Origin of the sequence: Gracilibacillus ureilyticus (genome assembly GCF_900111195.1) — a bacterium.
Taxonomy (GTDB): Bacteria; Bacillota; Bacilli; order Bacillales; family Amphibacillaceae; genus Gracilibacillus; species Gracilibacillus ureilyticus.
The window spans coordinates 57,672-115,342 of the sequence record NZ_FOGL01000001.1 but is presented as its reverse complement, the minus strand read 5'-3'; the positions used below and the strand labels follow the sequence as shown (position 1 = coordinate 115,342).

62 protein-coding genes (1 of these 62 only partly in view) are annotated in these 57,671 nt (G+C 37.4%); 2 read left to right on the top strand and 60 right to left on the bottom strand.

What is annotated here, in order from left to right; translation table 11 throughout:
• From BMW36_RS00595 to smc, 51 genes are all read right to left on the bottom strand, one after another.
• Window positions 1–1,718 carry the 5' portion of a chemotaxis protein CheA gene (locus tag BMW36_RS00595; RefSeq protein ID WP_089737932.1) on the bottom strand. It extends 331 nt beyond the left edge of the window, so only the first 1,718 of its 2,049 coding nucleotides appear in the window; it begins with the start codon at window positions 1,716–1,718; the stop codon falls past the left edge of the window.
• Between the two features lie 5 nt (window positions 1,719–1,723).
• A complete protein-coding gene (locus BMW36_RS00590) occupies window positions 1,724–2,818 on the bottom strand; it encodes a protein-glutamate methylesterase/protein-glutamine glutaminase (RefSeq protein ID WP_089737930.1) in 1,095 nt (364 codons plus the stop codon).
• Between the two features lie 5 nt (window positions 2,819–2,823).
• On the bottom strand, window positions 2,824–3,681 hold the full coding sequence (locus tag BMW36_RS00585) for a MinD/ParA family protein (protein ID WP_089737929.1): 858 nt from the start codon (window positions 3,679–3,681) through the stop codon (window positions 2,824–2,826).
• Window positions 3,682–4,776, bottom strand: coding sequence for a flagellar biosynthesis GTPase FlhF (flhF, locus tag BMW36_RS00580; RefSeq protein ID WP_089737927.1), 1,095 nt, complete (start codon window positions 4,774–4,776; stop codon window positions 3,682–3,684). It abuts the gene before it with no gap.
• Complete coding sequence (gene flhA / locus BMW36_RS00575; RefSeq protein WP_089737924.1) at window positions 4,773–6,806, bottom strand: flagellar biosynthesis protein FlhA; 2,034 nt, start codon at window positions 6,804–6,806, stop codon at window positions 4,773–4,775. The genes flhF and flhA overlap by 4 nt, the downstream gene beginning before the upstream one ends.
• 33 nt (window positions 6,807–6,839) lie before the next feature.
• Window positions 6,840–7,922: a flagellar biosynthesis protein FlhB gene (flhB, locus tag BMW36_RS00570; RefSeq protein WP_089737922.1), complete on the bottom strand. Its 1,083-nt coding sequence runs from the start codon at window positions 7,920–7,922 to the stop codon at window positions 6,840–6,842.
• A gap of 2 nt (window positions 7,923–7,924) precedes the next feature.
• Window positions 7,925–8,695: a flagellar biosynthetic protein FliR gene (gene fliR, locus BMW36_RS00565; RefSeq protein ID WP_089737920.1), complete on the bottom strand. Its 771-nt coding sequence runs from the start codon at window positions 8,693–8,695 to the stop codon at window positions 7,925–7,927.
• A 3-nt stretch (window positions 8,696–8,698) separates the two neighbouring features.
• Window positions 8,699–8,968, bottom strand: a complete 270-nt coding sequence (fliQ, locus tag BMW36_RS00560) for a flagellar biosynthesis protein FliQ (RefSeq protein ID WP_089737918.1) — start codon at window positions 8,966–8,968, stop codon at window positions 8,699–8,701.
• Between the two features lie 25 nt (window positions 8,969–8,993).
• Complete coding sequence (gene fliP, locus BMW36_RS00555) at window positions 8,994–9,671, bottom strand: flagellar type III secretion system pore protein FliP (protein ID WP_089737916.1); 678 nt, start codon at window positions 9,669–9,671, stop codon at window positions 8,994–8,996.
• Entirely contained in the window at window positions 9,661–10,320 is a 660-nt protein-coding gene (locus BMW36_RS00550; protein WP_089737914.1) for a flagellar biosynthetic protein FliO, read from the bottom strand. Before BMW36_RS00550 ends, fliP begins: the two co-directional genes overlap by 11 nt.
• A gap of 5 nt (window positions 10,321–10,325) precedes the next feature.
• Window positions 10,326–10,688, bottom strand: coding sequence for a response regulator (locus BMW36_RS00545; RefSeq protein ID WP_089737911.1), 363 nt, complete (start codon window positions 10,686–10,688; stop codon window positions 10,326–10,328).
• A gap of 20 nt (window positions 10,689–10,708) precedes the next feature.
• Entirely contained in the window at window positions 10,709–11,890 is a 1,182-nt protein-coding gene (fliY, locus tag BMW36_RS00540) for a flagellar motor switch phosphatase FliY (protein WP_089737910.1), read from the bottom strand.
• On the bottom strand, window positions 11,880–12,881 hold the full coding sequence (fliM, locus tag BMW36_RS00535; protein WP_089737906.1) for a flagellar motor switch protein FliM: 1,002 nt from the start codon (window positions 12,879–12,881) through the stop codon (window positions 11,880–11,882). Before fliM ends, fliY begins: the two co-directional genes overlap by 11 nt.
• A gap of 27 nt (window positions 12,882–12,908) precedes the next feature.
• The gene (locus BMW36_RS00530) at window positions 12,909–13,325 is read right to left on the bottom strand and encodes a flagellar basal body-associated FliL family protein (RefSeq protein ID WP_089737904.1); all 417 of its coding nucleotides are present in this window, start codon (window positions 13,323–13,325) and stop codon (window positions 12,909–12,911) included.
• A complete protein-coding gene (locus tag BMW36_RS00525) occupies window positions 13,315–13,536 on the bottom strand; it encodes a flagellar FlbD family protein (protein WP_089737901.1) in 222 nt (73 codons plus the stop codon). The genes BMW36_RS00530 and BMW36_RS00525 overlap by 11 nt, the downstream gene beginning before the upstream one ends.
• Before the next feature lie 156 nt (window positions 13,537–13,692).
• Window positions 13,693–14,730 carry a flagellar hook-basal body complex protein gene (locus tag BMW36_RS00520; RefSeq protein ID WP_089737899.1) on the bottom strand — a complete coding sequence of 346 codons (1,038 nt, stop codon included), beginning with the start codon at window positions 14,728–14,730 and terminating at the stop codon, window positions 13,693–13,695.
• An 85-nt stretch (window positions 14,731–14,815) separates the two neighbouring features.
• Complete coding sequence (locus BMW36_RS00515) at window positions 14,816–15,178, bottom strand: TIGR02530 family flagellar biosynthesis protein (protein WP_089737898.1); 363 nt, start codon at window positions 15,176–15,178, stop codon at window positions 14,816–14,818.
• 12 nt (window positions 15,179–15,190) lie between these two features.
• Window positions 15,191–15,754, bottom strand: coding sequence for a flagellar hook assembly protein FlgD (flgD, locus tag BMW36_RS00510; RefSeq protein ID WP_089737896.1), 564 nt, complete (start codon window positions 15,752–15,754; stop codon window positions 15,191–15,193).
• 10 nt (window positions 15,755–15,764) lie between these two features.
• A complete protein-coding gene (locus BMW36_RS00505) occupies window positions 15,765–17,345 on the bottom strand; it encodes a flagellar hook-length control protein FliK (RefSeq protein ID WP_089737893.1) in 1,581 nt (526 codons plus the stop codon).
• Between the two features lie 37 nt (window positions 17,346–17,382).
• The gene (locus BMW36_RS00500; protein ID WP_089737891.1) at window positions 17,383–17,964 is read right to left on the bottom strand and encodes a MotE family protein; all 582 of its coding nucleotides are present in this window, start codon (window positions 17,962–17,964) and stop codon (window positions 17,383–17,385) included.
• A gap of 8 nt (window positions 17,965–17,972) precedes the next feature.
• Window positions 17,973–18,413, bottom strand: coding sequence for a flagellar export protein FliJ (gene fliJ, locus BMW36_RS00495; RefSeq protein ID WP_089737889.1), 441 nt, complete (start codon window positions 18,411–18,413; stop codon window positions 17,973–17,975).
• Complete coding sequence (fliI, locus tag BMW36_RS00490; protein ID WP_089737887.1) at window positions 18,413–19,729, bottom strand: flagellar protein export ATPase FliI; 1,317 nt, start codon at window positions 19,727–19,729, stop codon at window positions 18,413–18,415. The genes fliJ and fliI overlap by 1 nt, the downstream gene beginning before the upstream one ends.
• Complete coding sequence (gene fliH, locus BMW36_RS00485; RefSeq protein ID WP_175480311.1) at window positions 19,707–20,465, bottom strand: flagellar assembly protein FliH; 759 nt, start codon at window positions 20,463–20,465, stop codon at window positions 19,707–19,709. The genes fliI and fliH overlap by 23 nt, the downstream gene beginning before the upstream one ends.
• A complete protein-coding gene (fliG, locus tag BMW36_RS00480) occupies window positions 20,458–21,471 on the bottom strand; it encodes a flagellar motor switch protein FliG (RefSeq protein WP_089737883.1) in 1,014 nt (337 codons plus the stop codon). Before fliG ends, fliH begins: the two co-directional genes overlap by 8 nt.
• Window positions 21,472–21,486: 15 nt before the next feature.
• Window positions 21,487–23,085, bottom strand: coding sequence for a flagellar basal-body MS-ring/collar protein FliF (gene fliF / locus BMW36_RS00475; RefSeq protein ID WP_089737881.1), 1,599 nt, complete (start codon window positions 23,083–23,085; stop codon window positions 21,487–21,489).
• A 29-nt stretch (window positions 23,086–23,114) separates the two neighbouring features.
• Window positions 23,115–23,387: a flagellar hook-basal body complex protein FliE gene (fliE, locus tag BMW36_RS00470; protein ID WP_483866640.1), complete on the bottom strand. Its 273-nt coding sequence runs from the start codon at window positions 23,385–23,387 to the stop codon at window positions 23,115–23,117.
• A gap of 56 nt (window positions 23,388–23,443) precedes the next feature.
• A complete protein-coding gene (gene flgC / locus BMW36_RS00465; RefSeq protein WP_089737877.1) occupies window positions 23,444–23,902 on the bottom strand; it encodes a flagellar basal body rod protein FlgC in 459 nt (152 codons plus the stop codon).
• 2 nt (window positions 23,903–23,904) lie between these two features.
• Window positions 23,905–24,297, bottom strand: coding sequence for a flagellar basal body rod protein FlgB (gene flgB / locus BMW36_RS00460; protein WP_089737876.1), 393 nt, complete (start codon window positions 24,295–24,297; stop codon window positions 23,905–23,907).
• A 233-nt stretch (window positions 24,298–24,530) separates the two neighbouring features.
• Entirely contained in the window at window positions 24,531–25,307 is a 777-nt protein-coding gene (codY, locus tag BMW36_RS00455; RefSeq protein WP_089737874.1) for a GTP-sensing pleiotropic transcriptional regulator CodY, read from the bottom strand.
• A 16-nt stretch (window positions 25,308–25,323) separates the two neighbouring features.
• Entirely contained in the window at window positions 25,324–26,721 is a 1,398-nt protein-coding gene (gene hslU / locus BMW36_RS00450; RefSeq protein WP_089737872.1) for an ATP-dependent protease ATPase subunit HslU, read from the bottom strand.
• An 18-nt stretch (window positions 26,722–26,739) separates the two neighbouring features.
• A complete protein-coding gene (gene hslV / locus BMW36_RS00445) occupies window positions 26,740–27,279 on the bottom strand; it encodes an ATP-dependent protease subunit HslV (protein ID WP_089737871.1) in 540 nt (179 codons plus the stop codon).
• 3 nt (window positions 27,280–27,282) lie between these two features.
• The gene (gene xerC, locus BMW36_RS00440; RefSeq protein WP_089737869.1) at window positions 27,283–28,197 is read right to left on the bottom strand and encodes a tyrosine recombinase XerC; all 915 of its coding nucleotides are present in this window, start codon (window positions 28,195–28,197) and stop codon (window positions 27,283–27,285) included.
• Between the two features lie 205 nt (window positions 28,198–28,402).
• Window positions 28,403–30,481, bottom strand: a complete 2,079-nt coding sequence (gene topA, locus BMW36_RS00435; RefSeq protein ID WP_089737868.1) for a type I DNA topoisomerase — start codon at window positions 30,479–30,481, stop codon at window positions 28,403–28,405.
• A gap of 175 nt (window positions 30,482–30,656) precedes the next feature.
• Entirely contained in the window at window positions 30,657–31,553 is an 897-nt protein-coding gene (gene dprA / locus BMW36_RS00430; RefSeq protein WP_089737864.1) for a DNA-processing protein DprA, read from the bottom strand.
• 59 nt (window positions 31,554–31,612) lie between these two features.
• Window positions 31,613–32,515: a succinate--CoA ligase subunit alpha gene (sucD, locus tag BMW36_RS00425; RefSeq protein ID WP_089737863.1), complete on the bottom strand. Its 903-nt coding sequence runs from the start codon at window positions 32,513–32,515 to the stop codon at window positions 31,613–31,615.
• 45 nt (window positions 32,516–32,560) lie between these two features.
• On the bottom strand, window positions 32,561–33,727 hold the full coding sequence (sucC, locus tag BMW36_RS00420) for an ADP-forming succinate--CoA ligase subunit beta (RefSeq protein WP_089737861.1): 1,167 nt from the start codon (window positions 33,725–33,727) through the stop codon (window positions 32,561–32,563).
• A 190-nt stretch (window positions 33,728–33,917) separates the two neighbouring features.
• The gene (locus BMW36_RS00415) at window positions 33,918–34,193 is read right to left on the bottom strand and encodes an EscU/YscU/HrcU family type III secretion system export apparatus switch protein (RefSeq protein WP_089737860.1); all 276 of its coding nucleotides are present in this window, start codon (window positions 34,191–34,193) and stop codon (window positions 33,918–33,920) included.
• Complete coding sequence (locus BMW36_RS00410; protein ID WP_089737857.1) at window positions 34,190–36,253, bottom strand: hypothetical protein; 2,064 nt, start codon at window positions 36,251–36,253, stop codon at window positions 34,190–34,192. The genes BMW36_RS00415 and BMW36_RS00410 overlap by 4 nt, the downstream gene beginning before the upstream one ends.
• 14 nt (window positions 36,254–36,267) lie before the next feature.
• Complete coding sequence (locus BMW36_RS00405; protein ID WP_342707235.1) at window positions 36,268–37,035, bottom strand: ribonuclease HII; 768 nt, start codon at window positions 37,033–37,035, stop codon at window positions 36,268–36,270.
• A 72-nt stretch (window positions 37,036–37,107) separates the two neighbouring features.
• Window positions 37,108–37,962, bottom strand: a complete 855-nt coding sequence (gene ylqF / locus BMW36_RS00400; protein WP_089737854.1) for a ribosome biogenesis GTPase YlqF — start codon at window positions 37,960–37,962, stop codon at window positions 37,108–37,110.
• 16 nt (window positions 37,963–37,978) lie between these two features.
• Window positions 37,979–38,536, bottom strand: a complete 558-nt coding sequence (gene lepB, locus BMW36_RS00395; protein WP_089737852.1) for a signal peptidase I — start codon at window positions 38,534–38,536, stop codon at window positions 37,979–37,981.
• 111 nt (window positions 38,537–38,647) lie between these two features.
• The gene (gene rplS / locus BMW36_RS00390; protein WP_089737851.1) at window positions 38,648–38,992 is read right to left on the bottom strand and encodes a 50S ribosomal protein L19; all 345 of its coding nucleotides are present in this window, start codon (window positions 38,990–38,992) and stop codon (window positions 38,648–38,650) included.
• Window positions 38,993–39,111: 119 nt separating this feature from the next.
• On the bottom strand, window positions 39,112–39,855 hold the full coding sequence (gene trmD, locus BMW36_RS00385; RefSeq protein WP_089738815.1) for a tRNA (guanosine(37)-N1)-methyltransferase TrmD: 744 nt from the start codon (window positions 39,853–39,855) through the stop codon (window positions 39,112–39,114).
• Window positions 39,855–40,376 (bottom strand): ribosome maturation factor RimM, encoded by a 522-nt coding sequence (rimM, locus tag BMW36_RS00380; protein WP_089737849.1) that lies wholly within the window; start codon window positions 40,374–40,376, stop codon window positions 39,855–39,857. Before rimM ends, trmD begins: the two co-directional genes overlap by 1 nt.
• Before the next feature lie 14 nt (window positions 40,377–40,390).
• The gene (locus tag BMW36_RS00375; protein WP_089737847.1) at window positions 40,391–40,777 is read right to left on the bottom strand and encodes a YlqD family protein; all 387 of its coding nucleotides are present in this window, start codon (window positions 40,775–40,777) and stop codon (window positions 40,391–40,393) included.
• Window positions 40,778–40,902: 125 nt separating this feature from the next.
• Complete coding sequence (locus tag BMW36_RS00370) at window positions 40,903–41,130, bottom strand: KH domain-containing protein (protein ID WP_089737845.1); 228 nt, start codon at window positions 41,128–41,130, stop codon at window positions 40,903–40,905.
• A gap of 17 nt (window positions 41,131–41,147) precedes the next feature.
• Entirely contained in the window at window positions 41,148–41,417 is a 270-nt protein-coding gene (gene rpsP / locus BMW36_RS00365; RefSeq protein WP_089737844.1) for a 30S ribosomal protein S16, read from the bottom strand.
• A 166-nt stretch (window positions 41,418–41,583) separates the two neighbouring features.
• Complete coding sequence (gene ffh, locus BMW36_RS00360) at window positions 41,584–42,948, bottom strand: signal recognition particle protein (RefSeq protein ID WP_089737842.1); 1,365 nt, start codon at window positions 42,946–42,948, stop codon at window positions 41,584–41,586.
• Between the two features lie 12 nt (window positions 42,949–42,960).
• A complete protein-coding gene (locus BMW36_RS00355) occupies window positions 42,961–43,287 on the bottom strand; it encodes a putative DNA-binding protein (protein WP_089737840.1) in 327 nt (108 codons plus the stop codon).
• A gap of 100 nt (window positions 43,288–43,387) precedes the next feature.
• Entirely contained in the window at window positions 43,388–44,383 is a 996-nt protein-coding gene (gene ftsY / locus BMW36_RS00350) for a signal recognition particle-docking protein FtsY (protein WP_089737838.1), read from the bottom strand.
• Window positions 44,384–44,400: 17 nt separating this feature from the next.
• Window positions 44,401–47,967, bottom strand: coding sequence for a chromosome segregation protein SMC (gene smc, locus BMW36_RS00345; protein WP_089737836.1), 3,567 nt, complete (start codon window positions 47,965–47,967; stop codon window positions 44,401–44,403).
• Between the two features lie 189 nt (window positions 47,968–48,156).
• Here smc and BMW36_RS00340 point away from each other — a divergent pair, with 189 nt between their 5' ends.
• Window positions 48,157–48,378: a DUF1128 family protein gene (locus BMW36_RS00340; protein ID WP_089737834.1), complete on the top strand. Its 222-nt coding sequence runs from the start codon at window positions 48,157–48,159 to the stop codon at window positions 48,376–48,378.
• A 66-nt stretch (window positions 48,379–48,444) separates the two neighbouring features.
• Here BMW36_RS00340 and rnc read toward each other — a convergent pair whose 3' ends face one another.
• From rnc to BMW36_RS00295, 9 genes are all read right to left on the bottom strand, one after another.
• Complete coding sequence (gene rnc / locus BMW36_RS00335) at window positions 48,445–49,134, bottom strand: ribonuclease III (protein ID WP_089737832.1); 690 nt, start codon at window positions 49,132–49,134, stop codon at window positions 48,445–48,447.
• A 91-nt stretch (window positions 49,135–49,225) separates the two neighbouring features.
• Window positions 49,226–49,459: an acyl carrier protein gene (locus tag BMW36_RS00330; RefSeq protein ID WP_089737829.1), complete on the bottom strand. Its 234-nt coding sequence runs from the start codon at window positions 49,457–49,459 to the stop codon at window positions 49,226–49,228.
• Window positions 49,460–49,503: 44 nt separating this feature from the next.
• Window positions 49,504–50,244: a 3-oxoacyl-[acyl-carrier-protein] reductase gene (gene fabG / locus BMW36_RS00325; protein ID WP_089737826.1), complete on the bottom strand. Its 741-nt coding sequence runs from the start codon at window positions 50,242–50,244 to the stop codon at window positions 49,504–49,506.
• Entirely contained in the window at window positions 50,238–51,191 is a 954-nt protein-coding gene (fabD, locus tag BMW36_RS00320) for an ACP S-malonyltransferase (protein WP_089737824.1), read from the bottom strand. The genes fabG and fabD overlap by 7 nt, the downstream gene beginning before the upstream one ends.
• A gap of 1 nt (window position 51,192) precedes the next feature.
• Complete coding sequence (gene plsX, locus BMW36_RS00315; RefSeq protein ID WP_089737822.1) at window positions 51,193–52,200, bottom strand: phosphate acyltransferase PlsX; 1,008 nt, start codon at window positions 52,198–52,200, stop codon at window positions 51,193–51,195.
• Window positions 52,184–52,774, bottom strand: coding sequence for a transcription factor FapR (gene fapR / locus BMW36_RS00310; RefSeq protein WP_089737820.1), 591 nt, complete (start codon window positions 52,772–52,774; stop codon window positions 52,184–52,186). Before fapR ends, plsX begins: the two co-directional genes overlap by 17 nt.
• A 139-nt stretch (window positions 52,775–52,913) precedes the next feature.
• Entirely contained in the window at window positions 52,914–54,947 is a 2,034-nt protein-coding gene (gene recG / locus BMW36_RS00305) for an ATP-dependent DNA helicase RecG (protein WP_089737818.1), read from the bottom strand.
• A 127-nt stretch (window positions 54,948–55,074) separates the two neighbouring features.
• On the bottom strand, window positions 55,075–56,730 hold the full coding sequence (locus tag BMW36_RS00300) for a DAK2 domain-containing protein (protein WP_089737816.1): 1,656 nt from the start codon (window positions 56,728–56,730) through the stop codon (window positions 55,075–55,077).
• A 16-nt stretch (window positions 56,731–56,746) separates the two neighbouring features.
• Window positions 56,747–57,109: an Asp23/Gls24 family envelope stress response protein gene (locus BMW36_RS00295; RefSeq protein WP_089737814.1), complete on the bottom strand. Its 363-nt coding sequence runs from the start codon at window positions 57,107–57,109 to the stop codon at window positions 56,747–56,749.
• A 313-nt stretch (window positions 57,110–57,422) separates the two neighbouring features.
• On the opposite strand from BMW36_RS00295, the gene rpmB reads away from it, so the two are divergent.
• Window positions 57,423–57,611, top strand: a complete 189-nt coding sequence (gene rpmB, locus BMW36_RS00290) for a 50S ribosomal protein L28 (RefSeq protein ID WP_089737811.1) — start codon at window positions 57,423–57,425, stop codon at window positions 57,609–57,611.
• The last annotated feature ends 60 nt before the right edge of the window (window positions 57,612–57,671 follow it).

Genomic DNA, 57,671 nt, shown 5'->3' with positions numbered 1-57,671 from the left:
ATAATCGAGGATAGTGGAACTGCATATTTCTCTTTTTCCACCTCGACTAAAAGCACAGAAATAATTGATAATGTCAAAGGTAGCTGGATAGAGAATAAGGAACCTTCCCCCTCTTTTGATTCAATCGTAATCGATCCACCAAGCGATTCAATCGTATTCTTTACAACATCCAAGCCTACACCGCGCCCAGAGACGTCAGATATTTTATCTGCTGTTGAAAAACCACTTGACATGATTAATTGAAATACTTGTTCATCAGATAACGTATTTGCTTCTTCCGCTGTGATTACCTGATTTGAAATAGCCTTGTTTACTACTTTCTGCCGGTTAATCCCAGCACCGTCATCTGCTATTTCAATAAATACGTGATTTCCACTGTGATAAGCTTTTAATAATAAACTTCCTTCTTCATCTTTTCCTCGTTCACGGCGAACATCAGGTGTTTCAATCCCATGGTCTAAGGAATTACGGATCAAATGGACAAGCGGGTCTCCAATTTCATCAATTACTGTTCTGTCCAGTTCAGTCTCTGCACCTATAATTTCAAGGTTGACTTTTTTGCCTAAATCTTTAGATAATTGACGAACCATTCTTGGGAACCGGTTAAACACTTGCTCTACAGGAACCATCCGCATATTTAAAATAATGTTCTGCAAATCTCCGGAAATCCTTGTCATTCTTTCAACTGTTTCCTGCAGCTCTGCATGTTTCAAATTTGCTGAAATTTGTTCAAGACGCCCACGATCAATGACTAATTCTTCAAACAGATTCATTAACCCATCAAGTCGATCGATGTTCACCCTAATAGTTTTACTTGCAACACTTTTCCCGTTGTTTGAATTAGTGGCTGCTTTTTTATTTTCTCCCTGAGTTTCATTTGATTCAGAAACTTCAGAAGCTTTCGTATCCTGCTGTTCGCTACTGCTGCCTTCATCCCATTTTCTTAGTTGGAATGGTGAAATGATTGCTTCCTCAATTTCAGAAATCTTCATAATTCTTTGTTTAATTTCTTCAGCATCAAGCTTTGTAACTAATAACACATGAAAAGCTAAGTCGAAGTTCTCTTCTTCCAACTCCTGAACCGTCGGGTCTGATTTAATAACCTCGCCTACTTGTTCTAATACTTCAAACACCATATAAACTCTTGCAGCTTTTAATAAGCAATTTTCATTTAAACGAATATTCAATTCATAATTCGTGAATCCTTTTTCATTTGATTGATTCAATATTGTTAACTCGAATTCATCTAACTTAGCAAAATGATTAGCGCCAGCCTTCTCTGTTGCCTGTACAGAATTCACTTCAGCTGAAGGAGTGGCAGTTACAGTACTTAAATCTTCATTGTTTTCGATTGCCTGCAGTTTATGTACAAGTTCCTGTACATCCGAGGAACCATCCCCACCACTGGCAATATCTACTACCATTCCTTCCAATTGATCAACTGCCTGAAATATCACATCGATAATATCAGAATTGATAGATAGTTTATTATTTCTTACAGCATCCAGAACGTTTTCCATTTTATGTGTAAGATCTGCTAAATCCTGATAACCCATCGTAGCTGCCATTCCTTTTAATGTGTGGGCAGACCTGAATATTTCACCAACCGTATCCATATTACCTGGTTCATTCTCAAGGATTAAAATCTGATCATTTAATGATTGAATATGTTCCTTGCTCTCTTCAATAAAGACTTCCAAATATTCATTATTCTCCATTACATTCACCCCTGTTGTTTAGATTTTTTTTGGAGCATTTCACTTATATATTGAATATCTAATACATAATCTACTAAACTTGTTTTAACTGCAGCTTGCGGCATTCCGTAAACAACACATGTTTCCTCCGATTGTGAGATCGTTACTGTTCGCGGGTGGCTCCGTTTGAGTGTTTCTATCCCTTTGGATCCATCACTGCCCATCCCTGTTAAAATTACAGCAACAGGCTGACACTCGCGCAGTTTAGCTATTGATGTAAACAGGACATCTACTGATGGCTGATGACCATTGACAGGAACATCTGTCCTCACCTTTGCCAAAAACTTATTTCCGGTTTCCTCCACCTCAAACTGTTTCCCGCCCTGTGCTATGTATACCTTGCCGGGCTCAATTACATCACCATCTTCTACTTCTTTCACATCTATTTCTGATAGTTTATTCAATCTGTCCGCTAAAGATTTGGTGAATCCCTTTGGCATATGCTGAACAATAACAACAGGTGCCTGGAAGTCCCCTGGTAGACTGGTGATCACTTCCTGCAATGCTCTCGGTCCACCAGTGGAAGAACCAATTGCTACAATCGGTTTCAAAGCACGGTTCGTTTTTATAAATGTAGAATTCACTATCCTTGAAGAAACCTGTCGTTCTTCTTTAGAAATTTGGACCTTTGCAGCTTTTTTGGCCGAATGTACGGTAATATTTGATTGAACAGCCTGCTCCACCTTACTAATAATTTCATTTTCAATTTCTTTGATATTCAGTGAGATTGATCCAGACGGCTTTGCGATAAAATCTACTGCACCAAGCGTTATCGCCTCAATGGTTTTGTCTGCACCAGTTTTGGTTAAACTTGACAACATTACGACAGGAGTAGGATGTCGATCCATTATTATTTTTAATGTTTCTATGCCGTCCATTACGGGCATTTCTACATCAAGTGTAATGACAGCAGGTTTAATTAGTTCGATTTTTTTAATAGCATCTTCGCCATTTCTGGCTGTACCGACAACTTCCAGACGCTCTGACTGGTTAAGAATATCTGAAACCATTTTTCGCATAAATGCTGAATCATCGACTACTAAGACGGAATATTTTCTCATGTTAGTTACCCCTCTGCGAAAAAATTCATTAACTTATTTAAAAAGCGAGAACCAATCTGTTTCTGTGGCATTTCCCCCAGAAATTGATTTGTAATCTTTATAATAGCTTCCGATGCTTTTGATTTTGGATTATCAAGAACAAAAGGATTCTGGTTTAATACTGCTTTTGTTACTGCCTGATCATCTGGCACCACACCTAATGGATGAATATCGTATTGCAAAAAGCGTTTGACAACTTCAGTAAATCGAAAAATAGTCTCATCACCTTGCTTTTGTTTCAGTGCGCGATTCAGAATAAGATAGATCGATGTTTCCTGATTACTCAAAATATGTTTCACCATAGAATAAGCGTCAGTTAATGATGTAGGTTCAGGAGTTGTGACAACAATGCACTCATCTGCTGCCAAGATGAAGTGAATTGATTCTTTTGTCACTCCTGCTCCCATGTCAAAAATAATATAATCATACTCCCTTAATAATAGTTCTAATTGCTCAATGAAATAATCCAATTTCCCTTTATCCAATGAAAATATTTCATGGTTCGCAGTACCTCCGGCAATATAAGATAAGTCTTTTGGTCCTGATTCTATAATATCATAAATTGATAAATTTCTCTCGAACATTTGAATAATAGTACTATTTGATGATTTACCAAGTAGAATATCGATGTTTCCCATACCGACATCAAGGTCAAAAAGTAAAACTTTTTTCCCTCTATCTGCCAGACTCAACCCAAAATTTAAAGCAATATTAGACTTACCTACTCCGCCTTTACCACTTACAATCGCCACAGTTTTTGCATGATATTTTCCATGAACTCCTTTAATTCTTGAACGTAATTTTGCTGCCTGATCTTGTTTCATTTAATCACCAACTATTATTTTTGCAATGTTGTCAATAGATGCTTCTTCGATGTCATCCGGAACATCCTGGCCATTTGTAATAAACGCTATACCGGTATTTTGTTCCAGGCACATGTTTAGGATCGATCCATAAATCGATGTTTCGTCTCTCTTTGTAAAAATAACCTGCTTTAAAGGAACAGTCTGGAATTGTTTATAAATTTCTTCCATATCTTTCGTTCGGGATGTTAACGATAAAACTAAATAAGTTTCTGCTTCTTCATATAAATCAATAGTATTCCCTAACTCTTTCACGTATTTTTCATCTCTGAAGTTTCGTCCTGCTGTATCGACTAATATAATATCGTAGTCACTGAATTTCTCCCTGGCCTTTTTATAGTCATCAAAGCTGTAAGCTATTTCAATAGGAATATCCAGAATTTTTGAGTATGTCTTTAATTGTTCAATCGCTGCAATCCGGTAAGTATCTGTTGTAATTAGTGCGACCTTTTTCTGTTCGTTTAAAACACAATGGGCAGCTAGTTTAGCGATTGTTGTCGTTTTTCCTACCCCAGTAGGACCAACAAGCTGGACAATTTGTTTTTCAAACAGTTTATTACCAAATTGACCTTTATTTGCAAGCCGATGCTTCATTTCAAATGCCAGTTCAATCTTTATTTTATCTATGTTTTGTTCCTTATCACTTTTGTTACGCTTTAATATCGTATCTAATAACTCATTTGCAATATGCGGTTTTACCTCCTGATCAAGCATATGGTCATACATTTGCTGATAGGGATATGGAAATTCGGTCTCTTTGTCACTATTATTTTGTATCCAACGCTTCATCTCTCTTAATTCATTCAAAATTGTATTTTCAGTTTTTTTCTCACTATGGTCCTGTTCCCTTACAGCACTGTTTTGCTTCTGAACAGTACTAGTTTGCTGCTGATCCATTGCTGCAAGGACTTCGATTTTCTTTTTTTTGAAAAGACCCAGAAAACCGCCTTCATAGATTTCTTTAGAATTTAAAATCACTGCATCTTGTCCTAATTCCCGCCTTACTATCTGCATTACCTCCGGCATTGTTGCACCTTTAAACTTTTTTACTTTCATGCTACTTTTACCACTCCAATGCTCTGAATTTCTACAGTTGGCTCAATCTCATTATAGGAAAGTACCACAACATGCGGAAAGAACCTATCCAGCAGTTGCTTTAGATACATTCTAATTGTAGGTGAGCATAACAGGATTGGCGTTTCTTCTTGCAACGACATATTTTCAACATTTTCAGCAACAGACTGGATCACGCGCTGTTGTGAATCAGGATCCATCGCCAAATAACTGCCATGTTCGGTTTGTTGAATATGTTCGGCAATTAATTTCTCTACTTCTCCGGAAATAGTAATTACCTTGAGCTGCTCACGACCCTGAATGATGTCTGTCGTTATTTGCGCTGATAAGGATTGTCTCACATATTCAGTCAGTAAATCCGTATCTGTCGTCATTTTTCCGAAATCAGCTAACGTCTCAAAAATGACAGGCAAATTCTTGATAGAGACATTTTCCCGCAATAACTTGGCAAGTACTTTCTGAACATCTCCAATTGAAAGCGGCTCTGGTGTTACTTCTTCGACCAAAATAGGATAACTTTCTTTTAAATGGTCGATGAGTTGCTGTGTTTCCTGTCGACCTAATAATTGATGTGAATGTCGTTTAATCACTTCTGTTACATGTGTCGAAACCACTGAAGGCGGATCAACAACAGTATAACCGGATAATTCTGCATCATCTTTCGTTTCATCTGTAATCCACTTCGCCGGCAAGCCGAATGCTGGTTCTGTTGTATCAATTCCATCAAGCTCATCATCTTCTATGCCTGGACTCATTGCGAGAAAATGATCTAACAGCAATTCACCCCTGGCCACTTCGTTTCCTTTTATCTTTAATCTGTATTCATTCGGGTTTAATTGAATATTGTCTCTTATCCGGACTACAGGGATGACTAAACCTAACTCAATAGCAAGCTGCCTTCTGATCATTACAATTCTGTCTAACAAGTCCCCTCCCTGATTAGAATCTGCTAAAGGAATTAATCCATATCCGAATTCAAATTCAATAGGATCCATATTGATAAGTCCGACAACATTTTCTGGTGCTTTCATTTCTTCTGATTCTGATTCATCCACTTCAGACTCGGTTGGTACCGTATCTGCTTTTGCCTGGCGTGATAGTAAAAACGCTCCTCCTGCTAGAACAATGGCAATAGATGTTGTAAGCAGGAAATTGATTGGCGTTAAACCTAATAAGAAAATGGTACCCGCAGCTACATAAAGTAGTGGGGGGAAACGGAAAAGCTGACTCGTTATATCAGAGCTTAAATTTCCTTCTGACGCCACTCGTGTAACAACGATACCTGTCGCCGTCGAAATAAGTAATGCCGGAATCTGACTGACTAAACCATCACCAACCGTTAATCGCATATAAGTGTCAATCGCCTCATTAAATGGTAAGCCGAGTTGAGCCATCCCAATAATTAAACCGAAGATAATATTTATAAGGACAATGATAATACCGGCAATCGCATCCCCTTTTACGAATTTACTCGCACCATCCATTGCCCCGTAAAAATCTGCTTCATTTTCAATTTTTCTCCGGCGATCCTTAGCCTGCTGCTCATTAATCATTCCTGCATTCAAATCCGCATCAATGCTCATTTGCTTACCTGGCATTGCATCCAATGTAAAACGTGCTGCAACTTCTGATACACGTTCACTACCTTTTGTAATAACTAAAAACTGAATAATTACCAAGATAACAAATACAACAAAACCAACTAACGGGTTGTTGCCAATAACAAACGTACCAAATGTCTCAACTACTCCACCTGCATCTGCTTCAGATAAAATGGACCTTGTTGTAGAAACATTTAATCCTAAACGAAATAAAGTAAGTATTAATAACAAGGAAGGAAAGACAGAGAATTGCAAAGCATCTGTCGTATTCATTGATACAAGGATAACAATTAATGCTAGAGATATGTTTACAAGAATAAATATACTAAGCAGCCATCCTGGTAATGGGACAACTAACATAACTATGATTAAAATAACACCAATTAATACGGAAAAATCTCTAGCTTTCATTCACTTACAACTCCTTTAACTTGCTTCCAAACCCTATTTAATCTTTTTCTTAACACGATACACATATGCTAAAATTTCAGCAACAGCCTGGAAGTATTCTTCCCCGATAACTTGACCAATCTCTGTCTGTGCATACAATGCTCTTGCTAAAGGTCGATTCTCAACCATCATAATATCATGGTGTTTTGCAATATCCTTTATTTTGACTGCAACAAAATCTACACCTTTCGCAACAACATAAGGGGCATCTGCCTTACTTTCTTCATATTTTAATGCGATCGCGTAATGAGTAGGGTTTGTAATAATTACATCTGCTTCAGGTACCTGGCTCATCATCCGCTGCATCGCCATCTGCCGCTGTCTTTCTTTTATTTTTGATTTAATAAGTGGATCCCCTTCGATATTTTTATGTTCATCTTTAATATCATTTTTTGACATCCGGTTTTGTTTCTCAAAATCATATCGTTGATAAGCATAATCAATTACCGATATAATTAACAATGCAATAGCTGCAGCCAATCCCATTTGTATTGTCATGGAGCCAAAAAACGCCATTGCACTCGTAACATTTTTATCATATAGCATAATCATTTCATCTTTGTTCATCCAGATAATTGAAAAAGTAATAATACCAACTACTATAATTTTTAATAATGATTTGACCAGTTCTACTAATGCTCTTACTGAGAATATCCGTTTAGCCCCCTGAATCGGATCAATTTTACTTAATTTCATTTTTAACGGCTCTGAAGTAAATAAAAATCCTATCTGTAAGAAATTAGAGGCAAAACCTGCTACAATGGCTATAAGCATAATAGGAGCTAATGCAATTCCAATCTGGATGGTGAAATCCAGAAACATCTCAAAGATTTGTTCTTCTGTTACAGCTAAATGGATGTATTCAGTAAAAGATTTACTATACATACCGGTCATTGTATTCCCTAAAGATTGACCAATAACTAACAGAATAATAAATACAAAAAAAAGCAGGATCGCAGTATTTACATCAGAACTTTTTGCAACTTGCCCCTTTTTACGAGCATCTTGCCTTTTCTTTGGGGTAGCTTTTTCAGTTTTTTCACCAGCAAAGTATTGTAAATCTAACTTTAGATGCATTATTAGGCACCACCTAATATATGAATAAGTGACTGCATTGTTTCAAGAGTATATGAGAATAACTTTTGAACAATAGCAATATAAAATGGAACAAACATAAATAATACGAGAAAAGAAACTAGTATTTTTAATGGCAAACCAACAACAAACACATTTAATTGCGGAACAGTTCTGGCCATTATCCCCAGGGCTACATCTACCAGAAACAAACAGCCGACAACTGGTATCGAAAGTTGAAAGGCAATAACAAACATCTGACTAAATGTACGTAATATAAAACTAAGATTGTTCAATGAAACAAGTGAATCAATTGGGATAATTTCAAAACTATAAAACAATCCATTAATTAATAGATGGTGACCATCAACTAGTAATAAAAAAATAATTGCTATAACATAAAAGTACTGTCCTATTAACGGACTCTGCGCCCCTGTCTGTGGATCGACAACATTCGCTATCGCAAAACCCATCTGAAAATCAATAAAACCGCCAGCTATCTGGATCGCAGAAAGTATGATATATGCAATCAGGCCCAGCATTAAGCCAATAATTGCTTCTTTCATAACAAGCAGGATGTATGCACCATCGAAAGCCACATCAGGGATTGGAATGGTGTATAACATAATCCATGATAGGAAAAACCCAATACCGATTTTTAATTGATTCGGTATTGTACGATAAGAGAAAATAGGTATTGTAACAAAGAAAGCTAACACTCTCACTAAAATTAATACAAACGCCGGAAACAAGTTAACATTAATAATTTCTAACATAATTTATCCTACAAACTGATTAATATTTTGAAATAAATTTGCTGCAAATTCTACCATTAAAGAAAGCATCCATGGTCCGAATATTACAATTCCCAATAATACAGCAACAATCTTTGGAATAAAGGCCAAAGTCTGTTCTTGTATTTGGGTAGTTGCCTGAAAAATACTGACAAGAAGACCGACAACCAGTGCAAGGAGCAGAATGGGACCAGTAACCAGTAGAATGGTGTAAATTCCTTGTTCTGCTAATGATACGACAAATTCCCCACTCAATGTTTACACCTCTCTCTTACAATCATCATAATGGTAAGAAACCTTCCAACAAGGAATGTGTGATTAAATACCAGCCGTCTACTAAAACAAATAATAAAATTTTGAATGGCAAGGAAATCATTACAGGAGGCAACATCATCATCCCCATTGACATCAATACACTAGCTACTGCCATATCGATTACGAGAAAAGGCACGAAGATCATAAAACCCATTTGGAAGGCCGTTTTTAATTCACTGATAGCATATGCCGGAACTAATGTCGTTAATGGAATATCCTCCACTGTTTCAGGCTCTTCAATTGAAGCAAAATTCATAAACAGGGCTAAGTCTTTTTGTCTTGTATGTTTCGCCATAAACTCTTTTACAGGCAGGCTTGCATTATCATAAGCTTCTTCTAAAGTCACTTCTTCATTGAATAATGGCTGTAATGCCTGCTCATTCACTTCCTGGAAGGTAGGAGCCATAATAAAAAAGGTCATAAACAGTGCCAATCCAACTAATACCTGGTTCGGCGGCATTTGCTGTGTTGCTAAAGATGTTCGAACAAATGACAAAACAATGATAATTCTAGTAAAACTAGTCATTAAAATTAAAATACTTGGAGCTAATGAAAGAATGGTAAGTAATAATAATAACCTGACTGAGGTAGAAAGGTTTGCCGGATCTGTTCCCGAAAAAACATCAATTAAATTAATGACCATGATCTTTTTCCTTTTCCTTCATCTTTTGCAGCATTTTCTTCCGACCCTCTTTCATTTCTTCTAGCTCCTTGTGAAATAACTGACCAAATTCTCTTTTTGGCGGTGTTGTCTCTCTCTTGTCATTCTTTGTCATTTTTTCTTTAATAAAATCTAATGGCTGTGTCTGAATATCATCAGATTGTTTTATCTGCTCAATTGTTTCCATATCGGTTATCTCTAATAGTAATTCAATATTATCAGCTAAACCGACTGCAAAATAGCGCTCCCCAATTCGAACAATCTGGACTGATTTGTTTGTCCCTAAAGTGATCCCTCCATAGCTTTCTAAAACCTGATTACGGCCAAGATACTTGTTACGTTTTTTGAGGAAATTTGCAATCAAGTAAATCAGTCCGATTACAACTGCTAAAGCTATTAACAGTTTAAACAGGCTCCCCAGAAAGCTTGTTGACTGGATCGTAGTTTCAGAGTTTTCAACACTTGTCTCTAGCTCGTCATCTTCAACTGTTTTCCCAGTTTCTTCATTGTTTTGTTCACTATTTTCAAGATGTTCCAGTACACTTTGAGATGCCGAAACGGGTTCATCATAGAAGCTTACGAAGAACAATGATACGATTGTGATGACTAGTATGTTTCTAAACTGTTTCATTATGTTTATCCTATTACTTTAGAAATTGCTTCAATTACACGATCAGCCTGAAAAGGTTTAACGATGAAATCTCTTGCTCCGGCTTGAATTGCATCAATTACCATCGCTTGCTGACCCATAGCTGAACACATAATTACATTAGCGTCACCGTTTAATGCCTTAATGTCTTTTAAAGCTGCAATACCATCTTTTTCTGGCATTGTTATATCCATTGTCACTAAGTCTGGTGACAACTCTTTATATTTTTCCACTGCTTCGGCCCCATCTTGTGCTTCTCCAACTACTTCATAACCGTTCTTAGTTAAAATATCTTTAATCATCATTCTCATAAATGCTGCATCATCAACTATTAATACTCTTTTCGACATAATCACTCAATCCTCTCTTACTATCTGTTTAATTGTTTTAGTCTCATTTCTTTACTTACAATATCTGTTACACGAACCCCAAAGTTTTCATCAATTACTACTACTTCACCTTTAGCAATTAATTTTTGATTAACTAGTATATCTACCGGCTCCCCTGCCAGTTTATCCAATTCAACAATCGATCCTGAAGACAATTCCAATATGTCTTTCACTGTTCTCTTTGTTCTTCCTAATTCAACGGTAACCTGTAATGGTATATCCAAAAGAAGATCTAAATTTCGCTTTTCTTCTTGTTGAAGCGGTACATCGTCAAATTCTGTAAATGACGCTGCATGGACTTCAGAATTAGCTGCTGTTTGCTGTCCCAACTGACGGGGTTCCCTTGGCGGCTGCTGTGCCGTATGCTGAACCGGCTCCTGTACCTGCTCTTGAGCGGCAGAATTATTATTGAAATTACCAGCATCCTCAACAGGTTCCTGAACAGAAACTGGTTCTTCTTCAATAGAAGAATTGAGTAAATTATTGACTAACTCTTTTGCAAAAGGCAGTGGTAACAATTGCATTATTTTAGAATCTATCAATGTACCGATTTTCAATTGGAAAGACACTTTAATTACAACATCTTCATTTGCTTCCAATGTCTTACTAGCTTCTTCCTCTGTAACATCCATGATCGAGATAGATGGTGGAGAAATGTCCACTTTCTTATTAAAGATTGTCGACATACTGGTAGCAGATGTTCCCATCATTTGATTCATAGCTTCCTGTACTGCACTTAGATGAATTTCAGAAAGCTCTGTATTTTCTATCTCTCCGTTACCACCCAGCATTAAATCTGCAATCACCGCTGCATCTTTAGATTCTAGAATAAACAAGTTTGCACCTGTAAATCCTTCTGTATATTTTACCTCTACACCTACATACGGTACAGGAAACTCTTCTTTTAATAACCCTTTGTCAATTACCGTAATAGTTGGTGTGGTTATTTCCACTTTTTGATTCAATAAGGTAGATAATGTTGTGGCTGAACTTCCAAATGATATATTCCCGATCTCTCCTAGTGCATCTTCTTCTAATGAAGAAAGATATTGATCAGTGGAAAGAGAGCTACTTTCAGAAGTGCTATCATCACCAGCTGTACTGTCACTGGCACCTAAGAGTGCATCTATTTCATCCTGTGATAACATTCCATCATTCATCATCGTAATCCCCTCCCTTTATTTCTTCCAAAACTTGTACTGCTATTTTGCTCTTCTTCTTACCAGGCTGGACATAGAATTTCGGAATCTGATCTACTTCCAGTACCAATGGATCATCTATTGACTGATCCAGAAGAATAGTATCATCATTACCTAGGAAGAGCAATTCCTCAACAGTTATAGAGCCTTTTCCTAAAACTACCGATAGATTCATTGGTGCTTTTTCGATATTTTTCGAAATCGATTCATACTCTTCCGGCTTTCTTTCCTTAGTATTTTCATTTTGCATCCAGTAATGAACAGATAACTTTGGAATGATCGGCTCTAAAACAACATGCGGTATACATATATTAATCATTCCGCTGCTCTCTCCAATTGTAGTATCCAATGAAACAACAACAACTGTTTCGTTTGGTGATACTAGCTGGAGAAACTGGGGATTTACTTCGAAATCTTCTAAAATCGGGTCAATTTCTGCAACTGTTCCCCATGCTTCTTGTAGATTATCCAATGCTTTTTCAAACAACTGCGACATTAGGCTTGTCTCAATTTCAGTTAATGTATCTATTTTGTTCACACTATTTCCTTTACCGCCCAGCATCCTGTCAAGCATAGCATATGCTATATTCGGATTAAATTCAAAGATAATTCTCCCGTCCAGCGGTGCTACACTGTATACATTAAGTATAGTCATCGTAGGAATGGAACGGATGAATTCTTCGTACGGTATCTGGTCAACAGATGCCACATCAATATCAACATATGTTCGTAGCTGTGCTGAGAAATACGTTGATAATAATCTGGCAAAATTATCATGGATTCTGGAAATACTCCTTATCTGATCCTTGGAAAACCTTAGAGCCCGCTTAAAATCATATACCTTAACTTTTTTATCTTTTTCTTCCTCTTTTAACTGATTGGCATCCATCTCACCTGATGACAATGCAGATAAGAGTGCATCTATTTCACTCTGGGACAGTACTTCATCCGGCATATTTTCACCTCCATTTCGGAGAATTGCTTACTGAATTACTTTACTAATAATTAGTACTTCAACAATTTTTCCTTCTGTCATTTCCTGATTCATCGCATTCATAATATTTTCTTCCAATTGTGGTAAGTTCTCACGGAAATCATTTTCAGTTAGATTAATAGACTGTTTAATAAATTCGTTTTTCACTTGAAATTCCCGCTTTTCAATTTCCTCAACAGCTTTTTTACCATCTGTTATAAATTGAAACTGGATAAGAACAAAGCTGCCATCAGACAAGTCTGTTTTCATCTCGTCTGTTGTATAAGAATATTTGACCATTTCATCAATTGTCAATTCCTCATCTGCTTTCACCTGGGAATTTATTAAAAAATATAATGTAGCTCCACCGCCGATAACAATTACGACTAATGCAATAACTAATACTCTTAACAATTTAGGATTCATTTTGATCACCTAATTCTCCTTGAAGTGGTATCAACCCAATAGATTGATAAAATTGTGTAGCTAACCTGCTGACTTCATCTTCCGATTCCTGTACAAACAACTTTTTCTGATTGACTAATGTAATCGTCGTATCAGGAAACGACTCGATTCTCTCGATATACATAGCATTCAGAGTTACCTTTTCATGGTTTAATTTCGTTAATTTGATCATAGTAGATTAAAGAAGTTGAGACAATCATTTTATTATTCGAATGATTTACTTGCGGAATCCCAGCTCGCCTTATTGCCTGGTGCCTATATTCCCTTCTGGATAATCATTCTAATAATGAATTAACTATCTTATTGATGTCTCAACCTCTTCCTCCTTTTATCGTTTTAAGTTAACGAGTTCCTGTAAGATTTCATCAGAAGTCGTAATAATTCTAGTATTTGCCTGGAACCCACGCTGTGCTGTAATCATTTCAGTGAACTCTTCTGATAAGTCGACATTGGACATTTCAAGAGCTCCGGCTACGATGGAGGCAGTACCGTTGGATTCAGGTTCAAAAAGGAAGGTCATATCAACATTCTCCTCTTGAGGGTCGATTATAATCTCACCATCAGCGTTTACGTCCACATCAGTAGATATTCTCGCCAATTGCCCAGCATTTACAGAATCCTGAAACATATTAGAACCTGTTTTGTTTAAACCGCCAGGATTTGAGAACTTAGCAAGCATGATTTGACCTGCTTCCATAGTTTGACCATTTAAAATATAAGTCACTTTACCATTTCCTTGAATACTAAAGCTTTCAGCATCTCCAGGGATTTGTATTCTTCCATAAATATTGTCGACGATACCATCTGATTGAAAATTAGTTGGGTCTGTATTAGTAGTTGATGCAGCTCCAGCCATTACATCTGTCTTTCCTATTAAGTATTGACCATTTGCATTCACGATATATCCTTCATCATCTAAATACATATTACCCGCACGTGAATATGAAATATTAGTCTGAGCAAAGTCTAGACCACTAGCTGCGTCTGCATCAAACTCATTACCATCTCCATCTGTATAGGTGAGTTCATTTTCATTATAGACAAGACCCGTACCGAAAACGAACATTCCATCTCCTTCTAACTGTAGATCTAGTGGTCTTTGAGTTGTTTGTCGATTTCCTTGAGTATGAATATTATCTATTGTCCCGAGTTGAACACCTGTACCTACTTGAGATGGATTGATCCCTCCACGAATATTAGTCGGAGCACTTGCTCCAGTCACTGGCTGACTCATCATGTCCTGGAATGTTGTTCTGCCTTTTTTGAAACCTACTGTGTTTACATTGGCGATGTTATTACCTACTACATCTAATTTTGTTTGAAAACCTTTCATTCCTGATATACCCGCATACATTGATCTTAACATATTTTTTATCTTCCCTTCGATTCATGATTAATCAGCTACGTCTGTCAGTCAGTAGCTGTAAGCCTCCCGTTGGTGGGTCCAGCTTTTAGTCGATTAGTATCGTTCCATTAATATTTGTGAAAATTTTACTTTTCGTTTCGGCACGCTCCATTGCTGTAATTACTGTATTGTTATTTACATTGACAATAAAAGCAGCGTTCTCCATTAAAACTAAAGACTCTTTGATCCCTTTTTGTTTCGCTTCACTAATTTTTGTTTCCATCTGAGACCATTTCTCATCGTTTATCAGGATATTTCGAGCATCCATCCGTTGCTGTGCATGTTTACTTATATTCAGCTTGCTTTCCTGCTGTAAAAGTTCTGAAAAGTTGCTGTTCGTTTTTACATGCTTTGCGGTTTGATTACCTGGAATAACCGGATGATGCAGTGCATGTATTTTTGTGTTCATAATTTCCCTCCTTTATACAGAAGGTGTCTCAGGTCCTGTCCCATCAATTTCAGGATCATTTACCGCTTCATCAGAATCCCCGGTCTCTTCTGCTGGTTCCTCTGTTGCAGGTTGTTCAGTTTCAGGTGTATTACCATTTTGTTCAATTTTTATTATTTCGTCAGTATAAATTTTTGTGCCATTTTCCAACTCTAATACCGCATAACCTTCTTTTTGAGAAATTGCCACAACATTACTGATTTCTTCAACTTTTGGTTCAGTCACTTGCCCTGTTTCTTCATCAATTTTATAGTATGTCACTTGCTGACCAATTAAATGACTGTACTGTATAACTGGTGAAACCATTTGATTATTTACCAGATTAGTAATAGCTGTATTCATTTGCATCATTTGTTCCAATGAAGAAAATGTTGCCATCTGCGAAATGAATTCCTTATCGTCCATTGGATTTGACGGGTCCTGATTCTGCAACTGTGTCATTAAAATCTTAAGAAACTCATCTTTACCCAATGAAGAGCCGTGTTCTTTCACTGTCGACTGATTTTTTAAATAATAAGTCGGATCGATCGAAGTCATTATTAATCACCTAAACTTTCATATCCATTAATAGGTCATGGAATGTGCTGTTATTATCTTGTTCACTCTCAGATTCATGCTCTTTATACTGGTCACTGCCGCTTTGACCCTGTTCACTGGTCTGCTCAGAATCATCCTGCCACAGTTTGTCCTGGCTGTTTTGCATGGCAATTGGTTCCTGTTTTTCAATTACAACCTGCTGTGGTGAGAACATATGTCGCAACTGATTTAAATTTCCTTCAAGCAGTTCTTTAGCTGCTTGTGATTGAACAACCATCTTTACAACCATTTCACCATTCACCTGCGTTAACTTTACCATCACATCACCCAAATTCCCTGGCTGGAGTCGTAATATTAGCTGGTTTGTACCATTGGGTGACTTCAAAAAACTGCTTTTTTGTATGGCCTGCTGGAATTGTTCTAGTAACTGTTTTTGAGCCACTTGTTCTCCAGTATTCGTTTGTTGAACATGAATAACAAACTGTTGAACTTTAGAAGTAGACTGCTGACCGGACCAGCTCGCCACATCTGCGCGTACTAGATTGGAATCTGCTTTCATTGTTGTCTCATAATTTTCTAACGCTGATTTCAACCATTTGGCAATATCGTCTTTTGTTACTTGCTGTGTCTGACCGTAAAGCTTGTCTGTTTTCATTCTGTTTTGGTAATTCTCGACCATTTTTCCCCAGACGCTTTTCGCTTTTGATTGGTCAACAGCTGATAGAAAATTGTTTAAGGCAGCACTATCCTGCTGACTTAACTGCGACCATTGCTGAAGCATATTCATTAGCTGCTTATAGTCTTTTGTTGTAATCAACTGATTTTCCATTTTGTTAATTAGTGTTTCTACATTACGCCACAGTTTCGCAATTTTCTCTATGTCAATGGCCACATTTTCCATGCTGACTTGCTGGACGTTTAATGAAGTTGTAAGAAAACTGGCTATATTTAGCCCGGAAGATTCATTTTCACTATTATTTCCAAGCAAATCTTGCAATTTTTGTAATATATCTACTTGAACAGGGACGGTTGAAGTATCTTCACCGGATTGTTGAACACTATCCTCGGCAACTATTTCCATAAATTCCTCGATAAATTTGATTCCTTCCTTTGAATCAGCTTTATTTAGTAATTCCTTTATTAAAGATAACATCTCTATATAAGTATGTTTTTGACTGTCTGGTTCAACATCATTAAGCGCGTGTAACATTGATTCTGCTGGAATCTCTTCTCCAGCTATTATTTTTTGAATTAAGGATACCAGGCCGAAGTTAGTACTCTTTTGATCTTTTAGATCACTGTTACTCAGCACTTGCTCCATAGATTCCTCAGAAACCTCTTCCCCAGCTAGCAATTCCCTTAATAAATGCAGTACTTCTTCGGGTGCCTCACTCAATATGCTAAGAAGTTCAGTTGCTGAATTTGATTCTTCTTGACTATTAATCATTGTACGTATATTACCATCTGACTGATCTCCCGTTACCCCTGAAAGCAATTGCTGAAAGCTGTTGCCTGTTCCTGTTTGATTCTTTGTATTAGGCAAAGACTGTGCTGTTGTTATATTTGCCATAAAATTCGCTCCGACAAACATTTTTTCACCCCCTTTCAAATTGCAGCTGTTCTATTAATTAATTTGCCAGCATAGAAGTATAGTTCGCTGCTGTTTCAGGATCCATCTCTGCCAAAATATCACCAACAATATCTGGATCCAGTTGAGTCAATATAGAAATGGCAAGTTGATCATCAAGATTCTCGATAATAGGTGCAGCTGTTTTAGGTTTCATCGTTTCAAACGATTCGGTGATTTCCTGTGCGGATTCTTCCGCTTCATTAGTCGTTTCTGCTTCACTCGGCTGTTCTGTTAACTGCTCTGAGAGAGACGCAAGTTCCTCTTCTAAATTTGCAATTTGCTGTTCTTTTTCCTGCAGTTGGGATTGCAATTCAGAAACCTCTTCTTCCTTAGCTGCTATCGTGTCGTCCTTTGTATCCATTTGCTGCTCATAAAGCTCCTCTTCATCGGTCGTGACCGTCTCAGAAAGGAAAGGTATTTTATTTAACGTTTCTTTCGTATAGCTGGCAACATCCACGCCCATTATAGATAAAATAATAAGTGCAACAATTGCTGCAAAAATAAGTGGCACAATGATAACTATTATCCATTGTAAAATACCAGGTTTTTTTTCGTTAGTAGTTTTGGGATTGGTTTTCATTTCTTCACCTATCCTTGTTTTTGGTTAAACTTGCGAATTGAAATTTCGTCCATTAGCATTATTTCCTGCTTATTTATCCAAGCCAATTCTTTTCGTTTTTTGCGGTCAATAATTTTCTCTATTTTTTTCACTTCAATATACTGGTCGGATAATTTCTGCTGTACTTGATTCATGTTCTCTCTTGCAACTGTCACACGTTTTTGAACATCGATAATATTTGGTGTAATATAGTGTAAATAGTTGTAATAACCTCTCACTGTTTCTATATCACCATTTTGTAAACATTCCTGATATTTCGTTTCCATTGCTTCTTTTTTCTTCAGTAACTGATATAATTCTTTAGCTTCATGCTCAAACTTTGTTTGGGCATCTTCAAATTCCATTCGGATTTCATTCTTTTCATTTTCCCGTACTGATTTTATTTTCTCGAAGCCTGTCCATTGTTTCATTATCTCGAGCTCCCATTTAGTATTGCTTGTAAATTTTTTAAAGCTGTAATCCGATCGATCTTTTCATCCATTTCCTGTCTTAAAAAACCAAGTATTTTAGGCTGTAACTGAATCGCATGATCAATGGCCGGGTTAGATCCTTTTTTATATGCTCCTATTTGAATTAATTCCTCATTTTCCTGGTATATCGCCAGTATGGATCTTGCTTTTTGTATTAAAGTCATTATTTCAGTATCTACTATATTAGGCATAACACGACTCACAGATTGTAAGACATTAATGGCAGGAAACTGACCTTTCTCCGCAAGTCTCCGGTCAAGAATAAAATGCCCATCAAGAATACCTCTTGTTGTATCAGCAATCGGCTCATTCAAATCATCTCCATCAACTAATACGGTATAAAATGCTGTAATTGATCCATTCTTACTTGTACCAGTACGTTCAAGTAAAGATGGTAATAAAGCGAATACGGACGGCGTATAGCCTTTTGTTGTAGGCGGCTCACCAATTGCCAGGCCGATTTCCCTCTGTGCCATTGCTACCCTTGTAACAGAGTCCATCATTAGATTTACCTTAAATCCTAAATCACGAAAATACTCACTAATAGCTGTCGCTGTATAGGCACCTTTTATTCGCATTAAAGCTGATTGATCAGATGTTGCCACAACTACAATTGACTTCTTTAATCCTTCTGGACCTAAGTCTCGCTCGATAAATTCTTTTACTTCTCTGCCACGCTCACCAATCAGTGCGATCACATTTAAATCAGCATCACTATTTCGGGCGATCATACCCATTAGAGTACTTTTCCCTACACCACTTCCGGCAAATATCCCTATCCTCTGACCTCTTCCCACTGTCAGCATTGTATCAATTGCTTTTACACCAACCGGAATGACATCATCAATTCTAGGTCTATCTAATGGATTCGGTGGTGGTTGCTCTGTTGGATATTCTTTTAAACCCTTCGGCAGTTTTGTTCCGTCCAGCAAGTTCCCAGTCGAATCTATCACTTTACCAATCAGAGAACGACCTACATTAATTGAGAGAGATTTTTTAGTTGCTTCTACTAAACAACCTGCCGCAATATTACTTACTGCAGAATATGGCATTAACAATACTTTTTCTTCATTAAATCCAATCACTTCTGCCATAATTCTCTGATCCTCTAACTTGGTGTGTATATAGCATACTTCGCCGATTCTGGATTCCGGACCTCTGGCTTCAATTAATAAACCAACTACACGTTCAACTTTTCCGAATCTCTTGTAGGAGTCTGTTTTCTCAATATGCTCAAGAATCATTTGCAGTTCCACGGCTAATCTCCTCCACAAGATGAAATAGTTTATTTCTAATTTCTTCTAATTGTGTTTCCACAGAAGCATCTATTTTGCCAAATGGTGTTTCAATTATGGCTTGTCCATTAGATAATGAACTGTCATTGTAAATCGACAGTTCCGCCTGATTATACGTGATTGTTTGCAGCTCTTCTTTATTATCTGATAAAAGTTGATAATGATCAGGATGAATATATATTTTAATACTAGGCTGTTCTTTCACTTGTTCAAGCGCCTTTTTTACTAGTTGGTAGAAACTTTCTTTGTTATCTTCTAAAGTAATATCAATAACTTTTTCTGCAACGGCCATGGCAATTTGCAGTATTTGTTCATCCATCTGTGATAATTTCCGAAGGTAGTCCTGATTCGCCAGATCTACCGTTGCATTCGCCTGATCAATTAGTGACTGATACTGTGCGAGGCTATCCTGCTCACCTTGTCTAAAACCTTGCTGGTAGCCTTCCTGTTGTGCCTGCTCAACATATTGCGCTCTCTCTTGTTCCCACTGTTCTCTTAATGCATTGATTTCCTCGTTGGTTTGTTCTAATTTCCTGTTTGTTTCCTCTTCTATTTGAGCGAGTTCTTTTCTTTTTTGCTCAATATCAAATTCCTCTTGCTCACTTGCATACCGGTTTATTTCATTCACAGTCTTGCGTATAATCGGTTTTATCTGTATTCTCTTTTGAGGCAAAGATGGCTTGTCCTGATTAGACAATGATATCATCTCCTCCACCTCTGGCGATGACAATTTCACCAATCTCCTCAAGCCTTCTCACAACAGAAACAATTCTGGATTGGGCTTCTTCTACATCGCGCAATCTAACTGGCCCCATAAACTCCATCTCTTCTTTGAAGGTCTCTGCCATTCTTGTTGACATATTATTGAAAATAATCTCTTTCACTTCATCACTGGCAACTTTAAGCGATAGACGGAGATCGTCATTTTCGACTTCGCGAATAACACGCTGAATCGCACGGTTGTCAAGTGTAACGATATCTTCAAATACAAACATTCTTTTCCTGATCTCTTCTGCAAGTTCAGGATCATCAATTTCTAATGCATCGAGAATCGTTCTTTCTGTACTTCTGTCAACCCCATTTAACACTTCCACAACGGCTTGGATACCACCAGTTTGTGTATAATCCTGTGTAACAGTTGTCGATAGTTTTCGCTCAAGGATCTGTTCGACCTCTGCTATAATCTCAGGAGAGGTCGAATCCATTACTGCTATACGCTTTGCAATATCTGCCTGTAACTCCTGAGGTAATTCTGATAAAATCTGTGCTGCCTGCTCAGAATCAAGATACGAGAGCACTAATGCAATTGTTTGCGGATGCTCATTTTGAATAAAATTAATGATCTGTGATGGCTCTGCCTTCCTTGCAAAGTCAAATGGTTTAACTTGCAGGGATGAAGTTAATCTGCCAAGAATATCACTAGCTTTTTCAGAACCAAGTGCTTTTTCTAGGATTGTTTTTGCATATCCTATACCACCTTGTGCTATATAGTCCTGTGCCATCGCTATTTCCTGAAATTCTTCAAGAATAGCATCTTTCTGTCCAGAGTCAACTTTTTTAACAGACGAAATCTCCAATGTTAGTTTCTCAATTTCTTCTGGGGTTAAATGCTTATAAACTTGGGCAGACACATCCGGCCCTAAAGAGATTAATAAAATAGCTGCTTTCTGCCTTCCTGTTAATGATTGTCTCTGTTTCGCCATATTCATTAACCTCCTTTAATCTTCTGAAATCCAACTTCGCAGCAGTTTTGCAAAATCTTCTGGTTTTTCCTGTGCATACTTCTCAAGTTGTTTTCTCCGTTTTGTAGAGTCGGTATCTTCGTTCATTGCTAGTGGCGGAACTTCCTGCTGTTGAACTACAGTTTCTTCCTCGAACTCTTCTATTTCCTCTTCGTCTTCTGACTTCCTGCGCCGCAACATAACGATCAATAGAATAATTACTGCAAGTAGTACCCCGCCAACGATATATACCCATAACGGGATGGTTGGAACGGCTTCTTCTTCAGTAATAGTATCTGTACCATTAAATGGCTGGAATACAATAGAAACATTTTCTTCTACTGCTACTTCGCCATATGTTTTATCAATAGAAGTTGAAATAATAGAATCTAAAATAGATGCTACACTCTCTTCTACAGCCGCCTGTTCTGCTGCTGTAAGTTGTTCTGTCTCTCCAGTCTCAGTAGTTCTCGTATTATCTATTGCTACCTGAACACCCAAATCTCTGATTTTATAAGGACTTTCCACTATGTCCTTCTGAATCCGGTTGAATTCGTTGTTAACTGATTCTTTCACCATTTCATAGTCACCGACATTTCCATCAACACCAGCAGGGTAATTCGTGACTTCGCCTTCTTCGGTACCGACAGCACCATCCACCGGCTGTTCACCAGTAAAGGATTCTGTTATTGTTTCAATGCTTACAGGTAATGTGTCTGTATCTTCATTTACAGGTTCTACAATCTGTTCTACTCTTTGTTCCTGAGTGAAATCGATATCGGCTGTTGCTGATATCGCAACTTTGTCCATACCGATCATCATCCCTAGCATTCGCTGAACTCTGCGTTCAATATCCTTCTCAATATCTGATTTGATTTGCTGCTGATTCACATAAGTATCGCCTGTCGAAAAATTATTTTCATTATTTTGGTCAAAATACTCAAGATTCTGATTCATTAAGACGATATTATCAGTAGGAAGATTTGGAACAGATTTCGAAACAAGGTGATACAAGGCATTAATTTGGCCTGGATCAAATTGATAACCAGGCTCAGTTTGCATAACGATTGATGCCGTTGATTCCTGCTGCTGTTCACTGACAAAAACAGGATCTTTCGGGATATTTAAGTTCACCTCGGCACTTTCTATTCCATCAATTTGAGAAATTAGTGAAGCAAGCTCAGTCTGCATTGCATCTAATTTCATCACATTAAACTCGTTATCTGTAACACCCCATGAACTGTTCTCAGCAAAAAAGGAGTAATCGATACTCCCACTGTCAGGAATTCCCTGTGCTGCCAAGTCCACCAATAATGATTGAGCCTGTTCTTCCGGAACTTCAATCGTTGTACCGGCATTTGTTAATTCATAAGGCACAGCTCTGGCATCTAATTCTTCTTTTATCTGTCCAACTTCCTGTAAAGACAGTTCGCTGTATAATGGAATCATGTTTTTATTGGTGGCAAGCAGACTGGATACTATAATAACAATTACAATTAATGCTATACCGCCAAACAATGAACCTTTTTGCCATTTCGACATCGATTTAAATTTTTCATTTACTACGCTGATGTATTTTCTGAATTTCTCGTTCATTTTTTGCCCCCAAAACTAGTTACGATATTTTATACTTGCATTCGCATTACTTCATTGTAAGCATCAATAACTTTCTTCTGGACCTGAACACCTGTTTGCAGCATGATACTAGCTTTTTGAGCAGTAATCATTACATCATGCAGATCATCAATTTCCCCATTTGCCAAAGCAGTTGTCTTTTGGTCTGAAGCTTGTTGGGCATTGTTTAGCTGTTCTATGGCATTCTTCAGATTAGCTCCAAAATTCTGCTGTGCTTCACCCACCGTTGTACCGGGATTACTTATCTGAGTTTGCCTCGTTATATGTTCAGTGTTTAAAAAATTACTGATTATCACTCGGTATTCCTCCTGTTTTCATATTACTTTCCGATTTCCAATGCTTTCATCAGCATGGACTTAGAAGCGTTTATGGACGTTACATTTGCTTCATATGATCTTGTTGCACTCATTAAATCTACCATTTCTTTTAACGGATCCACATTAGGCATTTCCACATACCCTTCTTCATTTGCATCTGGATGATTAGGGTTAAAAACTAATTTAAATGGCTCCGTTTCATCATCTACAATTCTTGAAACTCTCACACCGTTTCCTGCTGTACCATTTTGGGAGGAAGTCCGCTGCAAAATGGATGAAAATCGTTCATCCTTCGCCTGAAACACGGTCATTTTTCTTCTGTATGGTTCATATTCCCCATTTTCATTAACCGTAGCCCTTGTAGTATCCACATTTGCAATATTAGAAGAGATTGTGTCCATCCTTAATCTTTGTGCAGTTAATCCGCTCGCACTAATGTTCATTGAATTAAATATTGACATTTTTAGTTACCCCCCCTAATTACTGATTGCAAACTATTAAACTTGCCATTTAACCTGTCAACTACTGCCTGATAATAGATTTGGTTTTTAGCTAATTCTGACATTTCTTTATCTATATCAACATTGTTCCCATTATGGTTATATGTAGTGGATTGATTTGTCATTATTTTGTACGGCGCTCCGCTGTTGCTTCCAAAATCAATGTGACGGGAATTTGTTCTCTTCGCCTCAAATTGATTGCCTAATTCATTATCCAGTACGTTTTTAAATACAACTTGTTTAGCCTTGTAGTTTGCCGTATCTACATTAGAAATATTATTGGCAATTGTTTGATTTTTTACCGATGAATAGTTCAAAGATCGTTCTAAAGTTTGAATAGTGTTACCAAACATCATACTTTTTTCCCCCATTTTTTCAAAAACCGACATAAAACTAACACTTCTATCGAATATTGTAATAGAATTAATGAAATGTGTCTATGACTTATCGTCATATTTTATCAATTTCTTGGAATTTTTTATAAATCTGCACCTTTCGGTCCGGATAAAATTTTGTCGAAAAAAGGGTTGTATAGAACATTTTACCTATTATCACAACAAAAAAAACACGCTTTAAAAAAGCATGTTTATTATTTCGCCACAATATTTAATTCTTTTAAAAAGTGATCATTTAACACCTTAATGTATGTTCCTTTCATACCTAACGATCTTGATTCAATCACCCCTGCACTTTCAAGTTTTCTTAGTGCATTGACAATAACGGAACGTGTAATCCCTACCCTGTCAGCTATCTTACTGGCAACAAGCAGTCCTTCTGTTCCGCCAAGTTCCTTAAAAATATGAGCAATTGCCTCCTGCTCACTATAGGAAAGTGAATTTATCGCCATCTGAACAACAGCCGTCCTGCGTGCCTCCACTTCAATTTCTTCCGTTTTTTCGTGAAGAATCTCCATCCCTACAACTGTAGCACCATATTCAGCTAAAATTAAATCGTCATCTTCAAAGCTCTCTGATAATCTGCTCAGAATCAATGTACCTAACCGCTGACCACCGCCAATGATAGGAACAATGGTAGTTAATCCTGACTGAAAAAGATCTTTATTTTCCACTGGGAATGCCGTATATTCACTTTCGATATCCAAATTTATCGTTGTGGAAGTAATATTGAATAAATTATCTGTATATTCTGCCGGAAACCTTCTTTCTTCCAGCATTTTTTTCATCCTGTCATTTTCAATTTGCTGATTGATAGAGAACCCCAGTAATTTCCCTTTACGGCTGACAATAAAAATATTCGAATCAATTACATCTCTTAGTGTTTTGGACATCTCAGTAAAATTAACCGATTTCCCTTTTGTTTTCTGCAGCATCGCATTTATCGCTCTTGTTTTGTCTAACAATTTCATTTGGATCACCAACCCTTTATAAAATGAACTGACTCAAATCTTTATTCTTAGCGATTGATTTTAATTTTTCGTTTACATAATTTTCTGTAATGGCAATATTTCCAACCCCTATTTCAGACGCTTCAAAAGATAGCTCTTCCAGTAATTTTTCCAAAATAGTGTGCAGTCTTCTCGCCCCGATATTATCTGTTTCCTGATTTACTTCAAAAGCAATCTCAGCGATACGTGTTATGGCTTTTGAATCGAATTCAATGGTTATCCCTTCAGTCTCTAACAAGGCTTTATATTGCTTTAACAAGGCATTGGATGGCTCTACCAAAATTCGTTCAAAATCAGCAACACTAAGTTTTTCAAACTCCACACGGATTGGAAATCTACCTTGCAATTCCGGGATAAGGTCAGAAGGTTTCGCCATGTGGAAAGCGCCTGCTGCGATAAACAGCATATGATCTGTCTTTACTGGACCGTACTTTGTGACAACAGAAGACCCTTCAACAATTGGCAGAATATCTCTTTGAACACCTTCCCTGGATACGGTTGCTCCATTTTCCTGTTTAACTGCTACCTTATCTATTTCATCGATAAATATGATACCAGTATGCTCTGCCTTATCGATTGCTTTCTGAGCCACACTGTCCATATCAACCAGCTTTTGCGCTTCTTGCTGTGTTAAAACTTTTCTCGCTTCCGATACTTTCATTTTTTGCTTTTTCTTTTTCTTAGGCAAAAACTGACCGAAGGCATCCTGGATATTCATACCCATCTGCTCCATGCCGGACCCCTGTAACATATCCATCATAGAGGGAGACTTCTCCTCCACTTCCACTGTTACTATATTGTCTTCCAGTTCCCCTAATTCTAAAAGTTTCTTCATTTGGGACCGCTTCATTTTTATTTCTTCGTTTTGTTCATTATCTGCTTGATCTTCTGAACTGCCTTGCTGGCTCGGATTCATGAACATTTCAAATGGATTTTTCGTTTGGGAATTTCTCTTCTTAGATGGAACTAGCAGCTGTACCAATCTTTTGTTTGCTACTTCCTCAGCCTTTGGTTTTACTTTTTCCATTTCTTCTTCTTTCACCATACGCACAGCCGTTTCGATCAAGTCTCTGACCATTGATTCGACATCTCTGCCGACATACCCAACTTCTGTGTACTTAGTTGCTTCTACTTTAATGAAAGGAGCACCAACAAGTTTTGCCAATCTTCTTGCAACTTCTGTCTTTCCGACGCCTGTCGGCCCAATCATTAATATATTTTTCGGAACAATTTCGTTCCGTAACGCTTCTTCCAGCTGCATCCTTCGATACCTGTTTCTTAATGCTACAGCTACTGCTTTTTTTGCTGCCTGTTGGCCAATTATGTATTGATCCAGCTTATCTACAATTTGCCTTGGTGTTAGATTAATCGACATGTTGTTCCCTCCTTATTTTTATAATTCTTCTAAAATTAACTGATTGTTTGTAAAGACACAAATCTCGCCAGCAATCTCTAACGAAGCTTTCGCAATTTCCTTCGCAGAAAGATTTGGAGCATTTCTTTTCAATGCTCTGCCTGCACTTAATGCAAAATTCCCACCCGATCCTATTGCCAATATTCCGTCATCTGGTTCGATTACTTCACCTGTCCCTGATACGAGTAATAATTCTTCCTTGTTCATAACAATTAACATCGCTTCTAATTTTCTTAAATATTTGTCGTTACGCCAATCCTTCGCCAGCTCCACTGCAGCTCGGGACAATTTACCGTCATAGCTTTCTAATTTTGCTTCGAAGCTTTCAAACAATGTAAATGCATCAGCTACAGATCCAGCGAAACCTGCTAAGACCTGATCTTTATAAATTCTTCTGACTTTTTTTGCAGAGTGTTTCATAACTACCTGATTCCCAAATGTCACCTGGCCGTCGCCACACATCGCTGATTGGCCGTTATGTTTAATCGCAAATATCGTTGTCGCATGAAACTGTTCCATTGTTTATTCCCCTTTACTTGCTCTTGGATGAGCATTTTTATAAACGTGACTAAGTCTGTCCTTAGTCACATGAGTGTAAATTTGTGTGGATGATAACTGTGAATGGCCCAGCAGTTCCTGAACTGCCCGCAAATCTGCACCATTATTTAATAAATGTGTCGCGAAAGTATGTCTTAATTTGTGTGGATGTAAATCGACTGTTAAACCGGCCTCTTGAACTAATTTCTTTAATATCACCCGGATTCCTCTAGCAGTTAATGGGTTTCCTTTCGCATTAAGAAATAAAAAATGTTGTGGTTCACTATGCTTTCCGATTAATTGCTCTCTTCCATTCATCAGATATTGTTTTATTGAATCTTTGGCAAATTCGCCAAAAGGAACGTATCTTTCTTTGCTCCCTTTTCCAAGTACGAGGACTGTTTGAAGTTCCAGATCTACATCCTCCATCTTTAATTGTACACATTCACTCACCCTGATACCTGTTGCATAAAGCAATTCCAATAATGCCCTGTTTCTTTTTCCAAGCGGGGTATCCTGCTGATTAATTGATAAGAGCTTCTCCATTTCCTCATCGTACAGAAATTGCGGAATAGGATAATCTTGCTTCGGCAAACTGATCTGGTTAAAAGGATTATTAGTAACAACTTCTTCTCTGGCTAATATTTTATAAAAACTTCTTAATGCAGAAATATGCCTGCTAACCGATCGTTTCGTTAATCCTTGCTCGTATAATATAGTTAAGTAATTTCTTACACTGATGTAATCCACATTTCTCAAATCATCAATTTGTTCATCTGCTATGTATTGCAAAAAGTGTTCGACATCTTTCTGGTAGATCTCCACGGTTTTTGCTGCTGCATTCTTCTCGATTTTTAAATAATCTAAAAATAACAACCATTCTTTGTGAAATTTTTGCATCTCTCTGCACCTCTAAATGCTTAAAAATACTAACATAATCTATCTGCAAGTTCAATTCTTTTCAAAAAATTTTCGGAATTTTCATAATAGTTGCAATATTTATGGTTTACCCATCTTTTTCCTTATATAAACTTTCTTCCATCAGTAATATTGAAAGAGCTTGTTAACCGTAGTGGATAACAAGCTCCTCCATGCAATTCTCTCTTTAGCTTTGTTCTTTTTCTTTATAGTCACAAGAAGGACATTGCACTTGGGTTGTTTTCTTAGTCTTTTTCTCAACTAACATCGTATCACATTTCGGACATTTCCTGCCGACAGGTTTATCCCAGGAGATAAACTCACAATCCGGATAGTTGTCACAACCATAGAAAGCTCTTTTCCTTTTTGTCTTTCTTTCAACAATATTACCATCCTTGCAATTAGGACATTTTACACCGATTTCTTTGAGTATTGGTTTCGTATTTCTGCAATCCGGAAAATTGGAGCATGCCAGGAATTTACCGTATCTTCCCATCTTATATACCATTCCGTGACCGCATTTTTCACAGTCAATACCTGCTGGCTCATCTTTTATTTCAACCTTTTCCATTTCTTGTTGGGCAACATCCAATCTTTTTTCAAAACCATTGTAAAACTGGTCGATTATAGAGATCCACTCTGTTTTACCATCCTCGATTGCATCTAAGTCACCTTCCATCTTACCAGTGAATTCGATATCAATAATCTCAGGGAAAAATTCTTCCATCAAGCTGTTAACAACTTCCCCTAACTCGGTTGGGACAAAACGCCGGTTGTCTAATGCTACATATCCTCTGCGTTGAATGGTGTCTAATGTAGGGGCATAGGTGGAAGGTCTTCCTATTCCCTGCTCTTCCATTGTTTTCACTAATCTAGCTTCAGTGTATCGTGGAGGTGGTTGTGTAAAATGCTGATTAGGTTCCAATTTTTCTGATTTTACAGTTGTTCCTTCCTGCAAATCAGGCAGCCACTTTTCTTCTTTTTTCTCCTGATCATCACTGCTTTCAATATACACTTTCATAAAGCCATTAAACTTTATCTTTGATCCGCTTGCTCTAAATTCTACCCCTTCGTTTAATAAGTGAATTGTCATAGTATCCATTACAGCTGGTGCCATCTGACTTGCCATAAATCGTTCCCAGATCAGTTTATACAATCTTAACTGATCTCTGGACAATACGGTTTTAAGAGACTTAGGGTCCCTCATTGCATCAGTTGGACGAATCGCTTCGTGAGCATCTTGAGCTCCTTCACTCTTTTTCGCCTGTTTGTTATTACCTGAATACTCTTTTCCGTAATTCTTTTCAATATACTCTTTCGCCTGATTTTGAGCAGATGCAGAGACTCTTGTGGAATCTGTTCTCATATAAGTAATTAAACCAGTTATTCCACCTTCTCTTTTTCCCAAATCAATACCTTCATACAGTTGCTGTGCGACCATCATCGTCTTACGTGCCCGGAAGTTTAATTTTCGAGCTGCTTCCTGTTGTAATGAAGAAGTTGTAAAAGGCGGTGAAGGATTTCTTTTTCGCTCTTTCTTATTTACTTTATCAATTAAGAAATTTTTGCCTTTTAATTTGCTTAAAACAAAATCCACATCCTCTTTTGATTTAAGTGGCTGCTTTTTGCCATCATATCCATAAAAATTTCCTTCAAAGCTTTGATTGTCTTTAGTAAATTGAGATGTAATACTCCAGTATTCCTCTGGCTTGAAGTTGTTTATCTCATTTTCACGGTCAATTATCATCTTGACAGCTACAGATTGCACCCTTCCTGCACTTAACCCTTTCTTTACCTTTTGCCATAATAATGGACTGATATTATATCCTACAAGGCGATCTAAAACTCTTCTTGCCTGCTGTGCATCCACAAGATCCATGTTAATTTTTCTTGGATGCTTAAATGACTCTTTAACAGCATCTTTTGTTATTTCATTAAACACAACCCGGCATTCCGAATTATGGTCGATATTTAAACTGTGAGCAAGGTGCCATGCAATCGCCTCTCCTTCACGATCCGGATCGGCTGCAAGATAGATTTTATCTGCTTTTTTAGCAGCTGTTTTCAATTCTTTTAAAACAGGTCCTTTTCCTCTTATAGTAATGTATTTTGGTTCATAATTATTTTCCACATCTATACCTGTCTGACTCTTTGGCAAATCACGAACATGGCCCATAGAGGCCTTCACTTTAAAATTTCTGCCTAAATATCTTTCGATTGTTTTGGCTTTAGCAGGTGATTCGACGATAACTAGATATTGTGCCATATTAAACCCTCCCAAGAGGTCACTCTCTATTTAATAATTATATAATATGATTAAGAACACTTGAACTGCTAATCATTTATTCTATATTCTATGATCCTCATGATAAATCTTCCCTATTATGAAATACTTTTATATTGTTTGTCAAACAAATCACCAAAAGAAACTCCATTTTTTTCTAATTATCACTTGTCAATTCACTTTCCTTATACCACTCTGATTCAATATCCATGGCTGTTTGTACTAGTTTAGCTCCATCCTGAATTAACTGATGACAGCCTTCACTTGTTTTGTTTAAAACAGAGCCTGGAACTGCGAATACTTCTCTGCCTTGTTCCAACGCCTGGTCCACTGTAATCATGGAACCACTTTTTGTTTTTGCTTCAATGACTAATGTTCCAAAGGTCAATCCACTTATTATGCGATTTCTCTCAGGAAAGTGGTACTTTTGAGGGGTAAGATATGGGGGATACTCGGAGATAACTAACCCTTTCTGTGAAATTTCATGAAATAATACGGCATTTTGTTTCGGATAAATATGTTCAAAGCCGCCGCCAAGTACAGCAATGGTAGGGGAACCATTTGCCAATGCTAACTCATGGGCACAGCCATCGATTCCAATCGCCATACCGCTTACAATTAACCACCCCTTTTGTAATAAAGGTTTTAATAATCGGTTCATTACTGGTCTGGCGTTTTCAGTTGGGTATCTTGTACCAACAACACTAAGATTAGGTGTATGTTTCAGTAAGGAAAGATTACCTGCCGCATATAATACTACCGGTGGATCGGGGATATTTCTCAGCTGATCAGGATAGAATGAATCAAATATAGTGATAATAGCATATTCCCTGGACTGTCTGACAATTTCTCTTTGCAGTCCTATGTCAGTTAATCCATCTCTAATCCTTTTGGCACTTTCCAGCTTCATTTCAAATAGCTGTGCCCATTGCTCTGTATTCCATCGATAGAGCATACCAAGGTCAGGACTTTGTTTTAGTACTTTCCATATAAGCTTTCTCGTTACCCCTTTAATCTGATGCAAATGAATCAATCTCCAACTAGCTTGTTCCAATACATCACATCCTTTAATATTACAGAAGAGATAAGCGCTGCTTATCTCTTCTGTTTTTATTAATGAGTTTTACACTTATCAATAAGACCTTTTTCTTCTAATACACTAATTAATGTTTCACCCATTACAGATGGAGTTTCAGCTACTTTTATTCCACAATTGTTCATGATTTTAATTTTCTCTTCTGCAGTTCCTTTTCCGCCAGAAATAATCGCACCGGCATGGCCCATACGTTTTCCCGGAGGTGCAGTACGCCCGCCGATAAATCCGACAACAGGTTTCGTCATATTTGCTTTCACCCATTCTGCCGCTTCTTCTTCTGCTGTACCGCCAATTTCCCCAATCATCATTACAGCTTCCGTCTCAGGATCTTCATTAAATGCTTTTAATGTATCGATAAAGTCTGTTCCGTTCACCGGATCACCACCGATACCTACAGCGGTTGACTGACCAAATCCCGCCTGGGACAACTGATGAACTGCTTCGTATGTTAAAGTACCAGAGCGCGATACAACACCAATATGACCTTTCTTATGAATATATCCAGGCATAATACCAATTTTACATTCATCTGGTGTAATGACCCCTGGACAGTTCGGTCCTACTAATCTCGTATTCTTTCCTTCCATATACCGTTTTACTTTAACCATATCCATTACTGGAATATGTTCTGTAATACAAATAACTAAATCTAATTCTGCATCAACTGCTTCAATAATTGCATCTGCTGCAAAAGGTGCCGGCACATAAATAACGGAAGCATTTGCTCCAGTCTGCTCAACTGCTTCCTGAACAGTATTGTATACTGGAACACCTTCTACTTCTGTACCACCCTTTTTCGGTGTTACACCACCGACGATTTTCGTACCATACTCTAACATTTGCTTTGTATGAAAAAGTGCTGTTGAACCTGTAATTCCCTGAACAAGCACTTTTGTATCTTTATTAATAAATACACTCATGTAACGGATCCTCCCTTATCATATTTAGGTAAATTTAGCTTGGTATTATGCCTCATTTACTAGTGCGACAATTTTCTCAGCACCGTCAGCCATTGACTCTGCTGGTGTAATGTTTAAACCTGAATCTGCCAGTATTTTCTTTCCGGCATCTACATTTGTACCTTCTAAACGTACGACTAATGGTATTGTTAAACCTACTTCTTTTGTTGCTTGAACAACACCTTCAGCAATAACATCACACTTCATAATTCCACCGAAAATGTTTACAAAAATTCCTTTTACATTCTTATCAGAAAGAATGATTTTGAAAGCTTCCGTAACCTTTTCAGCCGTCGCACCGCCCCCAACATCAAGGAAGTTAGCAGGATCACCGTTATAATGTTTAATGATATCCATTGTAGCCATCGCAAGACCTGCACCATTTACCATACAGCCAATATTACCATCTAAAGCGATGTAGCTTAAATCATATTTGGATGCTTCGATTTCTTTCTCATCCTCTTCCTCAAGATCACGATATTCTACAATGTCTTTCTGGCGGAATAACGCATTATCATCAAAGTTAAGTTTGGCATCAAGTGCCAGCACTTCTCCGTCACCTGTTGTAACTAACGGATTGATTTCTGCTATAGAACAATCTTTTTCTACAAATACCTGATATAATCCCATCATAAATTTAACCGCTTTCGATAAATATTCTGCTGGAATATTTATGTTGAAAGCAAGTCTTCTCGCTTGATATGGTAATAAACCTGTCACAGGATCAATTACTTCTTTAAATATCTTCTCAGGCGTAGTCGCAGCAACTTCTTCTATTTCTGTACCGCCCTCTTCTGACGCCATCATTGTAACTCGAGATGTAGCACGATCCAACACAAGGCCGATATAATATTCCTTTTTAATATCACAGCCTTCTTCAATCAGTAAACGCTTTACTTCTTTGCCTTCTGGGCCTGTTTGATGTGTAATAAGCGTTTTACCTAAAATCTCATCTGCATATGTACGAACCTCATCGATATTCTTTGCCACTTTCACACCGCCTGCTTTACCTCTTCCCCCAGCGTGAATTTGAGCTTTTACTACCGAAACGTTTGTGCCAAGTTCTTCTGCTGCCTGTACTGCTTCATCTACGGTAAAAGCAACTTTCCCATTTGGAACAGCGACACCGTATTTACGCAGAATTTCTTTGCCTTGATATTCGTGAATATTCATCTTTCATCCTCCCATCAATTAATCACTGCAATCTCATTGTATAAAAAAAGGTTAGTGATTGTCCACAAAATAATTTAATTAATCAGACATTTTTCGAAAATGGTTTCATTATGTTTAACTTACTGGGCAGAATCCCTGTACAAGCATAAAGATAGCCCCTTCCTCAGTATTGGAAAGGAGCTGGTATTATTTACTTCATTTTCTGATCCACCTGATAGATGTATGCAAAGACTTCTGCGACAACCTGGTACAGTTCTTCAGGTATAGTTTCATTAATTTCAAGTTGTGATAATAACTCAACAAGTGTCGGATCTGATTGAATAGGAACATTATTTTCTAAAGCCTTTTCGATTATTGATTCGGCAACGTAACCTTTTCCAACAGCTGTAACTCTTGGTGCCTGTTCCTTAGAAGGATCATAATGAAGGGCAGCTGCTTTTTTCTGATAGTTTTCTTCATTTTTCATACTCGAAAGTCAATCCCTTCCACTGTCCGGGGTACATATGGATTATGTTTGCCAATGTCCCGGTTACCGCTGTCTTCTTCTTTCGTGCTTTTCCATGTCACTGATGTAAGATTATAATTTAAATCTGCCAGTTTTTCTTTGAGCAGTGGTTTAAACATGGCTAAAACCGGTTTCACTCCATCCCGATCATTATAGACAGTAAGATGTACTACTCTTTTTTGAATAGACATTGCTATCATTGTTTCCCCCAATTTGTTTAAGTTTAAATGGAATAGTACCTTGCAGTAATCCGGATCTATCTCTTTACTGCTTCCATTCTTTTTTCCTTCGAACTGAATTCTTATATCTTCCATCAAACCAAATTTCTCCCCAGGGAACTGCATGTTTAGATGTGTGAAAGACTGTTCCTGATTTATCATTTGCAGCTGCATACCCGTTAGTGTCTGCAATAATTTTGCAGCCCTTTCGCCACCCAGTTCTGTCCCTTGCTGGGTGCCCAAAAGCAGTAATTGTTTTAAAGAGAGAGACTGCTGATCATCTTTTTGCTGCAATATATTCGCTTCATCCTGAATTCCGCTATTCTGAATAAATTGCTTCATTAATGATAGAAAATGGTCACGGACTGATTGTGGTTCATTTGTAATTAGCTGGTCTGTTTTTAACAAAAATTCTCTGACTACCCCCGCTTCCTGCTGAGAAAACTGCTGAATATTAATTTTTTGTAATAAATCTGCTATCTGCTGATTTTGAGCTAAGGATGTCAATGGATTACGAAGCCAGTTTTGAATTGTTTCTATTTCTGTTCTTGTCATAGTGCTTACTATTTTCGGTAACATATCACTATTTGATAACATGTTTTTTAATTCCTGTATTACCTGATTTGGTTGATTATTTGGTTGATTTTCATTAGACAATCGCTTTAGAAGCATATCAAAATTTCTTTGTTCGCCATGATTAAACGGTAATTGTGATTGTAATAATTGCCGAACATTCTCCTGCAAGCGGAATTGCAATACTTCCTTTGTAAATTGCTGAATGACCGCCTTATTATGTGGAGTGAGAAAATTGGCGGACTCCCAATCACTCTTCAGTAAAATATTCGCTATTTGCTGACTGTTTTGCATTACAGTCTGGCTGTTTTGTATGGAATGAAGAAGAAATTCCGCATCACTCTTAGTCAGCAATGGCTGTAATTGCTGTACCACAGGCTTTGTCTGCTGGATGAATTGATTTTGCAATAGCTGTCTAGAAATCACTTCAGATGATGGGTTTGGATTCAACTGACTTGTCATTTGCTGCATTATTGTCTGAAACTTCGATAGGGAAACATCCGGTTCAATCTGTCCAATCCTTTGCATTAACTGAAACAATATTTGACTGTTCTCATTCGATAATAAAGGGAAACTATTAGTCATTTGAGTTGCACCAAGAAATTGATTCAGGTGATTAATCATCATTTGTGGAAGTTGGGGTGAACTTCCATTAGCTGATTGATTAACAATCGATTGTAATTGATTCATCAAACCTTTCATATCTGTTCCAATATTATTTTGCTGCACTGCTTGTAATGACTGGAAAACTTGTTCAGTAATCGGAAGCTTCTTCTCTACCATCGTTAATAGTAATTCCTGATTCAGTCTGTTTCCTCCGAATTTCTCCAGAAGTCGCGCAATTAACTGGGCATCCTCGTTTGTAAAAGGAATATTTTTAGAAAGAAGCTGTGTCAATAGTTCCCGATTGTTATTTGTTGGAGAAACTCCTAATTGTTGTAGCAGTCTTTCCAGTGACTGGCTTGATGCCAGAGATATATCATTTACTTTTTTTAAATGAAGTGTGTTTGTGGTTGAGACAACTTGAAAGATATATCCTTGTTTTGCAGATAAGGCAGTTTCTAACTGGGCAACAACTTGCATACCACCTATTTGTATTTTCGCTTTCTGGTTGGGATACAGTTCTAAAACTTTCCCTGCTATCATTTGTCCACTTCTTAAATTCATAGGTGAATTTGCTTTATTAGCGGAAGCTGTTTGTAATGAATTCATGATGGTATGCATATTCATTGCTGACCCTCCATTTACATTATATTTTTCAGGAAACTTTTTCTATGTATTGCTGTAATCCCAAACTGATGAATAGCCTCTATATGATGCTGTGTACCATACCCGCTGTTTTTCTCAAACTGGTATTGCGGGAATTGTTGATGGTATTCTGTCATCAGCCGGTCTCTGGTCACTTTGGCAATAATACTTGCTGCAGCAATCGAAATACTTTTTTGATCCCCTTTAATTATGGAATCACTTGTATATGGTAAATCTTCCAATTCCACTGCATCAATTAACACATGGTCTGGTTTCACAGGGATATTTTCAAGTGCAGTTCGCATGGCCTGCTTCGTTGCCTGGTAAATATTTATTTGATCAATTTCCACGGGTTCAATAATTCCTGTTTGATATGCAATTGCATTTTCAACGATATACTCGAAATATCTTTCTCTTGTTTGTTTATTCAATTTCTTCGAATCATCTAATCCTAACAGGTAAAAGTCTTGAGGAAGAATAACTGCAGCTGCGACTACCGGACCTGCCAGCGGACCTCTTCCTGCCTCATCCACACCTGCTACATACCTTTTCCCTTTTAGCCACTGTGCCTGTTCAAATGTGGACAATTCCTTGAAATGCTGGCTTAATTTCTTTTTTATTTCTGCTTGTTTTTCATAAAATTTTATCAGCTTTTGTACACCTTTTCGAGTATCTTTCTGCAGCTTTAATTTTATCTCATCGGACCACTCATTCGAATCAATGTACTCTTTTATTTGTTTAATACTCCATGATGAATCCATCATTAAAAACCCCCGTTTCTAACTATATCGTCAATTTTTCACAAAAATAAAGACATTCAAATGATAGGAATGTCTTTATTCAATCATATTTGGTTGCTCCAGAGAGATTGGTCCCAGTTTGCTATTTCTCAAATCCTGGACAATTATTTCTGCTGTTTTATCATAATTCACTTTACCGCCAGCTTCCAGGCAGCCTCTTCTGCGTCCAATTGTTTCAAAAACCATTGCCATATCATCCACGTTATCAGTGATTTGATAACGCTCTGTTAATATAGAAGGGTAATATTCCTTCAGAAAACGGATGATAAACACAGCTATATCATCCATTGCTAGCAGCTGGTCTTTTATCGTTCCTATCGCGGCCAGACGCAACCCCGTGATTTCTTCTTCAAACTTAGGCCAGAGTATACCTGGTGTATCTAACAGTTCAAAGTCTTTCTTTACTTTAATCCATTGCTGACTCTTCGTAACACCTGGTCTGTCTCCTGTTTTAGCGATTTTTTTATTTGCCAGCCTGTTTATTAACGTAGATTTCCCAACATTCGGAATCCCTACAATCATTGCTCTAGCCGGTCTTGGTCTGATACCTTTTTTCTTCAGCCGTTCCATTTTTTCTTCAGCTAATTCTTTCGCTGTCTGGATAACTTTCTGAATGTCCTTCCGGTTATTCACATCAATCGCAATGGAAGTAATATTCTGGCTTTTAAAGTAAGATAACCACTCTTCAGTAATTTTTTTATCAGCTAGATCGTCTTTCATTAAAATGATCATTTTCGATTTATTATTCAATAACTGTTGAAGTAATGGATTTTGTGATGAGTTAGGAACCCTTGCATCAACTAATTCAATTACAAAATCGACTAGTTTCAATTTCTCTTGTACTTCTCGCTTTGCTTTAGCCATATGTCCGGGAAACCATTGTATTACCATCAAACCCACCTCCTATCTATTCAACTATCCCTATATTTTTCACAGGCCAGTAAGACAGTCTTGATATACCTGTCACCTGTTCTAGCGGGATAAAGCCAAGATGCCTGCTGTCAGTTGAGTTTTTTCGGTTATCTCCCAGCACAAAGACATGTCCATCCGGGACAGTCATTGTTCCACCGGGAATGTCTTCAAGGGTAAAATCTACTGTATATGTAGCTTCAGGATCCAGATTTCGCTTTACTTCTTGTAGATACGGTTCCTCAACATACTCTCCATTCACAAACAACTGGTCATCACGATATTCAATCGTTTCTCCAGGAAGACCAATCACACGTTTTATAAAGTCTTTTTTCTCTGTCGCATGGAACACAACGACATCAAAACGTTGCGGGTCCTGAAAAACTAAACTAATTTTGTCAACAATTAATCGATCATTATCTTCTAATGTTGGTAACATTGATGGTCCTTCCACGACAATTGGCACTGCGATAAACATTCTTATTAGAACAATTACAATCACTGTAATAATTATGGTTTTTATCCAGTCAATCCAATCGCTTCTCTTTGTTGCCATGTTTAGAATTCCTTCCTTCTGCTATCAGACTGCTATATTCGTTCATCAATTTACTATCATTATATAGCAGAAAAAGGAGCCTGACAATGCAAGCTCCTTTTACAATACTCATTAGCGAATTTCTTTAATACGAGCAGCTTTACCGCGAAGATTACGCAGGTAATAAAGCTTAGCACGACGAACTTTACCACGACGACTTACTTCGATCTTATCAAGACGTGGTGAATGCACAGGGAACGTACGCTCAACCCCTACACCGTAAGAAATTTTACGAACAGTAAATGTTTCACTGATACCGCCATTTTGACGTTTAATAACGACACCTTCGAATACCTGGATACGCTCACGGTTACCTTCGACAACCTTTACGTGTACCTTAACTGTATCACCAGGACGGAATTCAGGAAGATCTGTACGTAATTGATCTTTTGTAATTTCTTCGATTAATTTTTGCATTCTTATGCACTCCTTCCAAACCAATGTTCTTAACGAAAATGCCGCCAGCGGAACACCGTTAATAGCCTTAAGTATTTACTTAAGCACAACTACCAATATATCATAACCAGTTAAATAATTCAACTAGAACTTCTGTCATTTTTCCATTGTTCTATCCATTCTTCTTCTTCTTTAGTAAGTTCCAGATTTGCTAACAAATCCGGTCTTCTTAAATAAGTTCTTCTTAGAGACTCTTTTCTGCGCCATTGCTCTATATTGGCATGGTTTCCCGACATTAGTACGTCCGGAACCTTTAAACCACGGAAATCTGCCGGTCTCGTATAATGGGGATGTTCTAATAATCCTGTTGAGAAGGAATCTTCAACAGCAGAATCATCATTTCCTAATACACCGGGAATCAATCTTACCACACTATCGATCACAACCATCGCCCCTAATTCGCCGCCTGTTAACACATAGTCACCAATTGATATTTCATCTGTTACTAAATTTGTACGAATCCTCTCATCATATCCTTCATAATGACCACAAATAAAGACGAGATGCTCTTCTTTTGCCAGTTCTTCAGCTTTCTGCTGTGTAAATGTCTCACCTTGAGGGCACATTAAAATAATTCTGGGAGATTTACCGCCATTTGCCTCAATCGTCTCCATTGCGTCAAATATCGGCTGTGGTTTCAACACCATACCAGCACCGCCGCCATACGGATAATCATCCACCTTATTATGTTTGTTATTAGCAAAATCGCGAAAATTGATAAAGTGATATGAAAAAAAGTTCTTTTCATATGCTTTTCTTAAAATAGATGACTGAAAAACTCCTTCGATCATTTCAGGAAATAATGATAATATATCAATTCTCATCATTCTAATAATCCTTCCATCGGTTCAATGATTATTTTCTTTTCGGTAATGTCTACTTTTTTCACCACAGGTTCAATATACGGAATTAAAATATCTTTGTTGTTTTCATCCCTTACTACCCATACATCATTTGCTGCAGGTGATAATATCTCTTTAACCTTGCCGATATATTTTTCACCAGTTGTATACACGTCACAGTCTATAATTTCAAAATAGTAAAATTCATTATCTTCCAGTTCCTCCAGTTGTTCCTTATCAACTACTAACAGTGATCCCTTATATTTTTCGACATCATTAATATTATCAAAACCTTTGAGATGAATAAGATCAAATTGTTTATGTTGTCGATGTCCATCTACTTCTACCTTTATTAATTCATTTGTGCCGTTTTGCTTGATATATAGTGTTGTCCCGATATCAAAGCGATTATCAAAATCAGTAATCCTTACTACTTTGATTTCCCCTTTAATACCATGAGTATTGACAATTTTCCCTACTTTTAAATATTGATTATTTTCCATTTGCATCACCTGATTTAAGTAATTTTTGTAATGATTCCGTCCTTAATTACGATTGATTTCTGGTCGATTATTTTATTCCACTCCATACCTTCTTCTATTTCAATCATAGCCTCTACTTCGCCATCGCTAATTTCACTGCCTATTGGCAGGATTTCCAGTTGTTCTAATTTATATTTGTACCATTTAATATGATCTTTTCGATTAGCCATTTCCTTCTGGAATTTTATAGCGATATCTGCTTTCTTCTTCGATGAACGTTGTTCCAGCTTTTTTTGTTCAAATAATAACTGCTGGCATTCCTGTTCGAGTTTGAAGATCTTCAGTTCATAATCTTCTTTTAGATTAGCCTTTTTTTGATCTGTTACAATTTGTTTCACAGCAACTTTACGAATGATTTTCATAAAAAACAGCCTCTCCATATTAATCATACAAGTCACTAAAAGAATAGCAAAACTTCCGGTAAAGATAAAGACAGAACTTAAATTTGCTTATATGTAGAAAAAAGAGAAGGTTTCCCTTCTCTTTTTTACATGATATCCAAATAAATTTTTTTATTTGATTTCATTCCCGCAGCATAAACAACCGTCCGAATTGATTTTGCAATCCGGCCATTTTTGCCGATCACTTTCCCAACATCATCCGGATGAACTTCAAGATGGTATACAACTTTGACCGGTTCATCTTTTTCGGTAATGACAATGGAATCAGGGTGATCGACTAATGGTTCAATAATTGTTTGAATTAAGGCTTTCATGGAATCACACTACTTTATTATTGATTTTTTGATTCGTGAAATTGTTTCATGATGCCTTCTTTTGAGAATAAGTTACGTACCGTATCACTTGGTTTAGCACCTTTTGTCATCCAATCAAGTGCTTTTTCTGTATCAATTTTCACTTCAACCGGATTTGCTACCGGATTATATGTTCCAACTTGTTCGATAATACGTCCATCACGTGGTGAACGAGAATCCGCAACAACGATACGATAGAAAGGATTTCTTTTAGAACCCATACGTTTCAGGCGAATTTTTACTGCCATTGTTTCCACCTCCAAATAAATGTTTCACACAAGATAGAATTGTATCAGATTTAAAACAGACTGTAAAGTGTTTTTACATTACATATAAAAATTTCTGTGAAAACCTGATAGTCTGCTCCTGTAAAAATAAGCCGAAAGATTACTAATCCAGTAAATAGAACATGATTTACATGAAAGGAAAATTGAAACCTTTCCCTTTTTTGCCTTTTTTCCCTTTCTTACCGCCTTGTTGCATGTTCGTCATCTGTTTCATCATTTTTTTCATTTCTTCAAACTGCTTTAATAATCTATTTACTTCGGAAACAGAACGGCCTGAACCTTTCGCAATACGTTTTTTTCTGTTCGCATTAATGATCGAGGGATCCTGCCGCTCTTTTGCTGTCATTGATTGAATGACTGCTTCCACATGGGATATCTGCTTCTCATCTATCTCCACATTTTTAAGACCCTTCATCTTATTAGAACCAGGTATCATATCCAAAAGCTCGTCAAGCGGCCCCATTTTCCGCACCTGTCCCATTTGCTCAAGAAAGTCATCGAATGTAAAGGAAGCTGAACGCATCTTTTCTTCTAATTCCTTTGCCCTTTTTTCATCGACGTTCTCCTGTGCTTTTTCGATTAAGGAGAGTACATCACCCATCCCTAATATCCTAGAAGCCATTCGTTCAGGATGAAAGACTTCTAATTGATCAAGTTTTTCTCCCATACCTGCAAACTTAATCGGTTTATCGGTTACCGCTTTGATTGACAGTGCCGCACCACCGCGTGTATCACCATCTAGTTTAGTCAGTATTACTCCGGAAACATCCAATTGATCATTGAAGCTTTCAGCCACATTGACAGCATCCTGCCCTGTCATTGCATCAACTACTAAGAAAATTTCATCAGGTGACACATTATTTTTAATTTGAATTAGCTCATCCATTAAATCTCCATCAATGTGAAGCCGTCCTGCTGTATCAATTAGTACATAGTCCAAATGCTCTTCTTTTGCTTTTGCCATTGCCTGATTTACAATCTCTACAGGACTTATATCAGTACCTGCTGAATATACCGGCATATTAAGCTGTTTACCTAGTGTTTCCAATTGATCTATTGCTGCAGGTCGGTATATATCCGCTGCTACAAGAAGCGGTTTCCGGTTGTACTTTTTCCGTAACAGGTTAGCAAGCTTACCTGTTGTTGTCGTTTTACCGGCACCTTGAAGACCAACCATCATAATTACGGTTGGCGGTCTGTCTGAGACTGCTATCTTACTCTCATCCCCACCCATTAATGAGGAAAGTTCCTCTTTAACAATCTTTATTACCTGCTGGCCTGGTGTTAAACTTTCCATTACCTCTTCGCCTACAGCACGCTCTTTTACTCTTTTAATAAAATCTTTTACCACTTTAAAGTTAACATCGGCTTCTAAAAGGGCCAGACGAACTTCTCGTGTCATTTCTTTTACATCTTGCTCCGTTACTTTACCTTTACCTTTAATCTTCTGTATCGTATTTTGCAGGCGGTCGGCTAAACCTTCGAATGCCATATAATACGCCCCCTATTCCAAATCTGTAATTTGATCAATTACCGATGTTATCTGATCATATTTTTGTTCTTTTAACAGTTGCTTTGATTGGTCTAAAAGTGTTTGCCGTTGCTGGAATTTCTGATATAATCCTAATTTTTTCTCATAGTCCTCAAGCATTTGTTCAGTACGGCGAATATTATCATAAACAGCTTGACGTGAGACATCGAATGACTCTGATATTTCACCTAGCGATAAATCCTCCAAATAATACATTTCCATATAATTTCTCTGTTTTTCTGTTAATAATGCCTGATAGAAATCATACAGAAAATTAATTCTAGTCGTTTTTTCTAACATAATAGGACTCCTCTTAAGTGATTTCCCCACACTTACCTCTAGCCATATGATAGTACAATAAAGTCTAAGTGTTAAACTAAAACACTGTCAAGTATTTATCCTACTCGTCATCAATCATGTCTGCAAACAATCCGTAAACAAAGGCTTGCGGATCAAATGTTTGCAAATCTGTAACCTTCTCCCCAAGGCCAACTAATTTAACGGGAATTCCTAATTCATTCCGGATTGCTAACACGATGCCACCCTTTGCTGTACCATCAAGTTTCGTCAATACGATTCCCGAAACATCAGTTGCTTCAGAGAAAGTCTTCGCCTGGCTTAATGCATTTTGCCCTGTAGTCGCATCAAGAACAAGTAAAACTTCGTGTGGAGCGTTAGGGATTTCACGTTCAATAACTCGTTTTACTTTAGAGAGTTCATTCATCAAATTGACCTTATTTTGCAACCTGCCTGCTGTATCACATAGCAGTACATCTGCTTCCCTGGATTTAGCAGCCTGAATTCCATCATAAATAACCGCCGCAGGGTCACTGCCTTCACTATGTTTGATTACATCAACTTCTACTCTTTTTCCCCATTCACTTAATTGCTCAATTGCCCCTGCACGGAAAGTATCTCCAGCAGTTAGCAGGACTTTTTTTCCTTCTGATTTTAACTGGTGGGCTAACTTTCCTATTGTTGTCGTTTTTCCGACACCATTTACCCCAACAAAAAGGATGACAGTTAATTCATTTTCCTGCATATTTAAGCCAACAGAGCTTTCTTCCTCACTATCACCATAATAGATATCGACTAGTTTTTCCGATATAACTGATTTCACTTCTTTTGTATCACTAATATTTCTTCGTTTAACTTCCATTTTTAACTCATCAATTAAGTCCATTACTGTAGAAACTCCGACATCTGCAGCAATTAGTACTTCTTCTAAGTCTTCAAAAAAATCTTCATCGACTTTACGGTATCGTGCAACGAGATCATTGATTTTCTCTGAAAATGTCTTTCTCGTTTTACTTAACCCATCCTTGTACTTATCTGACACTTCTTCATTACTTTGGTTTGTTTGAAACTTCTCTTTCAATTTCTTAAAAAAACTCATCATTCGACCTCCATTTTCTATGCTTCTAAAAGTTCCTGAGTATCTTCCAATTTAACGGACACCAACCTGGACACCCCGGACTCTTGCATTGTAACACCATAAAGTACATCTGCCTCTTCCATCGTCCCTTTACGGTGGGTAATCACAATAAATTGAGTTTCAGAACTATAGTGTTTTAAATATTGGGCAAACCTTGTTACATTTGCTTCATCCAGTGCTGCTTCCACTTCGTCCAGCACACAAAATGGTACAGGTCTCACTCGTAAAATGGCAAATAATAACGCAATCGCTGTTAACGCCCTCTCGCCCCCTGATAATAAACCAAGTTGCTGAAGTTTCTTGCCTGGAGGCTGTGCAATAATATCTACACCTGTTGTTAGTAAATGCGAGGGATCAGTTAAGCGCAGCTCTGCTTGTCCTCCCCCAAATAATTTCTTGAAAACCTGTTGAAATTCTTCTTTAATTTGAGAGAAGGTTGATTCGAAACGCTTTGTCATTTCCTCATCCATCTCTGCAATAATATCATATAACGTTCGTTTAGCTTCAATTAAATCTGTTTGCTGCTGTGTTAGAAAGTCATACCTCTCTTTAATTCTATCATACTCATCAATCGCACCTAAATTGATTGTACCTAATTCTTCGATCGAACGTTTAATCAGCTTCACTTTGCGTTTGGCATCATCTAGATCATCTGGTTTTGGATAATTACTTTGTGCTTTCTCAAATGTCATCTCATATTCATTTTCGAGAATCTCTAATCTATTATCTAAGTCCACTTCCAGACGGTTCTTAGTAATTTCTAATTCCTGAATATGTTTAGATAATTGGTGATCTTCTTCTGTTAACTTCTTAATCTCCAAATCCTCTGACTCAATCGTTTGATTGAGGATAGATCGCTGCTCCCGCTCTTTCTGTAATTGTTGCTGTATATCACTTTTACGCTGCTTTGTTTGACTAATTTCCTCTTCGATTTCTTCTTCTGTTTGCTGGGAATGTTTTAACTGCTCCAACTGGTTCAATTGTTGAGCAGAGTCACTATACTCCGTCTGTAAAACCGATAATTCCTGTTTTAGACTGTCAACTTTTTCTTTTTGATTAGTCAACTGCGCGTTAAGCTCTGCGTCTTTTACCTGGAGTGTTTGTAACTTATTTTTCAATTGCTGTTCTTTCTCTTCATAGCTGCTATGCTCTTCTGTTAAATGATTGATTTTCTTTTCGGTAATGGTTAATTGATTTTGTAACTCTTGCAAAACATTTTCATTTTCGCTGGCTTGTGATTTTAAGTCTATTTCATCCTTTTCCTGTTGCGATTTATCCTGATCATAGATAGATAATCGTTGATTTAAATGTTTTAAAGATAATTCTGCTTCTTTTAAACGGCTTGTTTCTTTTCGATGTTGTTCATCTAATTCTTCCAATTCAGTCTGTTTTTGCTTTTTTTCCTCATTAACTTTCTCAAGAACAATTTTCTGCTCTTTCAACTTTGACATAAAATCATCAATTCTCGACTGATAAGAGATACATTTCTCGTTAATTGACTTCAATTCACGTTCTCTTGTAAAAAGCGACTGGTTAGTTTTCTTTTTCGCTCCCCCTGACATTGATCCACCAGGGTTCACAATGTCGCCGTCAAGTGTGACTATCCGGTAACGTCTGTTTGTTTGAGCTGCGAAGTCGTTGGCATCTTTTAAAGTTTTCGCAATAATAACATTACCAAGCAATGCTTTCATAACATTTGCGTATTTCTTATCATATTGAATCAAATCTGACCCGATCCCGATAAACCCTTGGTTGTCATTAATTTGCTGGATCAAATGATGTGGAATAGACTTAGGCTGCATTGTTGTGATTGGCAGAAATGTTGCTCTTCCTTTATTCGTCTTTTTTAACCATTCAATCGCTTTTCTAGCCAAATTCTCATCATCTACTACGATGTGTTGTGCCTGAGCTCCCAGTGCTGTTTCCATAGCGTCAACCAGACTGTCATCAAAAGTAACCAATTCAGGTATTGCACCGTGGATTCCAGCTAATTGGTTATTTTCCCTTGCTTTTAATATCTCTTTTACACCAGCATAAAAACCTTGAAAGTCTTCCTTTAATTCCTCTAATAGTTCCTTCTTTGACTTTAAATTTTCCAGTACCTGCAATCCTTTATAATACTTTTGCTCCATATCCTGGTATAAGTTTGTTTCAACAATAACCTTTCGTTCCAGCTCTGAAGTACGATTTTTCAAATCTGTCAATTTCTCGCTCATTAGTTGATGATTTTTCTCACTTTTCTTTACCTGATCTGTAAGGAGATCACGCTCCTCCAGCGAGTCTTGCCATTTATTTGCTTGCAAACTTCTTTTACCAGTAATTCTGTCTAATTGTTGTTTAATGGAATTTTGCTCATTACGTTTCGCCGCTTGTTCATTTAGCAAGTCTATGTAATCACTTTTTAACGATTCCAAGTCTTCTTCTATTGTTACTTTTCCTTCATCCAGCAATTTTGTAACTTCTGTTATTTCTTTAGAGTTGGATTGCTTGGCTTTCTGCAGTAATTGTAACTTTTCTTTCTCATCCTTTACTACTTTTTCAGAATGAGCAAGCTTTGCCGTTAACTTATTTAACTGATTTTGCAGATTCCGTTTATTCTCTTCATAGTGATTTAATCTTTCATGGAAAATCTTCTTATTTCCCTCTAAATTCTCAACAGATTTTGTCAGCTCAAGTAAGCTGTCTTGTAATGATTGAATATTGTAATCTACTTTCTGCATAGATGATTTATTCTGTTGCAAAGAGTTATTTTTTTTATTAATCTCAATCCGCTTTACTTCTTGGCTGGAATGATTAACTCGTAGTTTTTCTATTGTTTCCTCATATTGTCGATGAAGCATTTCGATTTCTTTTACGAGCACACCAACCTCATGAGTTGTTAGCCTTTCTTTATGTTCCAAATATTCTTTGGCTACAGCCGCCTGCTCTTCAAGCGGATGCAGTTGCCCGGATATTTCATAAATAATATCCTCAACTCTGTTCAGATTTTCCTGAGTTTCTGCTAATTTATACTCAGCTTGTTTCTTGCGATTTTTATATTTCAAAACCCCTGCAGCTTCTTCAAAAATAATCCTGCGATCTTCGGATTTGGAACTGAGTATTTCTTCCACTTTTCCCTGACTGATGATAGAAAATGCTTCTCTGCCAAGCCCTGAGTCTATAAATAAATCTGTGATATCTTTTAGACGGCACTGTTGCTTATTAAGGAGAAATTCACTATCTCCTGAACGGTATACCCGCCTTGTTACACTAACTTCCTGATAATCTACCGGAAGCTTCCGGTCTGTATTATCGAGGGTTAATGTTACTTCGGCCATATTTAAGGCTTTTCGCGATTCACTGCCCTGAAATATGATATCTTCCATTTTGGTACCGCGCAGTGACTTTGCAGACTGCTCACCAAGAACCCATCTGATAGCATCTGTTATGTTGCTTTTTCCACTTCCATTTGGTCCCACAACTGCTGTAACCCCTGGTACAAAATCAACTCGTACACGCTCAGCGAATGATTTGAATCCTAATGTATCTAATTGTTTTAAAAACATTATAAAAACCCCTATATCTAACGTTGCATTATTTATTTTTGTTAATAATATGGTTGCTTTTCAACTAATTTATTTTATCATAAAGAGTAGGGTGTGAGAAGAAAGAATAGAGCGCGGTGGTTATTAGCAAGTCTTTCCATCGGTTTACCCTCGGAACATTACAGATTAAAAGTTGGGAGTGATGGTAATATGAGTAAAAAAACAAGATCACATGAGAATTTCAATCAGATGATTGAGGAAATGGGAAGAATGCTGCAAGTTGTTAACAGTTCTTTAATGGATCCAAAAGATTATGATTTCGAAAAGTTTGATGAAATTGAAGAATTACATGCATTATTAAAACATAAGGGCAAACTGACAGTTGCAGAAACAAACGCTTTCATCGAAGAATTGAAAAATTACCGAAAATAAAGAATGGATAAAAGCAAGAGAAATGGAAAAATTAAGTTCCTGTCCCTCTTGCTTTGCTTGTCCATATTATTTCACTTTCATTTCATCTAATGCTTGCTTTGCAGCGCGTTGTTCTGCTTCTTTCTTTGTTCTGCCTAATCCCTTACCTTCGATCCTTCCATTAATCGTCACAACAGCGTAAAATTCACGATCATGGGCCGGACCCTTCTCATCAACTATATCATATTCGACTACTCTGTTTTTAAATTGCTGTACCATTTCCTGCAATTGACTTTTATAATCCATCGTATGCGAAAAAGCACCGGTTGTTATTTTCGGATAAACATAATTTTTCAGGAAAGAAATAACTTGATCATATCCCTGATCTAGATACAACGCGCCAATAAACGCTTCAAACACATCAGCGAGTAATGCGGGGCGATTTCTTCCGCCAGTCATTTCTTCTCCTTTTCCCAATAAAACATACTGGTTAAATTTCAAGTCTTCTGCAAATTTCACAAGTGCAGGTTCACAGACGATTGATGCTCGTAATTTCGTCAAGTCACCTTCCGCCATATCCTTAAATTCACGAAAAAGATATTGGGAGACACCTAATTCCAAAACCGCATCGCCTAGAAACTCCAATCGTTCATTATCCGATAATTTTTTCTTCCGGTGCTCATTCACATATGATGAATGAGTAAAGGCTTGGCGCAGTAATTTTTCGTCTTTAAAAAATATATCCAGTTCCTGCTGCAATAAGGTAAAATCATTCATTTCCATCACCTACCAATATAAAATAAAACGATTGCACTTTTTCACTTGTAAGAGAAGCCCTACAATTCGTAAGGCTTCTCTGTCTCAGTCATTAGCTGTTGCTGTCTATGTAATTTACAGCATCACCTACTGTAGCGATTTTTTCAGCATCTTCATCCGCGATTTCCATATCGAACTCATCTTCAAGTTCCATTACAAGTTCTACTACATCTAAAGAGTCTGCTTCTAAATCATCTTTAAATGATGCCTCAAGAGTTACTTTATCCTCATCAACATCTAAATGGTCTACCACGATTTGTTTAACTTTTTCAAAAGTATTTGACATTTTTCCGTCACCTCCTTTCAAAGTATAGCAGTTTTTTTATAAAATTACATCACCATTCCACCATCAACTTGAATTGTTTGTCCAGTCACATAATTAGATTGCTCTGAAGCTAAGAACAGGGCAACATTTGCGACATCTTCTGCTTGGCCAAGCTTGTGCAGCGGAATAAGTGAAAGCATCTGTTCTTTTTGTTCATCTGTTAATTGATCTGTCATATCTGTCTCGATAAAACCAGGCGCAATCGCATTGACAAGGATGTTTCTCATCGCCAATTCCTTTGCAGTTGTCTTCGTTAACCCAATCACTCCTGCTTTAGCAGAAACATAATTAGCTTGTCCGGGATTACCGCTTACCCCTACAACTGAAGACACATTGATTATCCGGCCGCTTTTCTGTTTCATCATTTGGCGGGTAACTCCTTTTGTACAGAGAAAGACACCTTTAAGGTTTATATCAATTACCTCATCAAAATCAGCTTCACTCATTCGCATAATTAAGTTATCACGGGTAATACCAGCATTGTTTACTAGTATATCCAAACTGCCAAAGGTTTGAACAACCTCTTTTACCATTGCTTTTACTTCAGCATCTTTACTGACATTTGCTTTGATTTTTATTGCCTGGCCACCATTTTGTGTGATTTCATTAACTACTTGCTGCGCTTTCTCTTCATTGCCTGCATAATTCACTGCCACTTTTGCACCATTTCTGGCATAATTAAGGGCAATTGCACGACCTATCCCTCGTGAAGCACCAGTTATAAGTGCTACTTTCCCATTTAACATGTTGCTTCCTCCTTCACCCAGCTAATAAATGAATGTAATGATTCTACATCAAAAATATTGAATACAGAAGCCCTGCGATTCACCTTTTTCACTAAGCCTGTCAGTACTTTACCATTACCGATTTCTACAATCGCATCAATATCTTCTGTTAGAATCTGCTCAATAATTTCTTCAAATCTAACAGGAGAATACAGTTGTTTCACTAATAAATCCTGAATTTCGTCCTTGCTGGTCACTTTGCTTGCAGAAACGTTAGCATATACAGGAATCGATGCATCTTTCCAGTCAGCAGTCACCACTTCCTGATGAAATGCTTTTGCCGCAGGTTTCATTAAACTAGAGTGAAACGGTCCACTTACTGATAATGGGAGAACACGTTTTGCGCCTGCATCCTTTAATAAAGAAGTGGAGACATCAATCCCTTCTTTTGTCCCGGAGATAACAATTTGACCTGGACAATTAAGGTTGGCAATTTCAATGACCTGGTTATGTAAATCACGAATCTTCTCCAGTTCTTTTTCCAAAATGTTCTGCTCCATCCCAAGAACCGCCGCCATCGCGCCTTTACCAGCCGGATAGGCATTTTCCATTAATTTTCCCCTTTTATGTACTAATTGTACTGCATCAATATATGATATGGAATTAGATGCTACCAGTGCACTGTACTCACCTAGACTGTGACCCGCAGTAACGGTTGCCATAATTTGCTCTTCTTTTAATACTTCAGTAATTGCTGCACTCATTAGCAACAATGCGGGCTGGGCATTTTCCGTTTTGGTTAATTCTGTTTCAGGTCCTTCAAACATAATGGAAGTCAGGTTATAACCTAAAGCTTCATTTGCTTGTTGGAACATTTGCTTTACCTGATCAAAATGGTTATATAAATCTTTCCCCATGCCAACTGTCTGAGAGCCCTGGCCTGGAAAGACGAATGCTAATTTCTTCAAATCACTGCTCCTCCCCTTGTTTCGGTAGATGTTTCACTTCCGATTCAATTTTCATGACAACCTCTTTTTCAACAATATTAATTGTTTGCTGGATGGCACTAAAGACAGCCTGCCTGTTTGAAGACCCATGTGCTTTAATAACAGGCGCTTTTAAGCCAAATAACGCTGCACCGCCATATTCTGAATAATCTAATTGATCTTTAAGACCTCGTAGTTCATTTTTAGCTAAAACTGCAGCAATCTTAGTTTTGGTATTTGACATAAACTTATCTTTTAACATAGAGAATAATGTCAGTGCTGTTCCTTCGATCGTTTTCAAAGCAACATTCCCACTAAAACCATCTGTTACTACAACATCTGCGGCTCCTTCAAGGAGGTCTCTTGCTTCCACATTTCCAACAAAGTTGATCGGTGCATTGTCTAATAATTCGAACGCTTTTTTGGTCAAGTCATTTCCCTTGCCATTTTCTGTTCCGACATTTAATAAGCCGACACGAGGCTTCGAAATTTGGCGGACTTTTTCCATATATATGGAACCCATAATTCCATATTGCATGAGGTGCTGGGGTTTTGCATCCACATTTGCACCAACATCCAGCAATAAAAATCCTTCACCATTTACTGTAGGTAAAGTTGGACTTAATGCTGGTCTGTCAATCCCTTTAATCCTGCCGATGACGAATAATCCTGCACTCATAAGAGCTCCAGTATTACCTGCTGATATACAGGCATCCGCCCTGCCTTCTTTTACTTCGTTTGCCATTAATACCAGAGAGGCTTTTTTCTTTCTTCTCACAGCTTTGACCGGTTCATCCTCACTGGTGATCTTTTCATCTGTATGAAGAATATTAACAGAAGCAGTATTATCAGGCAGGTATTCCAGAATTTTTGTTTCATCACCGACAAGGGTGATTTCCAGGCTTTTAAACGTTTCTACTGCCTTAAGTGCCCCGAGTACAATCTCTTTTGGCGCATGATCGCCGCCCATTGCATCAATTGCTATTTTCATTAACGATCCCTTCCTTTTCATTGGATCTGTACATTTCAAATTCGCCTTTAAAAACAATCTCATTATCAACATTACTGATAACTTCCACAACTGTTCTGTTTTTTGCTTCATTTTTCTTTACATTTGCTTTTGCTATTACTCGCTCACCTTCCACAACTTGCCTTGTAAACTTAATCATTGCATTGGCAGTCAGTGCAAGTTCATCATTAATAACAGCAACAGCTAGAGAATTTGCCTGGGCAAACAAATGATGGCCCCTTGCAATTTTGTTTCTTGAGAAAACATGCTCTGCAGTAATATCCAAAATCGAAATGGCACGGTAGTCTAATTCCAAATCAATAATTTCACCAATTACTTCATCAATTGGAAGAGCTTTTACCGTTTCATTCCAATTAGATGTAGCAACAGACTTAATTCTTTCCCGCAGTTCCGGAATACCCAGCTCCATCCTGTCTAACCGTATTGTTTGTATACTTACATCAAAATTCTGTGCAAGTTTCTCATCCGTAATAAAAGGTTGATCTTTAATTGTATCTATTAATAATTTCTGTCTTTCTTTTTTTGTTTTTTTCATCCGAAACACCATCCAATTAGTTGAACATCATAAAGTGAGAACTCAATCAGCCAGGGAGCCCAATGTTTATCCCTGTAGATAACTTATGACTAGGTACTAATAGTAATATATAATATGGAAAGTAAATATGCAAGTAAATCTAATTTAATAAATCATCGAACATAGAAAACTCTTTTTTCAAGAACTGAAACAACCTGCTAAATTCAGGCTCTTTCCACCTTTTGTTCATTACAATATCCATTGCATCGTTGCGAGCTGTTTCCAGTGCTCTGTAGTCATGAACCAGATCAGCAACTTTAAATTCCGGAACCCCGCTCTGTTTCACACCAAAAACATCACCAGGTCCCCGTAACTCCAGGTCCTTTTCTGCTAAAATAAATCCATCTGTGGTTTCCGTCATAATTCTCATTCTCTCTTTACCAGTATCACCTTTAGGATCAGCTACTAAGATACAGTAACTCTGTTTCTCCCCTCTGCCGACCCTTCCTCTCAATTGGTGCAATTGCGATAAACCAAAACGGTCAGCATCCTGTATCATCATAATTGTCGCATTAGGAACGTTCACACCTACTTCCACTACGGTAGTAGAAACTAAAAGCTGAATCTGATTGGAAGTGAAATCAGCCATTACTTGTTCTTTTTCTTCGTTTGATAGCCTTCCATGCATTAGTCCTACTCTTACTTTTCCCCGGAGTGCTTCCTGTAATTGCATAAATAAATCGATTGCATTCTGTATATCCAGTTTATCTGATTCCTCAATTAACGGGCAGACAACATATGCCTGAGATCCATTTTTTAATTCTTTATAGATAAAAGAAAGGATCCGATTCAGCATATTATGCTTCACCCAGTATGTCTCGACAGTTTTTCTGCCTTTTGGCATTTCATCAATTTTGGATACATCCATATCACCAAACGCTGTAATCGATAAAGTACGCGGAATAGGTGTTGCAGTCATAAAAAGAATATCTGCCAGGATTCCTTTTTCTTTCAATGTATTTCTTTGGTTCACACCAAATCGGTGCTGTTCATCAATAATTACATAACCTAAATTAGCAAAATACACATCATCCTGAATAAGCGCATGTGTGCCGATAATAACATCGATCTCTCCGTCTGCTAATTTCTGTATTATTTCTTTTCTCTTTTTACCTTTCACCGATCCGGTTAACCGAGCAATTCGTATATTAGCTGGAAGAATAGATTGTAATGAATGTTCATGCTGCTCTGCTAAAATTTCAGTTGGCACCATAAATGCAGCTTGTTTTCCAGCAGTCACAGAAGCAAATAGGCTGACGATAGCTACTGCTGTCTTCCCTGAACCTACATCTCCCTGCAATAATCGGTTCATTCGGTGAGGGGACTCCAAATCTCGCAGAATTTCCTTTAAACTCTTTATTTGCGCATTTGTTAAAGTGAATGGAAGTTGCTTAATTAAATGATTCACTTTTTCTTTATCATATTTTTGGGCGTTTCCGGTTGTTGCTTCTTTCGTTTTCTTGCGGAATAATTGCATTTTTAATTGGAAGATTAATAATTCTTCGTAGACAAATCGGCGTTTTGCATGTTTTAAGCTCGTGAAATTATCCGGAAAGTGAATTTGTTTAATTGCATCTCTCCTTGTTGGCAGTCGGTAATTCTCAATAAATTGTTCTGGTAAAAACTCTTCCACAGTATTAAGTGTTTCATCTATTGTCTGTGAAATAATCTTAATCACTTGGTTGTTTTTAATATCGCCTTTCAATGGGTATATTGGAGTAATTGGGCTATTATTTTCTACTGTACCCTTTTGGTATTGATCAATCGTCACTTGTAATCTGTGCTGGTCCCATTTCCCGCTAACTGTGACCACTTCCCCTGGGGTGAAATGATTCTTAGCATACGCTCTATTGAAAAGCACTCCTTTTACAACCGCACCATCCACCCGGATAGACACAGTCAATCTTGATCTCTTTCTATTATAATATTGTACAACCGGTTCCTGTATGACTTGTCCGGCGATCGTAACTTTTTCTTCATGAATTAAATCATGAAGTGGCTTTTGTTCATAATGATCATAACGGTTGGGAAAATAGTAGAGCAAATCTTCTAGTGTTGTTATTCCCATTTCGGCAAGTTTTTCATACATTTTAGGACCAATCCCTTTAACATCCTGAATGGATTTCTCCAACATTACCATCCCCCTTTCTGCCTTATTACAAATAAAAAATATATGGTTATATACCGCTCAAGATCAGTGTACAATTTATAAATTTTAAATATGATAAGAAAGCTCTATCTGTATTAGATAGAGCTTCGAATTATTCAATCGAGAATATATATGAATAGATTGGTTGATTTCCGTGATGTACTTCTACCTCTATGTCCGGATATTGATTTTCTATGAATGAAACGATTTCTGATTCTTCATTGTCTGTTGTGCCTTCTCCACGTAAAATTGTAATAATCTCATCCTCATCCCCATCTACCATTTCATTAAGAAGGGCCTTAACTACTTCCAGCTGCTTAGGATCAGTTGTTTTTATTTTTCCATCGGCAAGTCCCATGTAATGTCCATTTTGGATGTTCAATCCGTCAATTTGTGTGTCTCTTACCGCATAAGTAACTTGTCCTGTTTTTACTGCTTTACTTGCTTCCTCCATCTGTGCTTTATTTTCATCCAGGTTTGTATCAGGATTATATACTAATAAAGCTGCCATTCCTTGTGGAATCGTTTTAGTTGGTACGACCACAACATTTACTTCAGATAATTCTGCGGCTTGCTCAGCAGCCATCACTATGTTTTTATTATTTGGTAAAACAATAACATTCTCAGCATTAGTTTGACTGATCGCATCAGCTAAATCCTGAGTACTAGGATTCATAGTTTGTCCACCCTGAATGACTACCGTTGCACCAAGACTTTTAAACAGTTCGGTTATTCCATCGCCCATAGCAACTGTCACAATTCCGAAAGCTTTTTTCTTACTATTCTGTTCCTTATTAACTATGTTAGAATGCTGTTCACGCATGTTCTCTACTTTTAAGTTAATAAAACTTCCATACCTTTGCCCTAAATTAAATACATCACCAGGGTATTCTGCATGAATGTGAACTTTTACGATTTCATCATCTGACACCACCAGCAATGAGTCGCCGTGATTGCTAAGTTCCTCCCGGAAAGCAGCTTCATCATATGGATGCTGCTTCAATTTATCCTCTTCAAATCGAACCATAAATTCTGTACAGTAACCAAATTCAATTTCATCTGTATTCATAAAGCCTTGGGCCTGTTTATGATGCTCCGCATGAACAAGGTCTTCAAGATCCATCGTATCGGCTACATTCTCCGGCAGTTCCTCACCTCTTAATCCTGCAAGGAAACCTTCATATATAACAACTAAGCCTTGACCCCCGCTATCCACAACACCTACTTCTTTTAGAACAGGAAGTAAATCAGGTGTTCTCTTGAGTGATTTTCTCGATGCTTGTAAAACCTTCTCCATAAACGAATCAAGGTCAGTTTCAGATTTAGCTAACTCACTAGCATCCGCAGCAGTATCTTTTGCTACAGTTAAGATCGTACCTTCTACTGGTTTCATTACAGCTTTATAGGCAGTTTTAACTCCGCTGTCCAGTGCTGAAACGAAACCTTCAATATCTAACTCTTCTTTTCCCTCTAATCCCCTTGCGAAACCGCGAAATAATTGGGACAAAATAACACCAGAGTTTCCCCTCGCACCCATTAACAATCCTTTTGCAAATGCGTTAGCTACAACGGTAACAGATTCATTCATCACTTTTTTTACTTCGTTTGCTCCTGATGTAATCGATAAATTCATGTTTGTTCCAGTATCCCCATCAGGTACCGGGAAAACATTCAGTGCATCTATTTTATCTGCATTATTCGACAAATGATTTGCACCAGCTAGCACCATCCGAGCAAAAGTCGCCCCATTAATCTTTTTTAATGTCACTTCAGACTTCCTCCCTCTAATCTTGACTTACTCGTACACCCTGAATGAAAATATTAATTGATTTTATATGAAGACCTAATATTTTTTCAAGGTTATATTTTACTTGTGACTGTACATTGTGTGCTACTTCAGATATTTTCGTTCCATAGCTGACAATAATATACATGTCGATATGTATATCTTCTGCATCTTGTCTTACAACAATTCCTTTTGAAAAATTCTCTTTACGAAGAATTTCTGCAATGCCATCCCGCAATTGATTTTTGGATGCCATGCCAACAATACCGTAACATTCTATTGCAGCTCCACCAGCGACTGTAGCAATAACTTCATTTGTTATCGTTACATGACCATCACTTGTAATTAATTCTATCGACATATCTAAAACCTCCTATGAATTCGTCTGGATTATGTCAACACAAGTATCTTCTTTAATATTAAGCAAATTGCGCGAAATTAGTTAATGATGAAAAGAATCTTATCCATTATAGAATGTATGAAAAATTGCTTTCTGTCAAGCTACTACTGTCTATACCATTCTTTCATATTAGTATTACTTATACTAACAGGAATTTAACATAAAAATTAATCAATGCCAAAAAATATCTGAGAATAAATTGCATTATAACCCGAACTATGATAAATTATATAAGTATGTATAGAGTTAGTGTTAGGTAGGAGGGAATAAAACTATGGGACGTAAATGTGTAGTAACAGGACGCAAAACGACTGCAGGAAATAGCCGTTCACACGCTATGAATTCAAGCAAGCGTAAATGGAAAGCTAACGTACAAAAAGTTAGAATTATGGTTGATGGAAAACCAAAACGCGTGTATGTTTCAGCTCGTGCGCTTAAATCCGGAAAAGTAGAACGCGTATAATAATAATTAGTTAGAAAAAAGCTCCTATATCATTTAGGAGCTTTTTTCTATATTTCCTTG

Coding starts and splice junctions, on each gene's coding strand:
- plsX (WP_089737822.1), bottom strand. CDS start 52,200: ATGAAAATAGCAATTGATGCAATGGGCGGCGATCATGCGCCAAAAGAG.
- BMW36_RS00545 (WP_089737911.1), bottom strand. CDS start 10,688: ATGTCGAAAAGAGTATTAATAGTTGATGATGCAGCATTTATGAGAATG.
- ftsY (WP_089737838.1), bottom strand. CDS start 44,383: ATGAGTTTTTTTAAGAAATTGAAAGAGAAGTTTCAAACAAACCAAAGT.
- xerC (WP_089737869.1), bottom strand. CDS start 28,197: ATGCAAAAATTTCACAAAGAATGGTTGTTATTTTTAGATTATTTAAAA.
- BMW36_RS00340 (WP_089737834.1), top strand. CDS start 48,157: ATGAGTAAAAAAACAAGATCACATGAGAATTTCAATCAGATGATTGAG.
- hslU (WP_089737872.1), bottom strand. CDS start 26,721: ATGTCGATTAATCTAACACCAAGGCAAATTGTAGATAAGCTGGATCAA.
- BMW36_RS00585 (WP_089737929.1), bottom strand. CDS start 3,681: ATGAAACAAGATCAGGCAGCAAAATTACGTTCAAGAATTAAAGGAGTT.
- fliJ (WP_089737889.1), bottom strand. CDS start 18,413: ATGAAACAATGGACAGGCTTCGAGAAAATAAAATCAGTACGGGAAAAT.
- codY (WP_089737874.1), bottom strand. CDS start 25,307: ATGAAATTGTTAGACAAAACAAGAGCGATAAATGCGATGCTGCAGAAA.
- sucD (WP_089737863.1), bottom strand. CDS start 32,515: ATGAGTGTATTTATTAATAAAGATACAAAAGTGCTTGTTCAGGGAATT.
- fliP (WP_089737916.1), bottom strand. CDS start 9,671: ATGGTCATTAATTTAATTGATGTTTTTTCGGGAACAGATCCGGCAAAC.
- ylqF (WP_089737854.1), bottom strand. CDS start 37,962: ATGGTAATACAATGGTTTCCCGGACATATGGCTAAAGCAAAGCGAGAA.
- fapR (WP_089737820.1), bottom strand. CDS start 52,774: ATGAAAAAAACAAAAAAAGAAAGACAGAAATTATTAATAGATACAATT.
- fliF (WP_089737881.1), bottom strand. CDS start 23,085: ATGAACGAGAAATTCAGAAAATACATCAGCGTAGTAAATGAAAAATTT.
- fliR (WP_089737920.1), bottom strand. CDS start 8,695: ATGTTAGAAATTATTAATGTTAACTTGTTTCCGGCGTTTGTATTAATT.
- rimM (WP_089737849.1), bottom strand. CDS start 40,376: ATGGAAAATAATCAATATTTAAAAGTAGGGAAAATTGTCAATACTCAT.
- sucC (WP_089737861.1), bottom strand. CDS start 33,727: ATGAATATTCACGAATATCAAGGCAAAGAAATTCTGCGTAAATACGGT.
- smc (WP_089737836.1), bottom strand. CDS start 47,967: ATGTTTTTAAAACAATTAGATACATTAGGATTCAAATCATTCGCTGAG.
- fliM (WP_089737906.1), bottom strand. CDS start 12,881: ATGCCGGATGAAGTACTGTCCCAGAGTGAAATAGATGCACTCTTATCT.
- flhF (WP_089737927.1), bottom strand. CDS start 4,776: ATGAAAGTAAAAAAGTTTAAAGGTGCAACAATGCCGGAGGTAATGCAG.
- rpsP (WP_089737844.1), bottom strand. CDS start 41,417: ATGGCAGTAAAAATTCGCCTGAAACGTATGGGTTCTAAAAGAAATCCT.
- rnc (WP_089737832.1), bottom strand. CDS start 49,134: ATGAATGATTTTACCTTATTGCAGCAGGAACTGGATATATTTTTTAAA.
- flgC (WP_089737877.1), bottom strand. CDS start 23,902: ATGTCAATATTTAATTCAATGAACATTAGTGCGAGCGGATTAACTGCA.
- BMW36_RS00520 (WP_089737899.1), bottom strand. CDS start 14,730: ATGTTAAGATCAATGTATGCGGGTATATCAGGAATGAAAGGTTTTCAA.
- topA (WP_089737868.1), bottom strand. CDS start 30,481: ATGGCACAATATCTAGTTATCGTCGAATCACCTGCTAAAGCCAAAACA.
- hslV (WP_089737871.1), bottom strand. CDS start 27,279: ATGGAACAGTTTCATGCGACAACGATATTTGCGATTAAACATAACGGC.
- rpmB (WP_089737811.1), top strand. CDS start 57,423: ATGGGACGTAAATGTGTAGTAACAGGACGCAAAACGACTGCAGGAAAT.
- recG (WP_089737818.1), bottom strand. CDS start 54,947: ATGTTGGAGAAATCCATTCAGGATGTTAAAGGGATTGGTCCTAAAATG.
- BMW36_RS00525 (WP_089737901.1), bottom strand. CDS start 13,536: ATGATCAAATTAACGAAATTAAACCATGAAAAGGTAACTCTGAATGCT.
- BMW36_RS00330 (WP_089737829.1), bottom strand. CDS start 49,459: ATGTCAAATACTTTTGAAAAAGTTAAACAAATCGTGGTAGACCATTTA.
- BMW36_RS00355 (WP_089737840.1), bottom strand. CDS start 43,287: ATGTTAGAAAAAACGACTAGAATTAATTTTCTGTATGATTTCTATCAG.
- fliG (WP_089737883.1), bottom strand. CDS start 21,471: ATGGCGAAACAGAGACAATCATTAACAGGAAGGCAGAAAGCAGCTATT.
- BMW36_RS00590 (WP_089737930.1), bottom strand. CDS start 2,818: ATGAGAAAATATTCCGTCTTAGTAGTCGATGATTCAGCATTTATGCGA.
- BMW36_RS00410 (WP_089737857.1), bottom strand. CDS start 36,253: ATGAATATGCATACCATCATGAATTCATTACAAACAGCTTCCGCTAAT.
- ffh (WP_089737842.1), bottom strand. CDS start 42,948: ATGGCATTCGAAGGTTTAGCCGACCGCCTGCAAAATACGATACAGAAG.
- flgB (WP_089737876.1), bottom strand. CDS start 24,297: ATGATGTTTGGTAACACTATTCAAACTTTAGAACGATCTTTGAACTAT.
- BMW36_RS00375 (WP_089737847.1), bottom strand. CDS start 40,777: ATGAAAATCATTCGTAAAGTTGCTGTGAAACAAATTGTAACAGATCAA.
- flhB (WP_089737922.1), bottom strand. CDS start 7,922: ATGCATCTAAAGTTAGATTTACAATACTTTGCTGGTGAAAAAACTGAA.
- flhA (WP_089737924.1), bottom strand. CDS start 6,806: ATGAAAGCTAGAGATTTTTCCGTATTAATTGGTGTTATTTTAATCATA.
- BMW36_RS00550 (WP_089737914.1), bottom strand. CDS start 10,320: ATGAAACAGTTTAGAAACATACTAGTCATCACAATCGTATCATTGTTC.
- BMW36_RS00370 (WP_089737845.1), bottom strand. CDS start 41,130: ATGAAAGCCTTAATTCAAACAATTATTGAACCATTAGTCGATCACCCT.
- rplS (WP_089737851.1), bottom strand. CDS start 38,992: ATGCAAAAATTAATCGAAGAAATTACAAAAGATCAATTACGTACAGAT.
- BMW36_RS00405 (WP_342707235.1), bottom strand. CDS start 37,035: ATGATGGATTCATCATGGAGTATTAAACAAATAAAAGAGTACATTGAT.
- fliY (WP_089737910.1), bottom strand. CDS start 11,890: ATGATGAATGATGGAATGTTATCACAGGATGAAATAGATGCACTCTTA.
- fabG (WP_089737826.1), bottom strand. CDS start 50,244: ATGTTAAATGGGAAAGTAGCACTTATAACTGGTGCTTCACGAGGGATA.
- BMW36_RS00415 (WP_089737860.1), bottom strand. CDS start 34,193: ATGAAAAATGAAGAAAACTATCAGAAAAAAGCAGCTGCCCTTCATTAT.
- BMW36_RS00295 (WP_089737814.1), bottom strand. CDS start 57,109: ATGTCGATAGAATTAATTACAAGTGATGGTCATGTAACGATAACAAAT.
- flgD (WP_089737896.1), bottom strand. CDS start 15,754: ATGACTTCGATCGATCCGACTTATTATTTAAAAAATCAGTCGACAGTG.
- BMW36_RS00500 (WP_089737891.1), bottom strand. CDS start 17,964: ATGAAAACCAATCCCAAAACTACTAACGAAAAAAAACCTGGTATTTTA.
- BMW36_RS00515 (WP_089737898.1), bottom strand. CDS start 15,178: ATGAACACAAAAATACATGCACTGCATCATCCGGTTATTCCAGGTAAT.
- BMW36_RS00530 (WP_089737904.1), bottom strand. CDS start 13,325: ATGAATCCTAAATTGTTAAGAGTATTAGTTATTGCATTAGTCGTAATT.
- BMW36_RS00505 (WP_089737893.1), bottom strand. CDS start 17,345: ATGTTTGTCGGAGCGAATTTTATGGCAAATATAACAACAGCACAGTCT.
- lepB (WP_089737852.1), bottom strand. CDS start 38,536: ATGGCAACAAAGAGAAGCGATTGGATTGACTGGATAAAAACCATAATT.
- trmD (WP_089738815.1), bottom strand. CDS start 39,855: ATGAGAATTGATATATTATCATTATTTCCTGAAATGATCGAAGGAGTT.